Raw genomic sequence first — 57470 nt, 5'->3', positions numbered from 1 at the left:
CCAAACCTGCCATGCACAAATACTTGAGCTCGGTGTAGTCATCCAGACCATATTTGGAGCCCTCCCTGCCGTATCCCGACTGCTTGATTCCGCCGAAGGGTACGGTTGCGGATGAGATCAGACCTGCATTGATTCCAACCATGCCGCACTCGAGGGCCTCGCTGACTCGCCAGGCCCGGGCCAGCGAGCGGGTAAAGACATATCCCGCTAATCCATACTCGGTGCTATTCGCAATCTCGATGGCTTCTTCCTCGTCACGGAATGTATAGAGGGCTGCCAACGGTCCAAAGATCTCATCTGTCGCGACTCGGGCACCAGGGCGTACCCGGCTCAGTACGGTCGGGGAGAAGCAAAGCTCCCCGATCGGATCGGGCGATCCCCCACAGAGCAAATTTGCTCCGCCAGCCACTGCGTCGTCGACAAGAACTTGCATACGCTCGTGCGCGTTGTAGTCAATGAGCGGGCCCTGGTCAACGCCCGTCGCCATGCCGTCCCCTACGCGCAACTTCTTGACTTCCGCAGCCAGCCGCTCTGCGAACGCGTCATGAATCGACTCCTGGACGAGAATGCGATTGGTGCAGACACATGTTTGCCCGGCATTTCGAAACTTTGACTGCATCAGCCCTTCCAATGCCTTCTCGAGGTCAGCGTCTTCGAACACGATGAATGGCGCATTGCCGCCAAGCTCCAGTGACAGTTTCTTGAGACTCGGAGCACATTGTGCAGCCAGCACGCGCCCCACCTCTGTGGAACCGGTGAGTGTCAGCTTGCGAACGTCAGGGCTTGAGGTCAGGACCGCGCCGATTTCGCGGGAAGAGCCGGTGATAACTTGCAGGATGCCGGCCGGAAGACCGGCCTCCTCCGCGAGGTAGGCTAGCGCAAGCGCGGAAAGAGGCGTCTGCTCAGCGGGCTTGACGATGATGGAGCAGCCAGCGGCGAGCGCGGGGGCCACCTTTCGGGTCACCATCCCAGACGGGAAATTCCACGGAGTAATTGCCGCACACAGGCCTACGGGCTGCCGAATGACCAGTTGACGAGTGTAGGGATCGTTCGAGGGAATGATGTCGCCGTAGCCACGGCGCGCCTCCTCGGAGAACCACTCGATGTAGGAGGCAGCGTAGGATATCTCGGCCCGCGCCTCCTGCAGCGGCTTGCCCTGCTCCAGCGTCAACAGGGTCGCAAGGTCTTCCAGATTCGCCTGGACGAGATCGAACCATCGACGCAGGACCGTCGCGCGCTCCCCGGCGGTGCTCTTGGCCCATCGCTTCGCCGCCGCAGCTCCGCATGCGATTGCCTGATCCGCTTCCCTCGCCCCTAACCTTGGCACCTTTGCTACGACATTGCCACCAAATGGATTCTTTACATCAATCCATTGGGTCCCTTCCACCCATTCGCCCCCTACCAGACACTGGGAACGCAGTAGTTCGGGATTCTTCAGGTTTACGGTCGTCTCATTCATACGGTTTCTCTCCTTTGCCTTGGGTTCTGCACAATGCCGTCAGCCCTGACCGACGGCTTGCTTGCCAGCGTCGACGATGACTTCCAGCAACCTCGGCTGCCGGGATTCGATGGCGGCACGCAGGGAACTTGCGAGCTGAGAAGGATCTGCAATCCGTTCGGCGTGGACACCCATACCGCGTGCCATCTCAACGAAGTTCAGTGCCGGATTGACCAAATCCATGCCGAGGAAGTCGTCGCAGTTACGCATTGCTACCAGGCGTTCCTTGATGATTCGATAGGATTTGTTGTTGACGATGACGTACGTGATCGGGAGCTTCTCGTGCGCCGCCGTCCATAGCGCCTGGATGGCGTACATCGCGCTTCCGTCCCCAACCAAAGCGACCACGGGTGTATTCCGCCTGGCAAGGGCGGCTCCGACTGCTCCACCCATGGCAAAGCCCAACCCGCCGCTGGCCAGCCCAAAGAAGTCGCGAGGTGCCGTTACCTCGAGAAAATTGGACAACAGGGGCGAGGTTGTTGGCGCCTCCTCAATCACGATGGTGCCAGCCGGTATTGCGTCCGCGAGCGTCATGGCCAGAACACGAGGATCGATCGGCTCCGACGCTTGCATAGTGGATGCATGCCGGCGAAGCTCTTCTCGCCGAACCGTCCAGTTCGAATCACGCAACCGACCGAGTCGAGCACGGGCCTCATCCCGGTCGTCCGCGCTTTGCGTCGAAGCGATTCGTGGCAGGAGTTCAGTGAGCGTTTCCTTGACCCCCGCTCGTACCGCGAGGTGCGTGGGGTAGTTTTTGCCAAGCTCCCAGTCGCGCTCCGAGATGTGAATGACCCGCAGTTCATCCGGCATCGGGTCGGTTTCACTAAATGCCGACATTCTCAACAGATCACCGCCGAGGACAATCAATAGGTCATGCCTGCCAAGCAACTCCCGCACTTTCGCCTGATTGCGCGACAGGTCGCCCATGAACGATGCGTGCTTAGACGGATACCGCGTGTTGTAAGGAATAGGTTCATGGTAGACCGCAGCACCGATCCGCTCCGCGAGCTCTTGAGCCTCCGTGAACGCGTCCTGCTCTGCAAGCTCTCGTCCGGCAACGATGACTGGCGCTTTGCTGGCGAGGATCGCATCGACAAGTGCGTCACGCGTGCGGCTTGACGGGCCACCCATTGCGTCGACTCGTGTGCTGAAACCCAGCTCCAGTTCTGCTTCGTCATCGAGAATGCTACCCGGCAGACTGAGGAAAACCGGGCCGAAGGGCGGGGTCATGGCAATCTTCGCTGCGCGGCGAACGACTCGAGGCAGATCCTCTACCCGTTGGATCTCATATGCCCATTTGACCAGAGGCTCTGCGAGCGGTACCAAAGGTTCATACAGCATTGGCTCCAGCAAGCCGTAGCCCAGCTCATACTGCCCTGCCGTGACAATCATCGGAGAGCCCGAAAATTTCGCGTTGTACAGTGCGCCCATCGCGTGGCCAAGGCCAGGAGTGCAGTGCAGATTGACCGCAGTCAGTCGACCAGTTGCCCTCGCGAATCCATCTGCCATGGATAAGACGACAGACTCCTGCAGCCCCAGGACATACTGGATCCCCGTCGCTTCTGGCATAGCCTCCATCAGCGCCAGTTCGGTGGTCCCCGGATTGCCGAACACATGCGTGACACCTTCATCTTGCAGGAGCTTCAAGAACGCGGCGCGGCCGCTGAGACGCTGTTTGGTCATAGGTTATCAGGCGCGATCTCCCGATCGCACCAAGAAGTAGTTGAGTACGGAAACTGTTGGGCTGCGCATCGCAGCCCCTGCCGTCATCGCCCAAAGAGACGAAAGCGATGAGGAAAAAAAGCGAGAACCTGGCGGTTCTGGTTCTAGCCCACTGCCGCGCCTCGCCAGAAGATTGGAGGCAGGGACTGGAGCGATCGTGCGGGCGTCGTCTGCGCCCTGGCTGGTGCGAGGTGTCGCGGTTGCATCCTGTCTCCCAGAAAGCTGTGTCTTGAGAGCAAGAATAGAGGCAACCTGCAATTCTTTACAAGTTCAATCTATTTCCAATTTCGATTGCATTTTTCGCATAAATCACGCGCCTCGCCGCGCCGGAGGACGGGCCTTCCAATGTTCCTTGAGTTCCGCAAGGAAGCCTTCGGCGCTCGGCGTGAGGCCGCGATCCTTCAAGACGATGACCCCAATATGACGCGTCAGTACTGGCTGCGCGAGCGGCTTCAGTACCAGACCCGGGCCAAGTGCTGCGGGAATCGCCCCACCCGGAACAATGGCCAGGCCGACACCAGCGTGGACAAACTGCATTACCGTGGCAAACTGGGTCACCGTCACGGCGTGCTGCAGGTTCAGCCCCGCAGCCGCCGCGGCCCCGTCCAACATCCGGCGGGTCTGGGCTTCCTTCGGCAAGGAGACCATGGCATAGTTGGCGACCTCGACAAGCGTCAACGTCTTCCGTCCGGCAAGCGGATGATTCGCCGGCATGACGACGTGAAAGCCTTCCCGGCCCAGCGCGATCGCGGAAAATTCCGCGGGAACATCGTCAACATACGTCAAGCCGAGATCGGCGACGCCACTGCGGATATTGTCCAGGACAGTGCCGTGCACGCCTTCGCGCACCTGGATTTCAATACGTGGCCGGGATTCCCGGTAACGTGCCACAACGATGGGCAAGTGAGTCGAGGCCACCGACATCACCGCGGAGATGATGACCTGCCCGCGCTGCTCGTCAGCGATTTCCCGCATTCCTTCAAAGGAAATCCGGAGGTCGGCGAGAATGCGGTTTGCCAGCGCGACGAACTCCAGCCCCGCAGCGGTGATCTCCACCTTGCGAGTGGAGCGTCGGAAGAGCTCGACACCTATCGCTGCTTCAACGCGCTGCAGCGTACGTGTCAACGCCGGCTGCGACAGGTCCAATGCTATCGAGGCAGCAAGAAGGCTTCCTTCGTCTGCAATGGCGCAGACCGCCTGTAATTCGCGGGAGCTCAGATCGGGGACAAGATTCTTGTTCATGGCAGCGGACGATTGGTGTTCCAAGGGCACGGCAATTATGCCGCACGGCAAGCGGCGGCGGTCTGTCCCTGCCGACCAAGTTCATGCTTACCACAGGAGCCCTCACGCAGCCTTAGGTGCGTTGCATCGCCCGGTCGAATCCGCAGCGTTGATCCTGCTTCAAGGCGCGCGCCGCCGGTCTTGCGACCGGAACGGCGTTGTCAAGTGGCCCGGATCTACCGACCGATCAGGCCAATCGAATACCTGCTGCCTTGATGATCTTCGCGTACCTATCCGCCTCTTGGGCGCAGAAAGCCGCGAAGCGCTCAGGCGACTCTCCAAGCGGGTCTGCCGAGAGATCCGCAAGACGCGCCTTGACATCCTGGTTTGCGAGGGCCTTCGCCGCGGCGGACTGGAGGATCCCTACGGTTTCTGGCGGCATCCTGGCGGGGCCCCACAGACCGTACCAGGTCGTCATCGTCATCTCCGGAAAGCCACTTTCCACGAGCGTCGGCACATTCGGCAGGCTCTTCGCGCGGCGGGTCCCAGTCACCGCCAGCGCGCGAAGCTTTCCGGCTTTGACCAAAGGCAGCGAGGCTGGCATGGAGTCGAACATGAAGGTCACCTGCCCCCCGATCAGATCCGTCAGTGCCGGAGCGCTGCCCTTGTAGGGGACGTGGACCGCCGAGATGCCTGTGGTCATTCTGAAGAGTTCCCCCGCCAGATGACCCGGCACGCCGTTGCTTGCCGAGGCAAAGCTGCAGCCGGTGGGTTGCGATTTAACGTACCTGATCAGGTCGTTGACGTTGTGCACCGGCAGGTCTGCGGCAACAAGCAGTTGCAGCGGCGTGGAAGCAAGGCTTGTGATCGGGGTAAAGTCCTTGAGCGGGTCGTGCGGAAGCTTGGAGTACAAGAACGGATTGATGACCTGTGCCGAAACGTTGATCAACAAGGTCTGACCGTTAGGGGCTGCCTTGGCTACCATATCCGCGCCAATGGTTCCGCTCGCCCCTCCCCGGTTGTCGACGACCAGCGATTGCTTCAGGATTTCCGACATCGGCTGCGTCACCAGTCTGCCGACCACATCGGTAGGGCCACCGGCCGGGAACGGGATGACTACGCGAATCGGTCCTGATGGATATGCGGCCGCCGACGATAGGGCCGGCAGCGCGGCGAGCTGGGCAGAGCCGACTGTAGCTACGCCCGCCTTCAAGAACTGGCGCCTATTCATGTTTGTCTCCTGTATGTCTTTTCGATTAAGCGGGAGGATGTCTCCCAGCTGAGCAACCACTTACCCGGCTGTTGGAACGTACTCCTGGAGGAAACGCTGCGCATCGAGGGCCGCCATGCAACCGCTACCCGCCGACGTAATGGCCTGGCGGTAGATGGAGTCCTGAACGTCGCCAGCGGCGAACACGCCCGGAATGCTCGTCATGGTGGACATTCCTTCCCTGCCCGCGCGGGTGACGATGTAGCCCTCGCGCATCTCGAGCTGGCCCTTGAAAATGTCCGTGTTCGGCTTGTGGCCGATAGCGATGAAGCAGCCAGTCACCAGCAGTTGAACCTCGCTGCCACTCTTGACTTCGCGCAGTCGGACCGCGCTCACGCCCGACTCGTCCCCCGTGACTTCGGCGAGCTCGTGCCACAGATGAAGGTGGATCTTGCCGGCCGCGACCTTCTCCATCAGGTGGGATACGAGAATGGGCTCCGCCCTGAAGCTGTCGCGACGATGAATCAAATGCACGGTTGCGGCGATGTTCGACAGATACAGCGCTTCCTCCACCGCGGTATTGCCGCCACCGACCACACAGACATCCTGGTTTCGGTAGAAAAAACCGTCGCAGGTTGCGCAACCGCTTACCCCGCGGCCACGATAGACTTCCTCTGAGGGGAGACCGAGGTACTTGGCCGACGCTCCTGTGGCAACGATCAGCGCATCACACGTCGTCGTGCCGGCTTCTCCGCGCAGCGTGAAGGGACGCTTGCTCAGATCCACCTCCTCAATGTGGTCGAAAATTGTCTTTGCATCGAAACGCTCCGCGTGAAGACGGAATCGCTCCATGAGATCGGGGCCCATTACGCCGGCAACATCCGCGGGCCAGTTGTCGACGTCAGTCGTCGTCATGAGCTGGCCGCCTTGCGCGGCACCGGTGACGAGCACCGGTGACAGGTTCGCCCTAGCAGCGTAGAGCGCTGCGGTATAGCCCGCCGGACCCGAACCGAGAATCAGAACGCGGGCGTGGGAATTCGCTTCTTTGGTACTCATGGCAACTCTTCACAAGGTACGGAAACAGATGTCGGATCTGGCATCAGATCCGGATGATTTTTTCCTGAGCGAGACGCTGGATCTGCGCATCGTCGATCTTCAGCAACTCCTTGAGCACTGCAGCGGTGCTGGAACCGAGATTTGGGGGTGCACTCCGATATTCGACCGGTGTGGCAGACAAGCGAATCGGACTTGCAACGACCGACACCTGGGATCCATCTGCGTTGTCGAGGGCAACCGTCATCCCGCGATGAATGACATGCGGGTCAGCAAAGACGTCCTGGAGCGTGTTGATGGGCCCGCACGGCACCCCACTAGCTTCCAGCCTCTCGAGCCAATGCTGTGACTCACGAGTGTCGATGACCGCTTGGATCAGGGGTATCAGGACCGCGCGATTGGCAATCCGTGCACTGTTCGAAGCAAAGCGCGGGTCCTGGGTCCACAGGGGCTGCCCAAGTACCTCACAGAGCCTGGCGAACTGGCCTTCGTTACCTACGGTGATGATGATGTGGCCGTCGGCGGTACTGAAATCCTGGTAGGGAACGATATTTGGATGTCCGTTTCCCAGGCGCGGCGGTTGGGCCCCGCTTGCCAGAAAGTTCATGGCCTGATTCGCCAGGCAGGCAACCTGGACATCCAGCAGGGCCGCGTCAACATACTGGCCACGCCCCGAGGTTTCGCGGTGTGCGAGGGCTGCGAGAATGCCAATCGTGGCGTAGAGACCGGTCATGATGTCAGTCAGCGCCACGCCCACTTTAAGCGGCCCTTCGCCAGGCTCGCCATCGGGCCGACCTGTGATGCTCATCAAGCCACCCATGCCCTGCACCAGAAAGTCGTAGCCTGGACGGTGCGAATACGGACCGGTTTGCCCAAATCCAGTGATCGAGCAGTAGACAATTCTTGGATTGATCTCGCGGAGCGATTCATAGTCGAGGCCGTACTGCTTCAGGCCACCGACCTTGAAGTTCTCAACTACCACATCGCAGTGCTCGGCCAATGCCTGCACCATTGCCTGGCCTCGGGGATGGCTCAAATCAACGGCGACAGACTGTTTGTTCCGGTTTGCGCCAGCGAAGTATGCTGACTGGCGCTCGTTGTTGCTCCACTCCGGAGAGCTCACCCATGGTGGCCCCCAAGAGCGCGTGTCATCACCGGTGTCCGGCCTTTCGACCTTGATGACTTCCGCGCCAAGATCGGCGAGAATCTGGCTCGCCCAGGGTCCCGCAAGTACGCGTGAAAGATCCAACACACGCAGATGAGACAGTGCTCCCATGGCTCCGTAGCCTCCAATCAGAATGCGGTAAGACTGGTCATCGCCCGACCCAGGATCAGGGCATGGATGTCGTAGGCGCCCTCGCAGGTATTGACGACCTCAAGGTTCAACATGTGGCGCGCGATGCAGAACTCGTCGCTGATGCGATTGCCGCCAAACATGTTGCGAGCCGTCCGGGCCCATCTCCCCGAAGAACCGGGTCCGCTTCCTCGGTGCGAAAGGCCATCTGGATGCGCAGCGCAAGGCGACCGCGCGCGTAGTCGCGCGCGGCGTCAGTAACCGCGCGCTCTTCTCCCGTTAGCTGAGCCTCCAGCAGCAAGGGATCTTCCCAACTGAAGTGCGCGCTCATGGCTCAAAAGACCTGCTGGCCGGCAAGCCAAGTGACCAGTTGCGTGCGGGACGCGGCACCGGTACGCGTGGCCTTGAGCGCACCGTCCTGGAAGAGCAGAAGGGTCGGCACACCGCGGACACCGAAGCGGGCAGCAACGTCTGGATTTGCCACCACATCGACCTTCTCCACGATCATGCGCCCGTCCATCGCTCCAGCGACGTCGTCGAGCACTGGGGCAAGGGCCGCACACGGCTTGCAATCCGGGCTATAGCAATCCACGAGAACAGGCGAATCGCTTTGCGCAAGCAATGCTTCGATGTCCTGCATGCCGGAACTTTGGACGGTTTCGTTCATGATTAGTGAAGCTCGACTTTGGTTTTCAGCGGTTCCTTGGTGCCGAGCCACACTTGCTGCGCTTGCTCCTTGATCTGCGCGACGCGGTGCGCGACTTCTTCCTGCGTGATGGAGCTGACCGGGTGGGAGACCACTACCGGCTCCAGCGACTTCATGCCGACCGCCTGGCGGGTTAGTTCTGTCTCACGGACGAACTCGGTCGTGATGATCGCCGCGCTCGGAACACCGAGCTTTTCCAGCGCGATCGAGTCGCGAATGCATGCCGAGCAGCACGAGCCGCAATCGCCGATCGCAGTCAGCACCACATCGTTCTCGGCAGCGATCTGCGCAATCAGTTCCGGCGTGGCGTCCTTCGAGAAGCTGTGCTTGACGTAGTAGTTCACCGCGGCGAAATCGATGTCCTCGCCGAGCGCTGCCGCAGCGCCTCGCAGCAGCTTGTTGGCGTTCCACTTCGAGTTGTCCAGGATGCCCAGACGCAGCTTCTTCAACGACTTCTTACGCTCGGACACGGGGGCATCGTCGAAACGCAGCGCACCGCGCGGGTCGAACACTTCGACGGTAGATTCTTCACTCTTCATCAACATGGAAATCTCCTAGTTTTCTTGCGGCGGTCGCGTGTGGGGATCAGAGTGCGCAGGCACCGCCGACACATTCGGCGCCGTTGTCGCCGGCACCACTGCCTTCAACGGCTCGCAGAACAGGCGTGCTCATGTGGCCCCAGCCAGGGATCAGCACGGAGAACCGTCCGGCTTCACCACCCATCACGAACAAATGAATGTTGTCGGGGCTGTGGATGATCGGGATGCGCGTTTCGTCTTTGCGCTTGTAGTATTTCGGCAGATTGCGGTTGTAGACCTTGCCGTAGCGATGACCATAGGCCAGGTCGACAAACCGGTTGCCGTGGTTGTGGAACAGGTAGTTCCGGACATCGGCGCGCGACCAGCCGTACTTGCCGATGGTCTGAGCGTGCTCGAGCCCAAGGACCACCGCAATATGCCCGCCGAGCACTGCACTGTTGGAGGCGATCGTGCTCATCGCCGAACACATGGTGTCCAGAATGCCCTCCGGATCATTGGAGATATGGTTGGTTACACTGTGCGGCGCCTCGGCGGCCATCACGAACACCGTCGAATCTTCCGGCTTGTAGCCGTGTTCCACGTGATACGGTGCGAGGGGGCTTTGAGCTTCGTTCTCGGCGACGCAGTAGGTGTACTTGCCAGGATGGCCCAGCGTGCTCTTGTCCAGATCGCCGGGCCAGCCACCGCCAACGTTGAGCATGATGAGACGGATTGCGCGACCGATGGTCGCATTTGCACGATTTCCGGAGCCAAATGCATTGCAGCCGCCGTTCATGCCGATCTCACGTGCAATCGGACCGTTGACGATCAGCAGCGGAGACGCGACATGGGTAGTCGCTTGCACGCCGTTAAGGTTGAAGGCTTGATCAATCAGCGCCTTCACCGCTGCCAGCACCACCGGCGTGTACTCGGGCTTGCAGCCGGCCATTACCATGTTGATGGCCAGCACTTCGCGCGTCAGCTCGCCCCAGCGCGGCGCAATGCGAGCTTCGACAAATTTTGGATCGCCGCCAAGGCGCGCGACGATCTCATCAATCTTCTCCTGCGTCGGTGGAACGACCGGCAGTCCGTCGCTGAAACCGCGCTCGTAATAGTATTCGACCAGGTCCACGCCAGCCGGCATGCGGCTCACAACCGCCCCTTCTTGCTCTACAGCGCTCATTGCTCTGACTCCTATCAAACATCGTTGTGTCGGTAGGGGAAGCATAGGGGCGAGCCGTCATTCATTACAAGAATAAACTATTTCTAATTATGATTGCGTTATTTGCATATATTGTCCACTGCACATGGCAGATGTGATGCGTAAGCCGAGAGCACTCCCGCATTGGGGAAAATGGCGCCTTACGCACTGGAACTGACGCAAGCCTTTTGGCGAAGATGTGCACGGATCCGCAGCACATCTCTAATTTTCGAATTGAAACCGCATGAGGGGTCGACGGACAATGCGGGCAAGATAACCTGGACACAACGCCAACCGCCGCGCGAAATTGCGTGGCAATTCTGATATGCGGGAATCTGAACGGATCGGGGAATGATCCGAGGCGACTCACCGGCGCCGCACTCGGCGTGCTGACCAGGGAGTCTGTGTCGATAGGCTTACGATCCGGAGATCGAGCGCCGGCCGCCAATCGAGGCCCCGGAAGAAGGGCCGTAGTGTTCAACTGTTTGGCACACGCGGTTTGTACGCTCTGCTCTGCTCGGCGCGCAGTGCATTTGTGATAGATAATTTTCCTCACTTCGCAACATGGCGCAACGGCCATTGCCTTCTTCGGCACAGGTCTCCCCGAGCCTCACGCGAGTTCCGCTAAGCTCACATGTGCCACGATCCAAAGCACTATGGCGGGCCGGCATCATTACCGCAGCGATGATCTAAGGAACAGCGTTAATCAGCATCATGACCATTCTTGCGGTAGTCATTCAGAGCAGCCGCTACAGCATCCAGAATTTCTTCGGACGCGTCCCACGTCAATTGTTCCTTGCCTGGCGGAATCCAAGTGGACTCAACCTCCATGAGCGTCCCACGACATTCCCTTGCCGCCCGCAAGTCCCATGCATACTCCGCGACGGCAGCACCAATTGCCCTGTCCCGCGCGTCTTGCTTGAAGAGCATCCGAGCGGCGGCCTCCATTGCAATACGTCGTACTACGCTGGCCCACGTCCACTGCGTACTGACTTCGACGTCACTCATATCTCGTCTCCTCAATTCCTGAAGCCGCCGTCCGCTTTCGCCGCATCGCGCGCTTACGGCTAGTCAATGAACGCATTTGCTTGGATGATGACCGGCGTCCACCTCGCGATCTCATTTCGCAATTTCGACGCTAGAGCCTCTGGTGTGGCTCGATCAACTGAGACCGGTATTGCGCCGAGCTTCTGCATACCTTCGCGAAACGCCGGATCTGTCACAGCCTCCTGCAATGCCTTGACCAGCTTCGCTACCACCGGTTTTGGTGTGCCTTTTGGCGCGTAGACTCCGTGCCACACTGTCACCTCGAACTCGCCCAGGCCCTGCTCTCGCAGCGTCGGAAGCTCTGGCAGTGCCGCGAGTCGCGATGCCGTAGTGCTGCCGTATGCCTTCACACGTCCGGTGTTGATCGGCTGCAACGTTGTTGTGACCTGATCGCAGAGGAGATCGACCTGACCACCTTGGATGTCAACCATTGCCGGAGCCGCCCCTTTGTAGGGAATGCTGGTCATGGCGGCGTGAAGCTGACTCATCAGCATCAGCCCGCAAAGGTGAGACGCCGTACCAATCCCCGCATTGGCGAGATTGATCTTCCGTTGATTCTTAGCGATATAGGATCGCAATTCGCCGAAACCTGAAGGAGCGAGATCGGGACGCGCAATAAGCGTCATCGGAACGTCGGCGACGAGACCGATGTACTCGAAGTTTTTGGTCGGGTCGAAGCGGAGCTTCTTCGACAACGATGGCAACGTGGCCATCCCGATGTTGTGAATCAGAAGCGTGTATCCATTCGGCTCGGCTCGCACAACAGCTTCCGAACCAACAATGCCGCCAGTGCTTGCGCGGTTCTCGACAATCACAGATTGTCCGAGAGAGCGCCCCATCGCAGCACTTAAATGTCGCGCCACCACGTCGGTGGKGCCCCCTGGTGAAAACGGTACAACCAATGTTAGCGGCCGGGCAGGAAATGATTCTCCAAACGAAGAACTGCATGCCACCCATCCTATGGCGAGTGCGGCGAGGTATTTCATGATCTGTCTCCTAATATTAGATATTTTTTGTATTGACTATTTTTTCTGCCACCCCGTGACGTCTTTAGTCACGATTTCGCATGGTGACGAACTCCTCAGCAACGCTGGGATGAAGCGCGACGGTCTGATCAAATTCGCGCTTGGTGATGCCATTCTGAAGCGATATAGCTCCCATTTGAATGATTTCTGCGGCATCACGGCCGAGCATATGTATGCCGAGTACCCGGTCACTGCTCCCGTCGACGACCAGTTTCATCATCACGCGCTCAGAACTTCTAGCGAGAGCCGCACGCATCGGCCGGAAATTGGTGAGGTAGACCATGATGTCGGGAAACGCAGTGCGCGCTTGCCGCTCGCTCATTCCCACACAAGCGATCTCCGGCGTGGAAAATACGGCCGTGGGCGTCAGCCCGAAGTCCGGTGGGCAGGACAGGGTCGAACCGAACAGAGACTCGGCGAGCCACTGGCCCTGCCGTATTGCGACCGGCGTTAGGTTCAACTGCCCAATCGCATCCCCAATGGCATATACGTTGTCTAGTGACGTTGCGTATCGGTCATCCACTGCAATGGCACCGCCCGGTTTTTTCACAAGCACGCCTGCTGCGCCAGCGGTATTGGGCACGCGGCCAGTTGCGTTCAGCACAACATCGCAATCGAGGATTTCGCCAGCATGATCCGTCAGGCGGTAGCCTTCGGGAAACGCGCAGATAGACCGAACCGAGCGGTTCAATCGAATTCGGATGCCTTGCTCACGGTACGCGTCAATAACACCCGCCTGCAGATCTTCGTCGAATCCTCGGAGCACGGTCGCACCTCGGTGAAGCACCTCGACATCGGCACCCAGCCCCTTAAAGATCCCCGCAAACTCAAACGCGATGTAGCCACCACCAATAATGGCGACGCGTGCCGGCAGTTCTGGGAGTGCGAAGACGTCATCTGATGTGATGCAATGTTCCGCACCGGGGAAGTCCAAATGCGCCGGCGCCGCTCCCGTTGCAACTATGATGTGCGTAGCCAGCACCGTCCTGCCTGAAGCAAGCCGTACTCGTCCACTGTCCACAATCGACGCGCTTTCATCGAAGATCGTGACCTGGCTGCTATCTAAGCCCTTCCTGTACAGGTTCTCGAGGCGGGTTACCTCATCGGCAATGCCGTTTACGAGAGCCGCCCAGTTGTGTCCCTGACTCTCGATGTTCCACCCAAATCCAATGGCGTCTCTGGCTTCTGACCGATATCGACTGGCCGTAACCATGAGCTTCTTCGGCACGCATCCGCGGATCACACAGGTGCCGCCTACGCGCGACTTTTCTGCAATCGCGACCCGGGCTCCCAGGGCTGCCGCCGTACGTGCTGCCCTGACGCCACCAGAACCGGCGCCGATAACAAACAAATCGAAGGTTTCCATGCTGTCATCCGCCGGGGTTATCTCGCAATCTCCGCCTCTGCCATTGGCGCACTCAATGGATCAAGTAGTTTGTCTCGCACAAGCACTCCTTCGGCATACAAGGCACTAATTTCATCCTCTCCAAGTCCCGCAAAGTCCTTCAGAATTTGTTCGTTGTGCTCCCCTAGCAAGTCGGCCTTCAGTGAGGCGGGATACTCCCATGCGGAAAACCGCGCCGGAGGGCCGGGAATCTGGAAATCTCCAACGTACGGGTCACGCACCGTTCGAACCACACCGCGCTCCTGCAAGTGAGGATGGCTCATGGCTTCCCGAAGACTTAGAACCGGCGCGCACGGAATCCGCTCGCGCTCCAAGGCATCTATTGCAGCGTCTCTGGAAGGGAACATACTAAGCCACGATTCCAGAATCTCTTTGAGCTGCTCGTTGTTGTCACGGCGGAGCGCAGCGCTGGAAAATAGCGGATCAGTCAATAGATCCGGACGTCCTAAGGCGGATACGAACTGTTCCCACTGGTGCGGGAGCGTGGCCAACGTCAGGTACGTGCCATCACCACAGCGAAAGATGCCCGTCGGGCCTCCATCGGGGTGTTGTGAACCGGTTCGCGTGGGCTCGTAGCCTTTCCTAAGGCTGACGCGAGGAATGGCTACTTCATGCATATTGAAGTACGTATCGAGCAGCGATGTCTCAATGTATTGCCCCTCCCCTGTCCGCTCGCGATGCAGCAACGCAAAGCCGACGGCCATGGCGGCGGCAACACCGGTAGATGCATCCCCGATGGCCATCGTGATCAGCGCGGGACTTCCCTCGGCCTCGCCAATGAGGTCCGTGATACCTGCATATGCCTGCGCGACATAGTCGTATCCCGGCTTATTCGCCAGGACACCCTTTTGTCCTGCAAGAGAGATGGAGCACATCACGAGGTCAGGATTGATCTTCTTTAATACCTCGTATCCAAGCCCGAAACGGTCCATAACGCCCGGGGAGAAATTCTCGACGAGAACATCAAACTCCGTGATCATCCTAAGAATCAGCTCTCGCGCCTTGGCACTCTTGAGATTCAGTGCAAGGCTCTTCTTTGAATGATTGTGCTGAACGAAATAGGTACTTTGGGAACAGCGCTTGTGCTCCGGTTGCTGACTACGCAACCCACCAATACGGGTTCTGTCGCCGAAGGGGGCAAGTTCAAGCTTGACAACCTCTGCGCCCATTTCGGCGAGGATGCGGGTACAGGTCGGTCCAGCGACGATCTGGGTAATGTCCAGCACACGAAATCCGGTGAGCATTGGAGTATTGGTATGTGGCACGGTAGCTTTCTCCTATCTCGAGTTGAACTGATTCTTGCCGAACAAGTTGTCCCACCGATCACCGCTTGGCTTTGCACCGGTCTTGTCGACCTTCTCAGCCAGCACGGCGACCCCACGCTGAACGGCCGGACGCTGACGCACTGCTTGGTACCAACGTTCGAGATTGGGATAATCCGCAATATCCTGGCCCTGCCATTTGTGTGCGCGCAGCCAGGGATAGGTCGCCATATCGGCAATCGAGTAGTCGCCCGCGAGGTATTCGGACTCGGCGAGTCGACGGTCAATGACGGTATAGAGACGACGTGCCTCGTTTGTGTAGCGATCGATGGCGTAGTCGATCTTCTCAGGTGCATACTTTCGGAAGTGATGTGCCTGGCCGAGCATGGGCCCGACGCCGCCCATCTGGAACATCAGCCACTGCAGGACCTCGTATCGCTTCCGGGTGTCCTGTGGCATAAACTGATAGCCACTCTTTTCGGCCAAGTACATCATGATGGCACCCGACTCGAACATCGCAATGGCCTGCCCGTCAGGACCTTCATGATCGACAATGGCGGGAATCTTGTTGTTTGGGCTGACCTCGAGAAACTCTGGTGCAAACTGCTGACCTTTGCCAATGTGCACCGGTATGACGCTGTAGGGCATCGCCAGTTCTTCAAGGAGGATGGAGACCTTGTAGCCGTTCGGCGTGCTCCAGAAGTAAAGATCGATCATCTCGATAAGGTGGTTCGTTACTGATGGAGCCATCTTAGAAATGTCACGATCGTCGCGCCAATACTGTGTCCCGCTTGGGGCATGTCAAAAACTTATGGCAGTCCCACGATGGGCGCCACGCTATACAATCTGCTATGGAATTCCGACAACTAAAGTACTTCGTACGAATCGTCGAGCTCGGTAGCGTGTCACGCGCGGCTGCCGATCTTTACACCGCCCAGCCGGCGCTCAGCCAGCAAATCGCCAAGCTCGAAGACGAACTGAGAGTGAGGTTGCTGGCCAGGAGCGCTCGCGGCGTGGTCGCAACTGAGGCGGGAGAGGTGTTCTATCGCCACGCCCGGGCGATGCTGCGCCAGGCCGATCTCATGAAAAGTGACGTTCAGCACGCGGGCGAGCACCCGCAAGGGAAGGTATCTGTCGGCCTACCGACCAGTGCCGCAACCATCCTCGCGCCCAGACTCCTCGCTGCATCAGCCGTGCAGTATCCCGATATTCAGTTACAGATCACCGAGAGCCTGAGCGGGCACCTACAAGAACTGGTAGTAAACGGCCGGATCGAGATGAGCCTCTTGTTCGAACGCGTGGACGGTTCGGGGGCGGTATGTGAAACAAGACTTGGCGCTCACCTTGAGGTTACCCCGCTTCTCATCGAGCGCCTGCTTTTGCTTTCCTGCCAGCTGCCTGGCAGTACGCCGCCTGAGGAGGTCACCATCGCCGAAGCGGCAAAGCGACCGCTAATACTCCCTGGTCGGTCCAACATCACGCGTCAAATCATTGACGAAGCGTTCGAAGCAGCGGGGGAAAAGCCCGTTGTTTTGGCGGAGCTGGACTCACTTGCCACCATCCGCGCTGTCGTGGCAAGTGGCGTAGGGTCGACTATTTTGTCGCCTTCGATCCCCGGAGGCACCCAGGGATTGACAATTCAGCGAATCACCGACGCGGCGTTGCATCGGCGACTTTCGTTATGCACGTTCGACATCATGCCGTTAAGTTCGGCGGCTCGCCGGATCATGGAACTAATTCGGGAGACTGCGCTGAAGCTGGTGGCCGAAGGCGAATGGCCCGGCGCCTCGAAAATTGAATAGCCATACGGAATCGCAATACCGCTACCACAAAGTCCTATTGGCCGGGTACCCCGTTGCATGCCTAGACTTCCCATGCATCTAAACAGGCAAACGGTATCCCATGACTAAACGGATTCTCGAAGGCATCAAAGTACTTGACCTCACCAGGTTCTTTTCCGGCCCTCAATGCACGCTCTTCCTCGCCGGGTTGGGAGCGGAAGTCATAAAGATCGACGATCCGGAGATCGGAGATCCAACCGCGTTTTCTCCGCCCTTCGCCGGCCCTCAAGGAGTTTCATTCGAACGGCGCTCAGAGCTTGACATGGGCATCGCGTACCTCAAGCGGGCTCGATCAAAGAAGTCTACGACCCTGAACCTGAAGAATGCCGAGGGCAGGGAGTTGTTCATGCGCATGGTCAGGAACGCTGATGTCGTGGTCGAAAATTTCAGCGCGGGAGTCGCGGATCGACTTGGCATCGGCTATGAAGTGCTCCGCGAGGTCAATCCAGGCGTCGTCTATTGCTCTCTGACCGGATATGGGTCTACTGGACCCGCAAAGCATCTCAAGGCTTATGATCTGATGGTCCAAGCGGCCGTTGGCCTAATGAGCATTACGGGACAACCGGACGCCGGGCCAACGAAAACAGGGTCTCCGCTTTCGGACGCGATCGCGGGCCTTTTCGCGGCATTCGGAGTTGTGGCGGCATTGAACTACCGCCAGCAAACCGGTGCAGGACAGTCTGTGGATGTTTCCATGGCCGACTGCCTGCTGTCCTTGATCCTGGACGAGCCGCTCGATTGCTATCGCGAGCTGGGCCTTTCGTTTCAGCAGGGTAACCGAATCATGCGATTCTCTCCCTTCAATGCGTACAAGAGTGCGGATGGTTGGGTGACTCTTGGCACTGCCACCAACGATGATTGGAGCACACTGCTGGACCTAATGGGACGCGCTGACCTCAAGGAAGACTCCAACTTCATGTCCGTGGGATGGCGCCTGTCGAACAACGCGACGGTCGATGAGATCGTATCGGCATGGACTTCGTCGCTCCCCACTGCGGAGATTGAAATGCAAATGCACTCTGCAAAGATACCATGCAGCCCCGTAAGGACGATCGACGACGTGCTCGCGTGGGAACAAATCGTCGCACGGAACATGGCCGTGTCACTGTGGAATCCGCTCGCTGAGGCAACCATGGATGTCAAGGCTGCATCGTTTCCCTTGCGATTTGGTCACGCGGAGGTTGGCTATGACGCCCCGGCCCCGGTTCCTGGCGCACACACCGAAGAGATTTTGCGCAATATGGCTGGGGTAGATGCAGCTGAGTTTCTACGGCTCCGAGAGCGCCGGATCGTTTGAGTTCCCCTATGGGCAGGGTCTTTCGACACTGCCCAATTCAAGCATACCTCAAGAAGGCGTATTGCATCCTGCAATCGCGCTTGATCGAAAAAGCGCTTGTGCGGGTGCAAGTTCTCTTTGGAAAAGGGATTTGAGGCAATGCGAGGTCAGTCTTGGTCCGGCGTCGAGATTGCGAACGGAGTGACGTCGATTTGACGAGCCCGTCTGCCGAAGCAAGGTGGGAATCCGGGTAGGTCGATGAGCGACCGCGCACCGTTGGATAGGTCCATAATTCTGATGGACTGGCGTGGCCAGCGCAGGCACGGCGTCGCTGGCCAACCCGTCGCGGATCTCGCCTACGCTACCCGCGCAAGCTCCTCCTCCATAAAATCGAGGCGGTCCTTTCCCCAAAACATCTCGTCACCCACGAACATCATCGGCACGCCAAAGACTCCCCGCTCAACGGCTGAGTCCGTGCTTTGAGCAAGTTCGGCGCCGATCTCCTCGCTTCCGGCGACCTCTTCGAACCATGCGAAGTCTACGCCAAGAGACTCGACAATCAGTCGCAACCCGGCATACTCGACGATGCTGGCGTCACCGCGTTCCCAGTACGCCTCCATGACCTGCTCGACAAACGCCAACTCCAAGCCCTTTCGTCGCATTGCGAGAGATCCACGGAGAACCCTGCTGGACTTGATGGGAAATTGCCGGGGGATCTGGAACGAAATATTGTACTTCTCGGCCCAGCGCATCAGATCTCGCTTGCGATAACGAAGCTTTGCCTTCGACTCTTTCATGAGTTCGTAGTCATTGTTCCGGAATACGTACCCCAGATTGTAGGGATGCAGGACGAGCTCGGCGTTGTGGCGCTCGAGGATCGGCTTGAACAGCTTGATCGCAAAATAGGTGTTGGTGCTACCTACATCCCAGTAGAGGTCAACCCGCTTCTTGTCCATTTCGACTCCTGTTGAATGAGACTGTGTTCAGTCTATGGATAGGACCGCAGTCTGACTAATATGGAATGGCGATTCGGGTATATCGAAAAACTATCGGGCACTTGGCGCCGAGTCGGTACAGAGTCGGCGCACCGAATCTCGATCAGAACACGTGATATTCGTGCATAGCAGAGAGTACCGGTACACAAAGTTTGTTGGCGGCTGAAGGCCAAGGCGAAGCTATGGTCAGAGAAGCCTTCGACGCGCGCTGGTGTCGTGCCAGCGCCTCACGCGGGCTAGCGATTGGTTCTTGGCTTGCGCGTAGCGAGGGCTAGTTGAACGAAAGACCTCACTGCAGGTGATATCTCGCGACGCCGGTGCGGCAACTCCAACTGAATCGGAAAGTGAAAGTCCGCGATACGCTAGTACACGATTCCGGGCTGGGAAAAGCTCTGCATCGCGATTCCGGCACGATCGCGACGCCATAACCGGCCGATGCCAGACTGATTGCTGAAATGAAGTCTTGCACTCGATATTCAAGATTCGGAGTAAAACGCCCTGCTGCGCCAAGGGCCGTCAATGCATAGCCGAAGCCGAGCGACCACCGCATATGGCAATCTTGCCGAGCAGGCTGGGCGCCACCACCGCAGCCCATCAAGCTTCATTCTGGCGCAAGGTACTGAACCTGGGCGGGAGAACTTCCTGAACCTCTCAGTACTAACTCCCAGCGCTATCCCCGCGCGCGTTAAAGCAATGGACTGGCCACTGTCCGCCGTCTACCAACCGCCCAGTTATTGCGAGAAGACGCTGCCATACCGTCGTCACGGCCAACGACGCGGGTAGCGTCGCGGCCCGGCAAAGGTAGACCTGTCGCGTGAACCCCTCTTCAGCGACTCGCGCACAGGATACGATGCCACCTCGCCACTCTTCCTGTACAGACGCGTGAGACAGGATTGTGAAGCCCGCCCCCGCAGCAGCAAGGGCTATGAGCTCCGGAATCGCATTCACTTCCGCAATGACCTGAAGTTCGGTGTCTTGGGATGCGCTGAACCGATCGATGAGGCTGCGTAGACCATGCAGTCCGGCGGGAAGAATCAATGGGTAGTCACCCAATCGCGAGAACGGCACGCTGAGAGCAGCGTTGATTCCGTTTCGACCGTGCGCCGAGAGCTCGCCGGGCGGCCCGACAAGCAATAGGCGTTCTTCGAGCACCCGATCTGCGCGCAGCCCGGGCTCGGGCGTACCGCCGAAGGTCATGCCAATATCCAGATGCCCGGTCAGCAGCCCTTGCGGGATGTATCCGGTGCTCTGTTCGATGATTTGCAGGTCAATCCCCGGCCATTCCGCGCAGACTTCCTTCACGAGTGGCACGGTCAGTAGCTTTGCCAACGACTGCGGTAACCCGACGGCTACCCGCCCCTGCGGTTGCTTGATCGCTGTCCGAATGTCTTCGTACGCCACTTCCACGCGCCGAAGGATATCGGTCGCATGTGCGAGCAACATCTCGCCTGCGGCCGTGGCCACGACCCCGCGCGGCGTTCGCTCAAGCAAGGCCGCTCCGAACTCCTCCTCCAAGTTCTTCATCTGGAGGCTTAGCGCAGGTTGCGCGATGTGCAGGCGCTCGGCAGCGCGAGAAATGGAACCCGCTGCGCAGACTGTGACAAATCCCCGCAGGGTACGAAGTTCGAGAGCCATGAAGTGCCTCGGCGAATTGGCCATATCGAAATCTTATATCGGATATCCGAAACTTGTCTTGGACTTATATCCGGCAGGTCGTCATGCTACGGGCAAAACCATAGGACACGATGATGAATCCGACACGACGCACATTGCTGCTGGGGGCAGTCGCCTCCGTAATGGCAAGCCCCCTCTTCGCCGCTGATTGGCCGACCAAGCCCGTCCGGATCGTTGTGCCGTTTGCTGCTGGCGGGCCCACCGACTTCATTGCCCGCCTATTGGCGACGGCCCTGTCAAAAGAATTGGGCCAGCCAGTCGTCATCGACAATCGCCCTGGTGCCAGCGGCAACATTGGCGCCCAGCATGTGCTCGATAGCGGCAATGACGGCTACACCCTGCTGCACAACACCGTAGCGATGCAAGCTGTGAACCCGCTGATGTACCCGCATGCGCGCTTCCTGCCAGGACGAGATTTCGTGCCCATCGCGACGACAGGCTCGATGCCGAACGTCTTAGTGATCCATCCCGACAAACTCAAGGTAAAGACGCTTGCCGATCTGGTCCAATTCGGGAAGGCGAAGCCCGACGCTCTGACCTACGCAACCTTTGGCGCTGGATCATCACCGCACATTTATGRCTCTCTGCTGCAGAAAAAGGCTGACTTCAAAGCGGTAGCGGTGCCGTACAAAGGTAGCTCCCCGGCTCTCACGGACGTGATGGCCGGCCAGGTCGACTTTGTGTTCGACTCATTCACTACGTGCATCGGCCAGATCCAGGGCGGCAAGCTGAAGCCACTTGCCATTACCTCTTCGCAGCGCTCTCCGATGCTGCCGGACGTGCCGACGCTCAAGGAGGCGGGATATCCAGGCGCGGACCTGAAGTTCTGGTTCTCCCTGCAAGCCCCCGCGCAGACGCCTAAGGCGGTCGTAGACCGCCTGCGAGCGGCTGCGGCAAAGGCAGTCAACGACCCCGATTACGTTGCAGCGCTACGCAATCGCGGCGCCGAACCGATGCCGACACGTCCCGACCAGCTCGTCAGCTTCGTCCGAACAGACGCCGAGCGTTGGACGAACATCGCGCGCGGTCTTGGCATCCAGCCGGAATAAAAAGGAAACTCAAACCATGCAACCATTGAAAGGCATTCGGGTTCTGGACCTGAGCAAGGTCCTGGCCGGCCCCCTATGCGGCCAATACCTCGGTGAGCTGGGCGCAGATGYCATCAAAGTCGAGCCGCCGGGTTCGGGCGACGACACGCGCGGCTGGCTTCCTCAGGATGCGGGCCAGTCTGCCGTATTCCTGGCCGTCAATCACAACAAGCGCAGCATCGCGCTAGATCTCAAAACCGAAGCCGGCCAACGCGTCGTGCAAGAACTGGCGGCCAACGTTGACGTGGTATTGCAGGGATTCGGTGGCGGTACCGCCAAGAAACTCGGCGTGGACTACGACACGTTGAGCGCCGTGAATCCCCGGTTGATCTACTGCGAGATATCCGGCTACGGGCGCGATGGCCCCCTGGGTAACGAGCCCGGCTATGACGTGATGTTGCAAGCATTCAGTGGGATGATCAGCACCATGGGGGAGCCCGGCGGGAAGTTTGCACGGGCGAGCTTCTCGCCCGTTGACATCGGCACAGGCATGCACGCCCTCAGTGGCATCCTGGCTGCCCTGCTCGAACGACACACAACCGGAAAAGGGACCTATCTGGAAGTGGCGCTTATGGAGACCGCCCTCGGCTTCATGGGATATATGGCGCAGAACTACTGGCGTAGCGGAAAAGCACCACAACGGATGGGCACAGCACATCCGTCGATGTCACCGTACCAGGCATTCGATGCAGCCGATGCGCCGCTGATGCTCGGAGTTGGCAATGACTCGCAATGGAAGCGCTTCTGTTCTGTGGCGGGTCTCGAGGACTGGGTAGACCATCCGGACTTTGCTACCAATGCCGCTCGGGTACGGAACTTCTCCCGAACGGTCGATCTAGTGCAGTCGCGCCTCTCGACTCAGCCGCTCGCTTACTGGATGGAAGCGCTCCGGCAAATAGGCGTGCCTTGCTCGCAGATCCAGACTTTGGACCAGGCTCTGGCGCACCCTCAGGTACAGGCCCGACAATTGATCGTCGAGACGGAGCATCCCGTCCTGGGCACCGTCGCGAATGTTGGCCTGCCCGTGCGCTTCCGCCGAGAAGCACGCCATGCAAGCCGTCCAGCCCCGCTGCTCGGCGAACACACTGACGAAATCTTGCACGAGGCTGGTTTTACGCCTGAGCAGATTGAAGGTATGCACCGCGCCGGCACGGTAACCTCCGCTGCGGCGATCGCAGCCGCCTAGACCCCAAACCAGTATTGAGTAGACTATGTCCTTGGTTACCTACACTGTCCGCGATCACGTCGCCGAAATCCTCCTCGACAACGCTCCTGTCAATGCCCTCACCGTTCCGATGGTCGACGCGCTGATTCGGGCTTTGGACCGTGCGGCCTCTGACGACGCGGTTCGGGCCGTCATCGTTGCGAGTGCGGTACCGAAACGATTCTGCGCCGGGCTTGATATTGCCGCACTGCAAGGCGCTTCGGCGGACACCGTTCACACGCTCCTGGACAAGCTCTACGTCCAGTTGTCCGAAGCGCAGTATCGTCTGGGCAAGCCGTCTATCGCCGCGGTGAGTGGAGCTGCGCGCGGAGGCGGCATGACCCTGGCTATCTCCTGCGATCTGATTGTGGCTGCCGAGGATGCCAGCTTCGGATACCCCGAAATCGAAGTCGGCATGCTCCCGGCAATCCACTTCACCCATTTGCCGCGCATTGTCGGCCGTCACGTGGCATTCGATCTGCTCTTCACCGGGCGTGCCTTCGGCGCGAACGAAGCGCAGGCGTTGCATCTCGTGAATCGTGTCGTGCCAGCGAACGAGGTACTCGAGGAGGCGCGGTTACTGGCCTCGACCCTAGCTGCCAAGTCGGCATCTGCGATGAACATTGGCAGAGCAGCATTCCATCGGGCCGTCGACAGCGACTACCGTCGTGGTGTTTCCTACGCGGTCGATACGTTCTGTCGCGTTGCAGACACCGACGATGCGCGTGAAGGGATTGCGGCCTTTGTAGAAAAGCGACTGCCTAATTGGGGTTCTTGAAGAGTTCCTGAGAACGGGCCCTGCTGCCCGCCCATCAGAGCGCGCACGATGTCCTGCCTCAGCACGCGCCGCTCGACGCGGATATCGTGCCGCCACCATGCATTGAAGTCGTACACATAGACGAAGGCCTCGTGCTCGCACAGAGCGAATGCGCCCGGCGTCAGCGCGGTTGCCGCCGCGGAAAATTGCAGAGCCCCATCGCGGCTTTCGCCATATCGCCGGCCACGAATGATGAACTGGTGCAGGTGATCGTCTGTCCAGCCCATGGCTGCCTGAATGACCTCGTGGAGCCGAGCCAGCGTGACGCGCTCAGGAATGAGCAAACGCCGCCAGACCGGCGGGCTCAAGCCGCGCAGAGCAATTCGAAGTTGCAGGACGGAGGTCGCCGGCGCAGGATCGGAAGCCATGAATGCAGGTGCCTCATTGTCCTCTCAGCAGCGGTCCGGTCGTCGGCCCCCGCTTTGGCGCGGTCTCCTAGTTGATGATTGGATTTTTCTTCTGCATATCGTCCTTGATCAATTTTGACCAGGCTGCACCCACTTGCCGCTCGGTCACGTAACCGCGTTTCCTGGTATCAAGCTGGTCGAAGCGCTTGTAGACCTCAGGCATGCCAGTGCGTGCTTCTTCACGGGTCAGTTTGCCGTCATGATCAACATCGGCCTCCCTGAAGCGTTCGCTGAACCACTTCTTTCTTTCGGCCGGCGTCATTCCTTTGGGCGGCTGCGGTACTTCGTTGACATCCGTGGTAGCCGACGAAGTCGATGGTGTCGTCTGTTGTGAAGGCTGCGCGATAACGGCACTGTTAGCCAGGGTTATCGACAAGGCCAAGGCAGTTACAAGGAAGTTCAGTCGGACCATTTTTCTCCTCAACTATTGATTTGTGACGGCGTACCGGCAGAGTGAAATTGCTTTGCAGTTCGCAATCGCATTGTTCCAGAGCGCAATTCAGGTAACAGCGGAGTCCTCCTAGGTACCCGCACTAGTATTGGCGAGAACGCGGCCGGCCATTTGACATTATGGGACAACCAGTTGATATATCGGGACATTCCGGGGATACCCCCACAAGAATCCCGCCGCAGGTAAAGAATAGACCGCCACAGCGCCAAGCCGGTAGCTTCTTGCTCAGCGAGGGTGAGGAAGCGCGCTCTGGCGAGGGTATGTTATCTCGATGCCGGCGCGGCTTTCGCCGCTCCGGACCTCAGGTCGCCGGCAAATACGCTGATGACACGCTTCGGCACGATGTATTTGCGGATCGCAGCGTTGACCGAGGCGACTGTGGCCGTGCGCACGTGCTGTTCCTGCTCTGCGGTGAAGTCCATGGTTTGGCCAACGGACAGTTGGTCGGCCAGGTTTTGTGCCAGTACGCTATCCCGCGTTCGCGCAATGGTGCCTTGTTCAAGCAATCCGCTCTTTGCGTCGGCAAGCTCTTCTGCCGTGATTCCGTCCCGCACGAAGCGCGCGAGCTCCTCTTCGGCGGCACGCTTGACGCGCTCCAGGTTGCGCGGCGCAAAGGAAGCCTGCATGGTGAAACTGCCTGCCGTGTCGATCGCGTTGATCTGCAAGGAGCTACCGGCCGAATAGCTGATGCCATCGCTCTGACGGAGCCTTTCGGATAGCCTGCCACGCAGTGACTTGCCACCGTAGATTCGATCGGCGATGGCGAGGTCTGCATAGTCGGCTGAGCTCATGGTCACGGCCATCGGTATGCGGGCCAAGTAGATGGCGCTAGCATTGTTCGTGGTTTTGGCCGTCAATGTCGCAGGAGTGATCGGACGGTAGGGCCGATCGACATGGACATAGGGCTCGGAGGCGCTCCAGTCACCGAACAGCTTCTCGAGTTGGTCTTTCGCGCCGTCTACGTCGAAGTCGCCCACCAGCGCCAACTGCGAGTGGCTGGCGCCGTAGAACCTGTGATGAAAATCACGGATGTCATCCACGCGCGTCGCGTCCACGCCTGCAATGCGCTCACGCTGATCTTGCGTATGGCGCGGATCGCCAGGCGGGTAGGGATTGTCGTGTCGGTCCATCGTGACAGACGCCAGCATGCCCGGGGCATTGCCGACGCGCTCGATCTCGGCGATGCTGGAGCGCTTGATGTCGTCAAAATCGGTGGTGTCCAGAGCGGGCTTACGCAGGATATCGTGCAACACCGGAAGGAAGTCTGCGAGCTGGTCTCTGTGCGTTTCGAATCGAATCGTCACGCGATCCGCTTGCGCAGTGATGTTGACGGTGGACTTGAGCCTGGCGAGCAAGTCCGCGAGCTGCTCGCGGTCGCGGCCGCCCGCACCGTGGGTCAACGCGGCGGCAGTCAGCTCGGCGACAGGAGCCCTCCCCTTAAGACTGTCGATCGTACCCATGTTCAGAATTAACATTCCGGTGACAATGTCACCGCGAGTTGGGCGACTCAACATTGCCAATTTCATTCCGTTGGAGAACGTGAACCGTTGCGTATGCGCCTCGATGTTCTCCGGGGCGGGATCGAATTGCGGTGGCGGCGCGGCCACGGGCTTGCCGCGATAGCCATCAAGCAGGTGCGCAAGATCTGTAGGCGGCGGCATCTCGACGCGTTGTGGTTGCTCGCCCGGAATCAGCCTGCCTTCCGTGCGGTTTGCACGTCGCAGATACCGCATGGCCACACGCTGCAGGTCCTCGACGCTAGCATTCTCCACGCGATCGCGAAGAAGGAACCACAGACGCCAATCCCCCCATGCAATCGCTTCGGACAACTGCATAACCAGCGCGTCGGGGTTCCTGAACACCCTGTCAATCGCATTGCGCGCATCGACGCGCACGCGCTCGAGCTCGACGGTAGTCACCGGACGCTCTGCGAGACCTTCGACCTGCTCCAGCAAGGCCTCGTTGGCCAACTCCAGCGATTTCCCCTTAGAGACTTCAACAAGGAAGAGAACCGTGCCGGGGTCACGCATGGCGCCGATCTCCGCCGATACGCTGGAGGCCTTCCTGGCATCGACCAGACTCTTGTTCAGACGCCCACCCGAGGGGCCACTCAGCACCTGGAGCAGCAGCCACATCGGCACAGCGTCGGGATGCGCGGCTTGCGGAACGTGATACATCGCGCCGATGATTCGGGTGTCGTCTGCCCGGAGCAGCGTCACGAGACGCTCACCTTCCTGCGCGGGCTCGGCGGTGACAGCGGCCATGAGTGTGCGCTCGGGACGGGGAATCGGACCGAAATGGCGGGCGATGGTAGCCAGCACCCATGCCGGATCGAACGTGCCGCCAACCACCAGCACGGCATTGTCGGGCTGGTAGTAGCGCTTGTAAAACGCGCGTAGCAGCGGAATTGAAGCGTTCTCCAGATCATGTCGCGTGCCGATAGTAGCTCTGCCATAGGATGCCATTGGTAGGCAGTGGCATTCAAGGCCAGAAGCAATACCCTCTGCGGCTGAGTTTGTCCGATCTCCATCTCATTCAAGACCACGGGCATTTCGCTGCGCAGGTCGACCGCCTCGAGTCGGCTGTTGACCATCCGGTCCGCTTCCATGCGCAGTATCCAATCCAGGTTGTCCTCACTGAACGGAAAGGTGGCGAAGTAGTTGGTGCGGTCGACGGTAGTCGTGCCGTTGGCGCTCATGCCACGGCGTGCAAACTCTTCCCGCAGAGAAGCGGCCGTCAGGGTGTCCGTCCCTTTGAACATCATGTGCTCGAGCAGATGAGCCATGCCCGCTTCCGCTCGCCCTTCGTCCCGGCTGCCGACTAGGTAAGTGATGTTCACAGTTGTGCGGGGGACAGAGTCGTCCGGTGCCAGCAGGACACGTAGTCCGTTGGGCAGTCGATACTCGGTGATACCTTCAACGGAGGTGACCCGCATGAAATCCGCACTGCCGGGCTCCTGTCCTATGGTGTCGGCGGTAGCAGCCAATTCCTGCGCGCGAGCCGCCTTGGGAGAATCCGCAAGCGCTTTAGCCGTGCCCAATGCGATGAGGCCGGTAAGCAGCACAGTGAACATCGGATTCATCGTGGCTCTCCGTCCTCATGCAATTAGAAACTGAGAGGCATTTCGTCGGCCTCACTAAAGGAAAAGAAGGACAGGAATGCAAAGGGACAATGCAGCCGCTCATCGATGCTGCGCTGACCGGCGTCTGCCGTCGGCGCTGTTGTCGGGCTTATTCGCGGTCTTACCCTACCTCTGCCCCTCCCCGTCTGTACCCTCCAGTCCTTGTCGTTCATCTCGGTAGCGATCTGCTTCATCGGTGTCGGACCGGGTCACCATCATGCGGCATCTTTCGCTTGATTACCCTCAAGCGGCTTCGTTCGCATCACCCGATCGCGCAAGGTTTAGGCGAGCATATCCCCGGTTATCCGACTTGCGGGGATGCCGTGATGAATTCTTTCGACTAACGAGTTAAGGAAGTTCGATGTCTTCGGAGGAGCGCCCCGCGGCCGCATTGGGACGATCGATGCGGGGCGCATGGAATGCCGGCGCTCGCCTCGTGCTGTACCGCAGCGCCTACGAAACGGAGACGGTAGTTCCGGAAGGCGTGGAGAATCAACCCTCCTCGTCCGTAGCGCGGGCGATTGCGACACGCGCAGCGGCCACCGTAGGGACGGCGTGGATGAGCGAGATCATGGTGGGTGCGCTTGCCCCCATGATGCGCGACTACGCCCTCAGCGACATATTCGTCGGTGTTTTCGTGGTGGCGATCCTGGCAAATGCCGCCGAGCATGCATCGGCCATTACCGCAGCCATGAGAAATCGCGTCGACCTCTCGTTCTCCATTGCGGTCGGCTCGAGCGTCCAGGTGGCACTATTCGTCGCACCGGTGCTGGTACTCGCGAGCCTAAGAAGGAGGGTTGGCCGGGATACGCCCGTATGCTCTGCAGAGCACAAGGGCGTATCTTGGACGCAGGCCCTCTTGGGGGCGCGCCCAAGTTACTTGCCGGTCTTCCTATGGCTGTGGGAAGAATCTGGGCTCCGGAGAAGACTGTGAAAGGGTTACGGCCACCGTCGACTGCTGCAGCGCACGAAAGCGCAAACCTTGTGGCCGCGGCGGTGAGGCACTTGCCGAGAAGTTGGGCCGCATCTCAAAAATGCCGCATCGAAATCCAAAGGCCAAAAAATGGAACTGTCACTCTCCTGTGGAGGCAAGCCCGCCGCCTCGAGTCTACTTGCCGCGCGCTCAATTGGCCGCGGAAGAATCACACGCGTCAATATCGAGCGTTGCCTCAGTATTCTGTGGCACTTGCGCCTCCAGCAGCGCAGAAAGGGCGACCGATTCCAGGGGCTTGGAGAAAAAATAGCCTTGCCCGAAATCGCAGCCCAGCGACTTGAGGTGCGTCACGTGCCTTTGCGTTTCGGTACCCTCGGCGACCACCTCGATGCCGAGGTTGCGGGCCAGACTCATGATGGTCTGCACAACTTGCAAGCCTTCATGGCCACGGTCGAGTTGAGCCACAAAGGACCGGTCAATCTTCAAAATATCCAGCGGGAAGCGGTGCAGGTAGCTGAGGGAGGAGTAACCCGTGCCGAAATCGTCGATGCTGATACGCACCCCTAGTTCACGAAGTTGCGTGAGCACGGCGACGGTCCGTTCCGAATCCACCATGGTAATGCTCTCCGTAATCTCCAGCCTGACCGTGCGTGGATTGATGCCGGTGTCCGATAACACTCTGCCCACATGCTGAACAAAGTCGTGCTGGGCAAACTGGCGCGCGGAGACATTGACGCTGACCGTCAGTGCGGGTGTACGGGGATACTCCTTGTGCCAGTGGGCCATCGTTTTGCAAGCCTCGCGCAGCACCCACATGCCGAGGAACAGAATCAGGCCGGTATCTTCTGCCACCTGGATGAAGTCGGCAGGATAGACCAGCTCCGTTTCCGACTTGCGCCAGCGCACCAACGCTTCCACACCGACAATTTCCTCATTGTCCAAGGTGACGACGGGCTGGTAGTGCAGGACAAACTCGTTATTCTGCAGGGCACGCCGCAGGCTGGTTTCCAGTGCGAGGCGACTCACGGCATGCTCGTGCATGGTGTGGTCGTAGACTTCGTAGCGGCTCTTGCCCAGCGTTTTGGCCCGATACATCGCCAGGTCCGCATGCCGAAGAATTTCCTCGGCCGATTCGTAGCCCAAGGAACTGATGGCGATGCCGATGCTGGCGCTCGCGTAGAGCTCCTCGCCTTCTATCTGGAAAGGCGCTTCGAAGGCCCGCATCAATCGTTCGGTCATGCGTACCGCGTCATTCACGTCGGCCACGCTGTCCAGCAGAATCGTGAATTCATCGCCCCCCATCCGAGCCAGCGTATCGCTTTCACGCAGACATCTTGCCATGCGACCCGCTACCTGGATGATGAGGGTGTCGCCGGCCAGATGACCGAGGCTGTCGTTGACCAGCTTGAAACGGTCCAAGTCGACAAAGAGCACTGCGAATGTAACTTCTCGATGGCGAATACCGCGAGCAACGGCACGGGCAAGTCGGTCAGCAAACAATGCACGGTTAGGCAGGCCGGTAAGCGCGTCGTGGAAGGCATCGTGAATCAATTGGTCTTCAGCACGTTTGCGCTCGACCACTCGGCCCAGTTGGGTACCAACTTGCGCCATCAGGTGCAGCAGCCTTTCGTTCGGTTCCAGCACGCGGTCGGCAAAGAACTCAAGGACCGCAGTCACTTCGCTGCCCAGCAGCACCGGGAAGGCAGCGGAGGCCCGCAACCCGACCCGCTCAGCCACGCCGGCGCGGGAGAAATAGGGGTCCCGGGCAATGTCCATGACCCATGCAGGCGTTGCGCTGGCAAGTACGCGACCAGGCAAGCCAACGCCGGTCCGAAAGTCCACGGCCTCGGTGGCTTGGTAGAAATCATGAAAGCGCTCGCCCTCGACGCCATGCCAGATGGACGTCGAGAGCAGGCGTGGCTCGCCCCCGGTGCCATCCACAAGGTACGCGTGCCCAATCTGCCAGCCGGTGAACTGGCAAACCGTACGTACGGCAAACTGAAGCGCATCGGCGACGGATATCGCCTGATTGGCCGCGTCTGCGACAGCCTCCAACAACTGCAATTGCTGTTGTTTTTCATAGAGCTCGCGAAGCCCTTTCTCAGCGATGATTTCCGCCTCGATGCGCGCCTTGCGCTCACGCTGGAGCCGCCGGCGCAGTTTTTCGGTCTCCACCTCAAACTGCTGAACGCTGTTCATGGTAACTTAGCTCGCCTTCTTGCCAAGGAAGCTAATCCGACACTGACAGCTCTGGTCACCTTGATGCATGCATTGGAGGTGGTCAAAACTCAGCGCTTCCCCAAAGTGGTCGGCCGCGCCTTCGACAAAACCTTGTGCCAGTGCGCACAGACGCCGCGCGGAACGGTAGGTCATCAGCAGCGACCCGTCCGGTTCGTCGCGGAAGCCGAAGGTCGGGACGTCCGCACCCGGGTAGACCTTGCGGACTTCGGGGTGAATTATGGAATTGACACTGAGCACGAACGGGCGAGTCGTGGTGTGGGCGCTAAAGTAGGTAGGATAGCGGCTGGCAAGCAAAGGCATCGCCTCGCGTCCGAACCAGCGCAGGGTGGCAAACGGGGTCATGTCCAACGTCTGTGCAGCGACGCCGACGAGTTTGTAGATATCGTCATCGGGATAGCTGCCAAGGGAAGTGTAAGCGCCGTCTAGGTCCGCGCCTTCCAGCAGGGAATCCCACGCGTCCTCGCCATGGTGCCGGATGACCACGTCTTCCAGCAAATTGAAAACTATCCCCTTCATCCCTGCTCCCCGTTCCCGTTGCAATGTCGCTCCTATTGGCGACAGCTTGTTTGGTGCTCGCTGCGAGGTCGTCGCAGCTACACAAAATTGTGTGAGATTAACAGAGCAGGCTGTGGTTACGCCACTCAAGGTTGTTCCGTCTCGCGGTTAGCCTACGCCGCGAGCCATTAGGCTTTAGTGGCGACTAAACTCCCTGCCCGGCGGCGAACGCTCGCCGCAAGGCTGGTCAACTAGTGGGTATCTACCGGTGGCTGCGCCGGTGTTCTTTGTGCAATATCCGCGACGGCTACCTCCGCCAAGCCACGCCGCGTGCCTGGATGTGACAATCCTGGGTGGAATAGGCTTCGTCGACTTCCTTAAACCACACGCCTGTGCAACGGCATTAGCCGGCCATGAAGCGTCGTAAGTCAGCTCGACCACGCAGTCATTTGAACGTYGGGTCCAGCCACACTAATGGACTTTCGTAGCGCCAGGCGGACGTCTGCCAGCAGCACGAACGGCCGCGCCATCGGGAACGGTCGCGGGCTCTAGAGACTCTGCCAACCCGCGCTGATGTCTCCCGGCGGGACAGCCGCTGCCTCGCGGGACCATACTTGCGAGCAGATATCGCGGTCTTCGCTGGCAACCTGCAGATAGAGAGGATGAGTGGAGAGCAGGTTGCTCGAACGCCAATTCGCCACGCGTCGCGCGGCTGGCGAGACGGAAGACCTGCGGAATCCGGCAAAGAGAGCGTCCGTACATGACAGGGCCTGACGCGGCTTACGCTCTGCCAGGGCTATGCTCAGGTCGGTGCCGCCTGCCGGCGCAATGTGCCGCGTGCTGCCCTGCTCTCCTTCGGGCTGCAGCCAAATTGCACGTGATACCAGCGCGAGAATCCGCTCGGCGCGGAAAAACCGAGCAGGGTCGCGACCTCCGTCAACGGACGATCGCTCTCGTTGACATGGCGTATGGCGAGCTCCGTACGGATGTCGTTCACGATCGACGAGAAGCTTTGCCCATGCTCCGCCAGCCGGCGCTGGACCGTTCGGCACACCACGCCCAGATGCTCAGCCACTTGTTCGATGCTGCAGCGCCCGCTGGGCAACAGCAGCAGGATCATGCGCCGCACGTCCTCAGGCATTGTCGCCTGCTGCGCCATGGAGGACGCGTCTATCAACTGCTGCGCGTAGCGCCCCATGGCCGGATCCGCGGACGGGTTGGGTGCATCGAGGTCGGCCTTCGCGCAGATAATGCAGTTGAAGTCATAGTCGAATTCGACGCAAGGGCCAAAAAACCGTCGGTGCGTACTCAGATCGCGCGGCGCCGGGTGCTCAAAGCATACGCGCCGCGGCTCCCAGTCGGGCTTGTGGAGTTGACGTATCAAACGCACCATGACCCCTAGCGCCAGTTCAACCCTTTGACGCGTGGGTTGATGTGCTTTGCCAGCCATTACCACCTCGCGAATAATGACCAGTTCATCGCACTCCTCGACCGCCAGCGACAACGCACTGTTGAGCGACGCTTGATAACGCATCAGCATGCGAAGCGAGTCGCGCAGCGTCGCCTGATCGCGGATCAGCAATCCTACCGGCCCAAGATTGGACAAAAGGCGCGACTCGGCCATGCACAGTCCGAAACTCTCATTGCCTGACATGGTTGCGGACGCCTGAAGCAGCCTTCCGACACACTCGACTGGAATCATGATGTCCGGCTCGCACAGTACGCTCGGACTCAAGCCCGCGTCAAAGAGCATCCGCACCGGATCCAGTCCGGAGGCTCGAGCGACCTCGCTGTAGTTGGTGAGGGCCGCAGCGCGGACAAGTGACGCCATTGGAGAACTTAGGAGGACATTGACATGGAATGATAAATCCCTGTCATGTACTGTCAAGCGGGAGATACCCGCGACATCCAAACTCGCAAGGATCGATCGGCCTAACCGACAAGCGGAGACACGTTCATGATTCAACACCTCAAGGCGGCACCCGCAGTGGTCCGCGCAACCTCGCTGGGCAACTCGATCCGGGTCGAGCCAATCACATGCACGATCGGTGCGGAGCTCAGCAACGTCAACCTTGGCGCGGCTGCCGAGGACGACCAACAGATGGCGGAAATTCGGGCGCTGCTCCTAAAGCATCGCGTAGTGTTCTTCCGCGACCAGGACATGACGCGCGCGCAGCACGTAGCCTTTGCGCGCCGCTTCGGTGAGCTGGAGGACCACCCGGTGGTAGGCAGCCATCCCGATTACCCAGGACTGGTTCAGATCTACAAGACCCCGGACAGCCCCCCCGAACGCAACGAGAATTCCTGGCATACCGATGCCACTTGGCGCGAAAAGCCTCCGATGGGCTGCGTGCTGCGCTGCGTCGAATGTCCGCCTGTGGGCGGCGACACGATGTGGGTCAACATGGTCGAGGCTTACAACCAGTTGCCCGAGGAGATCAAGACGAAGATCGCCACATTGCGCGCGCGCCACAGCATCGAGGCGAGCTTCGGTGCCGCGATGCCGATCGAAAAGCGTCTCGCACTGAAGGCTCAGTACCCGGACGCCGAGCACCCGGTTGTGCGCACCCATCCCGAAACCGGAGAGAAATTGCTGTTTGTCAATGGAAGCTTTACGACGCACTTCACAAATTTCAATGTGCCGGCCAACGTGCGCTTCGGGCTGGACAAGGCGCCGGGTGCCGGCAATTTGCTTAGCTACCTGGTCAGCCAGGCCAACATCCCCGAATACCAAGTGCGTTTTCGTTGGAAGAAGAACAGCGTTGCGTTCTGGGACAACCGTTCAACCCAGCACTACGCAGTGATGGATTATCCACCGTGCCACCGAAAGATGGAGCGTACCGCCATCATCGGTGACGCGCCTTACTGAAAGATCGACATGACCTCTACGGCACCGACCGTTCTCATCGTCCCTGGCCTGCGTGACCATGTTGCGGAACACTGGYAGACCCTGCTGGCGGCGGCGCTGCCTCGCGTCGTCAGCGTCGCCCCGCTTGAGCAAGACAAGCTGAGTTGCGCTGCCCGCGTCGACGCGATCGATCGCGCTTTGGCCACCGTCGAGGGGCCGGTGATCATCGTGGCGCACAGCGCAGGCGCGATGATGGTCGCCCATTGGGCAGCCCGAGGCGCCACACGTGAGATTCTCGGCGCCCTCCTTGCGGCACCCGCCGACCTCGAGACGTCCATGCCGGCCGGCTATCCGACGCTCAACACGCTGGGCGACCATGGCTGGCTGCCGATCCCTCGCTGCGCTTTGCCGTTTCCGAGCATTGTTGCGGCAAGCAGCAACGATCCTCTGACTCGTCTCGACCGCGCCCGCGGCCTGGCGCAGGCGTGGGGCAGCCGCTTCGTCGAACTCGGCGAAGTCGGGCATCTGAATCCCGCTTCAGGCTATGGCGAGTGGCCGCAAGCCAATGAGTTCATTCGCGAACTCTCGTGACCGAACCCACCGCGGCGTGCTGCAGGCCGAGAAAAAAAGGGAGCGGGCCTGCGGGACTTGAAGACGGCAGCGCCCGCTAAGGACGACCAGCCAGACTCGACGGCCACGATCCGTATGCTCACCTGCCGTAGCATCCAGTGCAGGGCGGGCGGCCGGCTTTCCGCCAGACGTCCGCATGCGGCGAGAGCCCGCCCTATCCCCCAGCCCCTCCCCCAGCGATGGGACATCGCCGGATCGACGATGCCGCATGCACACTGGCTCAATGATTGCGCAAAGCCCATTCGGACTGCAATGGCGAGTTTGCGCCGAATAATCTCTTATTAGTCTGGCTGGTAGTTAATGGACTTCAGCAGCGTGGACTGTTGCAGGTATGCCTGCTTCAGGTCCGCCATCAACTCCTCGGACGTAGCGGCGCTCCCCTGCTCCATCCCCATGTCCTTGACGTGGTTCTGCACTGCGGGTTGCCTGAAATACGCCAGTGTTATCTCGCGGATTTTCTCCTGGACTGCCGGTACGACATCCGGGCGGGACCACACTGCGAACCACCCTGCTTGCGCCAGTTGCGGGTAACCGAGCTCCTTGAAAGTAGGCACATCCGGCAATTCAGCGATCCGGGTCGGATAGTTCAACGCAATCGCCTTGATCTTTCCCGCTTTGATCAGCGGCAAAGAGGTAGTCACCCCATCGAACATCAGGGGCACGTGGCCACCCATCAGGTCGTTCAACGCCGGAGGAGAGCCTTTGTAGCCCACATGCCGCATTGGCACATGCGTGAGTTGCCCGAGCAGTATGCCCGACGTGTGGCCCTTCAATCCCGTAGCATAGGAAGCGAAAACGAGGCCGTCCTTTTGCGACCTGCCATAGTCCACCAGCTGCTTCAGGTTGGAGACGGGCACATCCTTGTTGGCTACCAGCACCAGCCCCGTGCGACTGATCTGGGCCAGGGGCTTCAGGTCCGTAAAGGGCTTGTAATGAACCTTGTAGGCCAACGGCGCTTCGCTCACGACACCGCCCTGGATAACCAGGAAGGTATAGCCATCCTTGCCGTTGGACTGCAAATCGCCGATCGCCAGTGCACCGGCGGCACCCGCCTTGTTTTCTACGATGACGGGCTTACTCAACTTTTGCTGCAGGCCTTGCGCCAGCAGCCGAGCCAACGCGTCGGCACTGCCGCCGGCAGGCCCCGCCACCACCAGACGGATCGGCTTGCTGGGCCAAGCCTCCTGGGCTTGGGCCACGGACACGCCCCCGGCGACACCAACACCAACACCAATTACCAAGGCGCAACCGCGCCATCCTGAGTGATTGATCTGCTTCTTCATGTCTATCCCTTTTGATTGCGATGCTTTACGTGTTTAGAAAGGCTTGTTCGTCTATTCTCGAATCGCATCGGGTCAACCAGCTTGCCCGTTCGCGACAAGTTATTACCAACTCGCGCAAGCAAAGGGAAAACCCTGCTCAGATATCCAGAGCGTGCAGGTTGGCCCCGACCTCGGCTCCCCTGCGTCAGCGGATGACTGTCATAAATGGCCAAGTTCAAGGCGTGCAAGGTAAAGCGGGAAGTAGCGCCGGGCTAGATGATCCGACGCTAGAGGTCCTGAGGAGACAGAAATTGAACGTGTCTACGAGTAACGCGATGCCGGCTGAGCCGGCTGCGGCCACCACTGGTGCCCGACCCTACGCGTGGGTGGTCTTTGCATTGATGTTTTGCCTGCTACTGTCTGACTACATGTCGCGGCAGGCGATCAATGCCTTGTTTCCACTCTTGAAATTGCAGTGGCAGATTTCCGATACCCAGCTCGGTTCGATTAGTAGCGTGGTGCCGTTGACGGTCGGCGTGCTGACCCTCCCATTTTCCATCATCGCGGACCGCTGGGGGCGCGTCAAAAGCATTGCACTGATGGTGGCGGTGTGGAGTGTTGCCACGCTCGGGTGCGCCATCGCCAGCACCTACCACGAGATGCTCGTCGCACGCTTGTTCGTTGGTGTCGGCGAGGCTGCCTACGGAAGTGTCGGATTCGCTATGCTCATGAGCATCTTCCCCAGGCACATGCGGTCTACCATTGCCGGCGGCTTCACGTCTGCCGCAGCGTTTGGGTCCGTACTCGGTGTTTCGCTTTCCGGCATCATCGCGACGCACTTTGGCTGGCGATGGTCGATGGGCCTGATGGCGATCCTTGGCTTTGCGCTGGTGATCATTTATTACTTCGTGGTCACCGAGAAAAAACTCGCAAGTGCGCAACCGGACAATGCAAACGGAACCGCGGTGCACGGGCATGTGAAACTGACACCGCGCGCTTATTTCTCTGGCCTGTTCCCGTCCCGGTCTGTCTTTTGTGCCTACCTCGGCTGCGCCCTGCAGATCTTCGTTCAAGGCACGCTGTTCGTGTGGCTGCCCAGCTACCTGAATCGCTACTGGGGCATGCCTGTCAGCGAAGCGGCCACACTGGCGGCCGGCCTTGTCCTTGTCAGCGGCCTGGGCCAACTCATATGCGGTGTGATGACCGATCGGATCAGCGGGGATTCGTCGCTCAAGAGGTGGAACATGGCCATTGGTTACTGCCTCGTGTTAGGCACTCTGCTGGCGATCGCATTCCGTTTGCCACAGGGTAATCTGCAACTCGCGCTCCTTGCGCCCGGGGTGTTCTTCCTTGCCAGCTCGTTCGGCACCTGTAGCGCGATCATTGCCGGGGCCACGCCGCCAGCCATTCACGGCTCGGCATTTGCCACTCTGACGCTGTTTAACAATATATTGGGCCTCGCAGCAGGCCCCTTTATCACCGGTATGGTAGCGGACGCGGTTGGTCTTCAAGTTGCCTTGCGCTGGCTACCGTTCGCGGCAATTCTGCCCTTCACCGTGTTCCTCATCGGCAGATGGTGTTACGTCGCGGAAGCGCGACACGGCTGAGCGCGCTGCCGAGTCTACGAAGCACGGCCATTGAGAGCCTCAGTTCCGAGTTGCACAAAGGCTCGTACCGCCGGGGATATTTCCCGGCGCCTATGCGCCAGCGCCAGATGCACTGAGAATTTGAAGTCGGCGATCTGAGTGTAGAAGATGCCTGGCTGGGAGAAATTCTGCATCGACTCAGGCACGATGGCCACGCCGTATCCCGCGGACGCGAGGCAGATTGCGGAGATGAAATCCTGGACACGATATTCCAGATGAGGCGTGAAGCCTCCGGCTTTTCCCAGGGCGGATAGGGCATCGCCGAAGCCTTCCTCGTCCGTAAACTGAGGGACGATGAACGATTGATCCGCTAGCGCCCGCGCTGAGACTGTCCCTCGCCTTGCAAGAGGATGGCTTGCTGTCATTGCAGCCAGCAGACGTTCAGTCTGTACGACCTTCGTGATAACGCCAGCCGGATAGAGTCGCCTGGGCCTGACAATGCCCACATCGATCTGGCCATCGCTGAGCGCTTCGAGCTGCCTTGGCGTTTCCATTGGCACGACTTCGATCCGGACCATCTCATGCGCTTTCCGAAACTCGCTCAGCATCATGGACAACAGGCCGCTGCTTGCGCCAGATGCCACATAGCCCACACGGATGACGCCAGCCAGCCCTCGGGCAGCCAGGCGCCCCACCTGGTCGGCCCGCTCAATGTGCCGCAACGCAGCAACAGCCTCGGCATGGAACAGGTGCCCCGCGTCGGTAAGTGACACCGGCTTCCTTTTGTTGCGGTTCAAGAGCGTGACGCCCAAATCTTGTTCAAGGCGCTGGATTTGGGTGCTGAGCCCTGATTGTGCGACACCTAAACGATCTGCCGCCTTCGCAAAGTGAAGCTCTTCCGCCACGGCGACGAAGCACTGCAACTGGCGAACGTCGATCATCGTTTTAATCTCAATTGCGGAACAAAGATTACTGCTTTCTATCTGGATCATATCAAAGATTCCAGATGAAATAGCACCCTACAACATCCCGGAGAGCTACCAATGAATGCCCCGCTTCCTGCGTCAGTGCTTGCCAGCAATGACGAGTCCCGCTTCCAAGTGTCTGCCCACCCAGATCACCATCGCATCCTGCATGTGACCGTTGAGCGCGATGCCGTTCTTGGGTTCCTGCATGACGCACGCAAGGTCGATGTTCAAAATCTCGAGTATGTTCCCTTCATGCGCTACGGGCTCGCGGACCTGATCGCGAAGCATATCGGCGAAGACTTCGCTACAACCATCAACGGCATTGTGAAGGATCGGCAGCACGGTGGCTTTACGGTAGGCCTCCAGGGGCTGACGACGGACGCCGACGATTTCGTTCGCTTCGGCACTGCCATTGGGCACCTCTTGGGCCCCGGCAACCACGATGCGATGTCGGGCACTTACTATGCTCGCTTCGTGGTCAAGCACACGGACGATAGCGACTCCTATTTGCGCCAAGCCTATCGACTCTTCACGATGCACACCGATGGCACCTTCGTTACCGAAGCGACGGACTGGCTGTTGATGATGAAGTTCGCAGAACAGAATGCAACTGGCGGGGAGTCCCGATTCTTGCATCTGGACGATTGGGAAGACTGTGGCAGGTTTGTCAGTCACCGTCTCGGGACGCAGCCGTTCCTCTACAAGGCGCCGGGATCCAAGAATGTCAGCGATAGGGTCGAGCGCCCGCTCTTCTTCCAGAACGAGTTCGGCTTGTCGATGTCCTTCATCGATCAGTTCGTACAGCCTCGCAATCGCGAGGAGGCTGCATTTCTCAACGACCTGTCGACTTCCATGGAGGCTTCACCGGGAACAAGGGAAGTGTCGCTGCCCGTCGGCGACCTGGTTGTCTTGAACAACTATTTCTACCTCCACGGGCGCGCGCCGTTCGAGAAAAATGCGGCGCTGTTCCGCGAGCTGATGCGCCAGCGAGGCACGTTCGCCTGATTATCAATGTGATCCGGCGTGGCTGATAGTGATAGCGGTTGGGCCTGATAGACACTTCAAATCAAGATGACATCTCTAACAGAAGTTGCAGAAAGCCAAGCCGTTCCGAGCGCTGGAATACCTGCCAAGCCTGCCTATGGCGCCAACCGTCAGATTCATCGACGACTACGACCGATCCTCTCGCTTGCCGATTTTGAAGTCGCGGCAAGGAAAAGCCTACCGCGTCCTATCTTTGGCTACATTGCCGGCGCCGCGGAGGATGCAAAGTCGCTCACCGCCAACCGGTCGGCATTCGACGAGGTCAGGTTTCGCCCCAAGGTCCTGGTCGACGTCTCAGGACGATCGCAAGCGACCGAGATCTTCGGGCAGCGTTACGCGTCTCCGTTTGGAATAGCGCCCGTCGGAATCAGCGCGATTGCCGCTTACCGTGGCGATGTGGTGCTGGCGCAAGCTGCGCGCGAAGAGCAGATACCCGCAATCATGAGCGGCACGTCCCTGATTCCGATGGAGGACGTTCACGCTGCCGCACCAGGCACGTGGTTCCAGGCGTACCTGCCGGGCGATGCCATGCGTCGGGACGCGCTTATTGAGCGGATTTGCGCGGCAGGGTTCGGCACGCTGGTCCTGACGGTGGATATTCCCGTCTGGGCCAACCGGGAGAACAACGTTCGTACTGGTTTCTCGCTGCCCTTGCGGCCATCCGTCCGCCTGGCATTCGACGGCGTGTCCCGGCCACGCTGGCTGGCGGGAACGTTCGCCAGAACGCTCCTCTCGAGCGGAATGCCGCATTTTGAGAACTCCTTTGCCACGCGCGGCGCACCGATCTTGTCGGCTTCGGCGATTCGCGACACAACAGGCCGTGATCACCTGAACTGGACGGACATCGAACGCATCCGGCAAAGATGGCGCGGCAATCTGGTCATCAAGGGAATTTTGCACAAATCCGACGCAGAACGCGCCGTGGTTTTGGGCGCCGACGGCATCATCGTCTCGAATCACGGCGGGCGCCAACTGGACGGTGCCGTGGAGCCGCTTGCCGTATTGCCAGAAATCTGTGAAAGCGTCGCGCACAAGACAACCGTCATGATGGACAGCGGAATCCGGCGAGGCGGTGATGTTTTGAAAGCACTGGCACTGGGGGCCCGCTTTGTCTTCCTGGGGCGGCCCTTTATCTACGCTGCGTCCGTTGGTGGATCGGAGGGCGTTCGCCACGCCATTACTCTTTTGCGCGACGAGGTTGATCGAGATATGGCTATGCTTGGGGCGAACACTCTCGCTGACGTGAACAGTTCCGTTATTGTCTAGTCCGATGCACCATTGAAACCCCACCGGGCGGAATCGCTCCGGTCGGTAGGACGGAATGCCATGACTTCAGCACAAGCCATATATCTCGATCCACCGGCCGGCTTCGAACACATCGTCATCGGCAAGGCCGCCATCTCCCCGCCGGGACCGGGCGAGACCTCGTGCTCTTCGCGATACCCCTGCGCCGATCCCATTCGGAAAGTCCCGCCCAGAAGGCGGACCATGCCGGCCCGGTTCGGATGGCCAGCGCTGCCGGGCCCGAAGCCTTCCGGTACACCGCAATAACTCTCGCACAGGCTGTCGGTCTGGGCCAGGCGAGCGGTGTACAGCACCGAAGGTGCCGCCCCCCGTCGCAACCGTCGGTGCGACGCTGACGCCTGCGCCCTGCACCCTGCACCGCCAGGACCAGCAGGACGGTCACGCTCGCCCTGGGAGCGCTACTTGTCCAACCCACGAATATCCTCGTAGTAGGACGTGCCATTGCTATAGCCCTTGCGCTGTGCCAGCCCGTCGAACTCCGCCACGCCGTTTGCCTTTCGGTAGTCCTCGTAGGCGGCCATCAGCTCCTTCAGCTTGTCCGGCCGGCTACCCGCCAGGTCATGCAGTTCCGAGCGGTCGACCGAAAGGTCGTACAGCTCCCAGCGGTCCTTGCCCCACGGAGCATGGCATATCCGCGGTTGAAGCCACGGGCCCTGACCCCGTGCTCGTCCTTGACGCCGAGGTGCCATTCTCCGGTCATATAGGTGCGATAACCAGCGTCCTTCAGCAGTTGCGGGAACGACAATGCCTTCTCGTTGAGGTATCCCTCATAACCCGTCCGGCTGCGTTGCAGGCCCGCTAGGCGGTCCAGGTTCGGCGTGGCAATTTCCCCGCCCAAGGCTTCGATATCGGAATACCCGAGATCGTCGGCGACGATCAGCAGGATATTGGGGCGGGTTGCCCTGTCTGTGCCGCCCGGGGGCAGCACCGAGCACGAGCGCGCCCGCAAGCCTCAGGAACTTGTGTTTCATGTCTCCACCATTGTCCGGACCGGGCGCTTCGCGGCATCTGCGGTCGCTGCCCGCACCGTCGGTCTTGTGTACGGCGTCTGGTCGCCAGGATGCGCGCCGCTTTGCCTGCCGCATGTCTTGTATTGTGCTTTTTCTGGAATATGCCGCGGGGGATCGCGGGCTTGGCGAAAAAAGTATGGACTGCGGCTGTTCAGACGTCGAGGACCGATGACGTCTCAATCAATACCTGTGAAATGTGGCTACCATGTACCCTGCCAGGGGGCGCGGTAACGGTTGGTATCCGCACCGCGCAGGCTGGCACGTTGGTCCCTTGCAGATACCCCCCAATTCGGAGATTGCGACATGGCCATCCAGCTTAATCACACCATCGTCTTTTCCCGCGACAAGAAGGAGTCCGCCGACTTCCTCTCCGAGATCCTGGGACGTCCCGCCGCGGTGCCGTTCGGGCCGTTTCTTGCTGTACGGCTGGACAACGATGTCACCCTGGACTTCATGGACGCGGAAGGCGACGTTGCCCTGCAACACTATGCCTTCCTGATCAGCGACGCCGAATTCGAGCAAAGCTTCGCCCGCATCCGGGCGCGCAATCTAATGTACTGGGCGGATCCCTACCGCCGCCGCCCCGGCGAGGTCAGCACGGAGGATGGCTGTCGCCGAATCTATTTCGAGGATCCGAGCAAGCATTTTCTGGAAATCTTCACGAAGGGATAAGGCGCATGCGCGTCGACAGGAAGACGCGCAACGACCACGGGTTTCGGCATCCCGCACTCAAAGCGATATAAGGTCTCGTCGGCGAGAGACGCCCCATGTGTGCAAGGAGGCGCTGCTGAAGGCATATCACGGCGATGGCAAGGACCCCAGTAATCATGAGATGCTGCTGGAATCGGCCCAATCGGTGGGGCTCGATGCCACTCAAGGGCGACGCGTGCTGGAGAGCGGCGAGTATGCGGACGCGGTGCGCGCCGAAGTGGCGGAATTCCAGGCGATGGGTATCCATCCGTTCCATCGATCATCTTCGACAACCGCTATCTGGTCTCGGGCGGCCAGTCGGCCGAGGCCTTTGCACAGATCATCCGCGACGTGCTGGCGAAGTGGCCTGGCTGACGGCAGCCTGAATTCCGGCATCGGTCCGGTCGGGCACTGGATGGCCTGATTCGGCGCAGCCTTTGTCAACACAACGGCATCGCCGAATATTGGCTACCACCGACGCCGTCGCGCTTGCCCTCAGAGTTCCTGAACGAGTTGCTCCGCCAGTGGCCACGTTCCATAGCCATCCGCCGGTCCAAGATGCCCGACTTCACCGCCGTCGACGAACCGACTGCCCCAGGAGTGCGCCAGCTCGCCGACTCGTTCGAACTTCCCGAGCGGATCATTGCGGCTCGCGACCACGATGCTTGGGAATTTCAGATGGCGCCGCGGAATTGGGGTCCAGCCCTCGTCTGCCAGCGTCTGCGGATCGCTGTATCCGGGCGGCAACGGGCTGCCATAGTCGGTCGGGGCGGCGAGCAATACGCCTTGCACAGTGCACTCCGTCTCCTGTGCCCAGTGAACGGTGATCAGGCAGCCCACACTATGAGCAACGAGGATGACCGGCCCCGAGATGTTGCTGACGACACGCTCCAGGTTCGCTACCCTGGCACGGCGCAACCTCTTGTCCTGATCAATCTGGGGCACGATGCGCACTGCTCGTCCCTGCTGCTGCAAACGCTCTGCCAGCAGCGACTGCCAGTGCTCTGGTATGTGATCGCGAAAGCCGGGAACAATCACAACCGTTGGCTGATTTTCGGATGCCATGAAACTGGAACTCCTCGTTTGGTTTGAAGACGCCTCAGTACAGCCCTGCATATAGAGAGACCAAGTAGTTCTGCCGGCCCGGCTTCGAATCAGTACGGGATATCACCTACGATGCCGGCTTCTCGGGGACGAGTATCTGGCGTTGCGGGCTTCCATGCATATTCGGTCAGGACATTGACTTTCCAATTCACGACATTCCGCGCGCAACTACGGCAAGCGACCCCAATGTTTCGTAGCATGGCGAAGTCCCACCAAGCAGTACATTCCCGACCAAAGAGCGAAGGACAACGCTTCACCCATCCAAGGAAATATTCATGACTTATCCTGTTGTCTTGGTTACCGGTGCAACCGCTGGTATCGGCCGCGCGACGGCGCTTGCCTTCGCAGCCAAAGGCGCGCGACTGGTGTGCTCCGGGCGGAACGCCGCTGCCGGAGCGGCCCTCCTCTCGGAACTCCGGCAGATGGATGCGGAAGCAGACTTCGTGGCGGCCGACATCAGCAGTGAAGACGATGTTATCCGTCTTGTCCGGCATGCCATCGAGCGCTTTGGATGCCTCGACATCGCTGTGAACAGTGCAGGAACGGAAGGAACACCGGGATCCCTTCACGTGAACGGTGGGAAGACCGCCGCGTAGACTGCCTTTTTACTTGCAGTATCAAAAAGGGCAAAGGTTCCACAGGGGTTTCCTGTGGAACCTTTGAAACCGGGAATGCCGCGGAAAGTGCCGACTTGGCAGGAGATCGGCATTCCCGGTGGAGCTTATGTAGATTGGCCTTGATAGCCGCCCTCAGAACACGTGGCGGATACCCACCGCGGCGCCAAACATCGAGCTTTGGCCATTGGACAGCGCGTAGTTGTTGACCGTAAGACTGGTTGCGTAGTTGCTCGCGGCCGATTCCATCGCCAGGCCAGCGTTCTTTGAATAGGCCATGGTCAGATAGATATCCGTACGCTTCGAGAACGCGTAGTCGGCAATCAGGGCAATCTGCCAGGGATTGGCAATGTGCGTGTTGCCGCCGAGGCTCTTCACGTTCTGATAGTCATACTCGAGCGTGAAGTCGAGTGCGGGAGACAGCCGGTACTGACCGCCTATCCAATAGAAATCGTCGCGCATGGTCAGGGTACCGTTCTGGTCCTTGTTCTGGCCCCAGCGATAGCCGCCCATTACCTTCGCCGTGCCATTGATGGCGTAGCTGCCCATGACTGCGGCTTTTCTGAAGGTACCGCTGCCAGTGCCGATCGTCGGATTCCACTGGTCATAGGCAACGCCTATGCCGAAAGGCCCGGAGATATAGCTCAACCCCGCCCCATAGGCGGAGTCGCGGCGAAACTGCCCGGGAACTTCACCGTTGCCACCGGCGGCCGGAACATTTGGGGCGACTTGCGGCAGCGTCGTCCCTACGCCAAACGACATGTTGGCCTGTGCCGTAAGGCCGCCGAACACGCCGACGTACTTCACCGCATTGTCCTCGCGGAAGTTCGCTCCGGTGACCACGCCGATCGGCTCGTACTGGGTGGCATATCGGGCAGGGATAAAGTTGGCCAGCGTAGAAAACAGCGACTGATATTGTCGGCCGAATGTGAGCTGCCCATATTCCGAGCTAAGGCCAACAAAGGCCTGGCGACCAAACAGGCGGCCGCCTTGCTGGGACGTGCCGGTATCGAGATTGAAGCCGCTTTCCAGAACGAAAATGGACTTCATCCCGCCGCCCAGGTCCTCCGTGCCGCGAAGACCCCAACGCGAGCCGGAGTACCCACCGGAGTCCTCGCGGACAACACTATGGCCGGCGCCCGACTTGAAACCGTTGGCGGCCGACGGCACAGCGGCGCCGACGCGATTGACGTACTCGACGTTGACGTCTGCCACACCGTACAAGGTCACGCCGGATTGCGCACTCGCTGCCCCACACGCACTAACGGCGGCCAAGGCAAGAATCTTTCTTTTCACCAGAACTCCTCCACGTTCATTGTTATCGTCTCCAACCTTGTGGCGCGCGGATGCCACGAGGTCAAAGCGTTGCCAGGCGACGAATTGAGATTCGATTTCCCCCTTTACGCAAAACAGCCGCGCATATGCAGGGACGAGCGCGGCCCCTCCCCCTTCGGGTGAGCAATTGCGCTTCGTCCTGTTTTAAAGCTTGAATTTGCTGCGGCTCTACGGGGGGGAATCAGGGCACTAATCGATCTGGATCCCCGCATCGGTAGCGATCTTCGACCAGAGCTGGAGATCGTTGCTGACCATCTCGCGGAACTGCTCCGGAGTCTTCGCAGGTGGCGGCCCAAAGTTCATGGCTTTCATCGTGGCTGCGAGATCAGGAGATTTCTGGACCTTATTGATTTCCTCAGCCAGCCTCTTCAGGATCGCCGGGTTGGTTCCCGAGGGTGCGAAGACGCCGAACCAGCCCACCGCATCGAACTTGTAGCCCTGTTCACCCATGGTCTTGACGTCGGGCAGCTGCGGTGCGCGCGCATTGCCTGCGATGGCGATGGCGCGGACCTTACCGGAACGCAGGAAGGGAATGGGCGCGCCCGGATCGGTCCAGCCGATTTTCACGACACCTGAAGCAAGGTCGGTCAACAATTGATTCGAAGTCCGATATGGAACGTGATCGGTCTTCATGCCGGTCTGCTTCTTGAGCCATTCCATCGTCAGCTGCCCGGAAGACCCCGTGGACCAGGTGGCGTAGCCGTATTTTTCCGGGTTTACCTTCACGAACTGGATCAGCTCCGGCAGGTTGTGAACCGGCAGATCATTGCTCACCAGCAGCACCACCCCGCCCTCCGCGGTCTCGGCGATCGGCACAAGGCTCTTCTTCGGATCGTAGGGGATGGTCTTCAGCACGGCCGGGGCGATGACCATGTTCGATGCCGTGGTGTAAAGCAGCGTGTACCCGTCGGACGCTGCCTTGACAACGACGTTTGTTCCGACGACCCCACTGCCGCCCGGCCGGTTGTCAACGACGACCGGTTGCTTCAAGGACACCGACAGGCGTTGCGCCAGCAGGCGTGCCAGAGAATCGGTTCCTGATCCTGCGGATGACGCTACGACCATCTGAATCGGGCGCGCGGGCCAGGCATCCTCCGCCCGCACCGGCGCGGATGCGTACAACGCCGCAAGCGCTGCCGTGCCCAGCGTGGCAGCAAGCAGCTTTTGCATTCGAAATGTCATTGTCACCCTCCATATAATTTTTCTGTTGGCGATCGCTCTAGCTGCGCTCGTTCCGGATGCATCGCTCTGGCAGCACAGGAACGCCAACCGCAAGGGCGACGCAGCCCCAAGCGGCACGAGCAACGCCGACGCGAAGCACAGCGCAAGAAGGCCGCGTGAACCGTTGTCAGGCCGACTGATTTTCTTGCTTGCGCAGGAATCCCTGGTGGCCACCATTACGATTGGGCGAGAAGCCATTGGCCTGGAGCGTTTCTTCCACGGTGTCGTAGAACACGCCAAGCTTCAGGATCTCTCGCGTCTGCTCCGCCGTCGCGATGGGGCGACCGAATTCGCGGGCAATACGCACCAGTTGCTTGATCTGCTCGACCGAACTCATCTTCCCCGTGCGGGTCTGGTTCCAGAGCACATCCTCGATGCCGCATCGCACGTGCAGGCCCAGGGCCATGCCGATCATGTTGATGGGCAGCACATTGAGCACCGAGCTTTCCACCGTGACCACGGCGCCATCGGGTACCGCACGCAGCATGTTGGTCAGGTTGTAGATGTTCGCCTGGTCCATGCCACCACTGATCGCCACCCAGTTCATCACCAGCGGGCCCTTGTAGACGCCGCGGCGAATCATGCGTTCGATCGTTTCAAAGCTGTTGATGTTGTAGACCTGAAACTCGCTCTGGATGCCGGCGGCCGTGAGGCGTCGGATGTGTTCCTCGGCCCAGCTCGGATTCGAGGGCACGATCATGTCCTTGTACGTGTCGTAGAGATGCGGGAATCCGCGCGACACGCCCTTGAAGTCATCCAGGCCGGCATGCTCGGTCACGTTCATCTGCGTCGTGTTGACTGTCACCGTCACCTGATCAGGCTTCGGATCGAGTTCGGCCAGCATATGCCGCGTGTCGTCGCTCAGCCATTTGGCGGCCTGGCCTTCTTCGGGCGCGAAGCTGATGGAGCCTCCAACCTGGATCACCATGTCGGGCACGGCGGCGCGCACCCCGGCGATCAATTCGTTGAACATGGACAAACGCTTGCTCCCCTTGCCATCGGCTTCACGGACATGCAGATGCAGCACCCGGGCACCGGCTTCGTAGCAATCCACCGCCTTCTGGATCTGTTCCTCCATGGTGACAGGGATATCCTCCGGGAAGTCCGCGGGAATCCAGCCCGGCGCATACGGAGCGGCCGTAATGATCAGCGGCTGCTGGTTCTCGGGATACAAGTGGCCGTCAAGGAAGTTCATGATGATGGGTCTCCAGGGTGAATCGTAAAAATTGAGAATGTCGAACCAGATGAGAGCGTTTCCGGGGCGGGAAACCGTCAAATCACAAAGATGGAAGAACCCGTGGTCTTTCGAGCCTCGAGGTCCCGGTGTGCCTGCACGGCGTCTTCCAGCGCATAGCGCTGATTGATCTCGATGCGGATGCGGCCTGCCGCTACATGGCCGAACAATTCATCGACCAGTTCCGCCTTCTCAACAGGATCGGCGATATAGTCGGCCAGGCCGGGACGCGTCAGGTATGCCGAGCCTTTGCGGGCCAGAATTGCCGGATCGAACCCGGTGACCGGGCCGGAGGCGAACCCCACGCACACCAGCAGGCCGCGGCGCTTGAGGGAGTCCAACGAGGCCATGAAGGTGTCCTTGCCCACGCTGTCGAAAACCACGGACACGCCCACGCCATCCGTCAGTTCCCGCACGCGCTTGGCCACGTCCTCATGGCTGTAGTTGATCGTGTAATCGCAGCCATGGGCGCGCGCCACTTCGGCCTTGGCATCGGTAGACACCGTTCCGATCACGGTCAGACCCAGCAGCTTTGCCCATTGCGAAATGATCAGGCCGACACCACCCGCTGCGGCATGCAGCAGAATGGTGTCACCCGCCTTGAACGGGTAGATCCGGCGCATCAGGTAGGAGGCTGACAAGCCCCGCATGGTCATCGCCGCGGCGACTTCGCAAGTGATTGCCTCCGGCAGCTTGATCAGCGGCGCGGCGGAGATCAGCCGCTCCGTGCTGTACGCGCCCAGCGTGTTGGCGAAGCCCGTATAGGTCACGCGGTCGCCGACCGCCAGATGGGTGACGCCGGCCCCGACGGCCTCGATCACGCCGGCGGCTTCGTTGCCGATTCCGCTGGGAAGCGGAACCTGATAAGTGCCGCTGCGGAAGTAGGTGTCAGCAAAGTTCAGTCCTGCGGCCACGTGACGGACGCGGACCTCTCCCGGCCCCGGCTCGCCAACCGTGGCGTCTTCAAAACGAAGGACCTCCGGCCCGCCTGTTTCGTAAATCCTAACGACTTTCGCCATGTGGTCTCCTGCCTTCCTCGAATATGAAGATGCACCTGTGGCTTGCCGATTGAGCTCGCCTGAGGGGCTACCTGTGTGTCGAATCATCAGGCCGGGCCCAGCTTTCCGCTTTCCCGCATGCGTCATGTGCTTTCCTTTTTCTGACAAGGATCTGCGGGGGGGCTCTCAGGTTGGCGTCGGCAGCGCAAGGGTGTAGTCGCGAACTGGCGCGACATGCCGCGGGTGGACCTCGGGGAGGGTGAACTTGCGCCAGGCCTAGAAGCGAGGGATGCGGCTGAGTTCGGTGGCTCACGAAAGCCGGCCACTTGTCTGGCAGATGCTGCCCGCGACCGCCGAGCTGTTTGTCGGACTCGCCCGTTACCGGCACGCGTATGTGCTGCCGCCGACGCCCGGCGAAGAGCGCCCCCGCTGCTTCCGGCGATCGGCGGGGAAAGGGCCTTGATTCGCCGCAACAAAGCAGCCGCCTACGCTGTTTGCACCACCATCAACTTCCGAAACGCAAGAAGAAGCGATCGACTTCAGTGTGCTCGCGGACCGGCCCTTTCTGGTCGCGATGCTGGTTGTCGTACTGGTCGCCGGAAAATTGCTAGCCTTGATGTTCCTGGCCGGCAAGATCAACCTGCCGCGCGAACAGCGCATCTATTTCGCGATCCTCCCTTTCGCAAGGAGGCGAATTCGCCTTCGTCGTGACCGCCGCGGCACAGGCCGCGCGCTTGCTCGACAGCGAGCAGTTGTCCATCCTGGGACTGTCAATCGACAGTCGCCCGAACGCACTACGGAAGACCAGGTGATGGTGACCCTTGCAAGCCAACTGCGCACTGCACGTGGGGCAAACGCTGATCCGGGCAACCGCTTCGGCAACCTGTGCCGCGACCATCGTGCGCTGCAGCCGACTCAGCAATGATTTCGCTTCCTCCAGATGCAGGCCTATAAGCCGAGGGGTTCGTGGATATGTGAAGCAAAAAGCGCTTATTTGGACTGTTCAAGATAAGATACATTTTTGTAACTTATACGGGATATCCAAATCTACACGTCCCCGGCGCTATTCCGCTTGACGTAGGGAACGGGCTTTTCCGCAGCAAGCCGTCTTCCCACCTAGCTTTGCGGTCAACCATCACTTAAGATACATAAATGTAACTTAAGCAGAGAATATGACCTCCTGGGAATTCTACGGACGAATGAGGACGCTGGAGACTCTGGACCGGATTGTCCATGGCCCAAACTGGTTCTTCTGCCGCATCCAAGGCCGACGACGCATTGGCAAGACGACCCTGCTGCGTGAGCTATCCAAGAGCGAACCGTCGTTACTCGCTCGGATGGTCTACATGCAGATACCAGACTCAGACGAGCGAGATGTGGCGGCTGGGTTCCGCCGGGCGCTGGAAGACTGCGAATCCGAGATCGCAAATGCACTGGCCCCGCAAGTCACTGACTTCGCCTCGATGGCCGGCGTGATCGGCCTTCTATGCCGCCGCGGCTTGATCGTCGTGTTGGACGAATTCCAGTATTTCACGGAGGGGAGGCTCTACGCCTTCAACTCATTCCTGCAGGAGCAAGTGGACCGGCTGCGCGATACGCAAGGGGGCGGGCTGTTTGTCCTTGGCTCCCTGCAGTCGGAAATGAGCGCGCTCCTCGACGACAAGGGTGCGCCGCTCTTTGGGCGGCTCACTGCGACTATCGATCTGCAGCACTGGGATTTCGAGGACTTGATCGAGGTGTACCGCGCACACGATATCCGCGACCCGCACCATTGGCTCACGCTCTGGGGCTTCTTCGAAGGCGTTCCCAAGTTCTACCGGGACGCGTATGACCAGGGCCTATTTCAGGTGGACGCCCGGTTTCAGGAAGCCTTGCTCGAGCGGATGTTCCTTCGCGAAGGCAGCCCTCTGGCCGAAGAGGCAGACACATCCTTCCTCCGTGAGGTGAAGGGCAGACTGCTCTCTGTCCTAAACTTCCTCTCGGAACATCCGGGCTCGAGCCACGGGCAACTGGTCGGCACACTGCTGCGGGATGAAGACGAAGCGTCGTTGAAGGTCACAATCAAACGCTTGGTCGAGAATTACCATATGGTCGACAAGCGCCACCCGGTGTTCTCGGAGAGCAAGAGCCGCAATTCCCGCTATTACATCACCGACAACTTTCTGCAGGTGTGGCTGTCGGTCGTGAAGCCGGCGCGGGACGCTTCTCGCATGCGCCCGCTATCGAAGGCGATCGATCTGACACTCCCTCGGCTGCACGGACACGAGGGATACGCATTCGAGAAGCTGATTCGTCAGTTGCACGTAGAGTGTTCGCGAAAGGGCGTGGGCGATTTCTCGCTGACCTCCATCGAACTGGGCTACTGGAATCGGCCGCGAGACGAACAGAACGCGATCGAGATCGACATCGTCGCACTCGACGAGGACGCGCGGCGTATTCGCTTCGGCTCGTGTAAGCGCAGTGCAAGCAAGCACACCCTGTCCTCGCTTTCCGAATTTGAGCAACAAATCGAGCGGTTCATGTCGACAAAGGAAGGGCGCCGGGTGAAAGGGTGGACTTCGACCAAGGCGCTGTTCTCGCCAGCCTTTTCTGACGAAGAGGCTCGGGCGTTGACGGCCGCCGGCTACCAGTGCCTGGACTTGCCGGCGTACGTCAGGATGCTTACGTCTCCGCGGTCAGTGTGATACTCGGGCCAGCCCGCAGAGCGCTGTGGCGAGCGTTGCACTGCTACGTGCGCGTGGCGGTGGAGCGGAGGTGGTCAGGACCGCCAACATCAAAGCCGAATAGTCTTTGCTGCATGACGTGGGGCGACATCCTTTCAGCGCTCTCCCAGGCTAAACAGCGTCTTGAGCTCGTCCCGGCTAAGATTACCGATCCACTGTTCGCCCGTGCCTACTGCCAAGTCGGCCAGTTCCCGCTTGGCGAAAATCATGTCATTGATACGCTCTTCAAACGTAGCGCGAGTGATGAATCGGTGGACCTGAACGTTGCGCTGTTGGCCAATGCGATAGACTCGGTCGGTTGCCTGCGCTTCCACCGCTGGATTCCACCATAGATCGTAATGGATGACGTTGGAGGCCGCGGTCAGATTTAGCCCTGTCCCGCCGGCTTTAAGTGACAGAATAAATACACGCTCGGTACGGTCGTTTTGAAATCGCTCGACCATAGCATCTCGTTTGGTTCGCACGACACCCCCGTGCAGAAATAGCGGATCGCGGCCATATCGCTGTCGCAGCCAACTGCAGAGCAGGGTTCCCATCTCGCGGAACTGGGTGAATACCAGCACCTTTTCGTGGCTGGCGTGGATATCGTCGATGAGCTCGAAAAAACGCTCCGCTTTGCCAGACGCCGCCGCGTCGGCCTGTCCCTGTTTCAAATATTGCGCCGGATGGTTACAGATCTGCTTCAATGCCAGAATCATCTGCAGCACCAGGCCTTGGCGCTTGAAGGTGTCGGATTCCCCTGAGATGACTCGCAATCCCTCCTGTACCACCGATTGATACAGCGCCGTCTGGGCCTTGGTCAGCGTGCAGTATTGATCCTGCTCGATCTTGTCGGGCAGATCGCTGATGACGGCCTTGTCGGCTTTCAGGCGTCGCAGCAGGAAGGGGGCCGTGACCCGCTTGAAGCGCTGCACGACATGCTGATCGCGCTGGATCTGAATCGGCATCGCATATTCCCGCGCGAATTGATTGAGGCTTCCCAGATAGCCCCGGTTCGCAAAGTCCAGGATGCTCCAGTACTCGGACAAGCGGTTCTCCACCGGCGTCCCACTCATGGCAATAAAGCTGCTGGCCGCGATCGCTTTCACGGCCTTGGTCTGGGCGGCAGCCGGGTTCTTGATGTTCTGGGCCTCATCCACTACGACGACGCGCCATGCCAAGGCATGGAGGGTAGCAGCAGCCGTACGCGCGATACCGTAGGTCGTCAGCAGGACATCAGGCCGACTCACCGCGAGCTCACGCTTGCTGCCGTGGAAGATGCCAACGCTCAGGTTGGGGGCGAAACGCCCAATTTCCTTCTGCCAATTGGTCAACAAACTGGTAGGCACGATGACCAGGGCCTTGGCGTCGTCAAGCGCGCCATCCTCCTTGAGCTTTTGCAGCGTAGCGATGACCTGCAGTGTTTTGCCCAACCCCATGTCATCGGCGATCACGCTGCCCAAACCGATTCGCGCGTTGCGATAAAGCCAGGCATAACCCCGCTGCTGGTAAGGGCGTAGGGTGGCGTTGATACCACGAGGCAACGGGACCGTGCCCGCTTCCACCAAATCTTGAATGATCTTGCGGGCCTTGGCATCCAGGCCAACGGTCGTGCCGGCGAGTTCGCCTGCGAGGGCCACGCGCAACAGTTCAGCGCCCGAAGGTGCCAATGGCTTAAGCAGTTGGGCACGCAGGCGCTCGATCTCTTTGGGATCCAGATAGACGTACGCCCCTTTGAAACGTACAACGCCTGCGGCATCCTTCACCAACCTTTCAAACTCGGCGCGCGTAATGAGATGGTTACCGACGGCCACTTTCCAGTCGAAGGCAAGAACATCGTCGGCGCGAAAAAATCCCGCAGTATCGGTCGCCGTACCCTTGATCTGCATGGACAGGCGAGGTCGCAGTAGATGGTTGAGCGCCTTCGGTAGCAGCGCGCGAATCCCGAGCAAGCGGATTACCGGCAGCGTATCAAACAGCAAGGCCGGCAGCTCATCCGCAGCAATCTTGACGGGGGTCTTGGCGCCAGCACTGATATAGGCATTGAGCGGTTGGAAAAACTCGGCCAGTAGCGCGATTGTCTGCAGAATGCCAAAACGGCCCTTCGACCAGGCCTCATCGGTCAGAATCGCTGCCAGTGGTACTGGTTTCTCCAGCGCTGCCGAACGATGCTCGATCGCGAGTGCCAGCCCGAAATGGCCCGCTTTTGCCTCCTCGAGGCATAGCACCGGTACATGTTCTCGGCGCGCCAGATGGTATCGGGATAGCCAGGTGTGAATGCCGGCGGCGATTTCCCCTTCACCGGGACCGTCGTAGCGGGCTCGGCCGGTGCAGAAGAACAAGGCCATCGTCTTATTCCCGAGGGGCTTTTCGCTGGCGCCATCCGCCCATGCGTGAATGAAGTGATTCAGAAACAGAGAACAGAGGAACGTTGCCTGGGCCTCCTGGGTGAGGACGGCACGCTTCCTTCCCTTCCCGGTCTTGACCAGGCCAGCTGGCAACGCAGTGGCAAGTCGCTGCATGACGGTCGCCACGAAACCATCGAGCGTGGCTGGGAGCCAGCGCAGCAAGACAGTGTCGGTATCCTCCAAGAGGATTTGCGGGATCACCGCGCCATGCGCGATCAACTGCAGTGCCGTCAAGCGCACTTGGAACAGCGCGGCGACCTCGGGCTGCACGTCTGGCAGATTGCTCACATCTACGTGAGCCAGTGCTGCTTCCAGTGCTTCGATGGTGGTGATGTCCTTCGTGCCGAACACCGACGGGTGCAATCTTGCGTCCAGTTCAATCCCCGGCCGGTCATCACCGGAGAACGTGAGGCGCTGCGCGTCGACGGCACCGGCGCGGGAATCCATGGCTTGTCGCGCGGCCTTTCTCGAACGTGCCAGAAGACGCCGCAACGTCTCGCGAAAATCTCCATTGGGAAAGAAAGTGGGGCGCGCCGGCAGCACCTGTAGCAGTGGATCGGACAGGTCCGGAATCCCGGAGAAATCCAGCTGATCAAGCGCAGCAAGATCCCCCGCATCAGCCAGGGCCTCTGAAGCTGTCGGCAGCAACTCGGTCAACGTGGGGAGGACAGCCCCAGCTGCCGGCGCCAAATGGATGTCGCGCGACTTCAAGGCTTGCGCCAGGTCGACACCCCGCAATGAAAACACCAGGAACGGATTGCCGTCGATTTCCCGGCTCAGGAGGTAAATCACCGCCGCCAAGTGCTTGCAAGGCACGGCCCAATCGGGGCAGGAGCATTGCATATCGAGGTCCTTCCACCGGGCAGGGAAGACGGAAATCCCAAGATTGCGTGCGTGGTCCAGCACCGACGGATCCAGTTCCCGGTTGAGCATCCGGGCGATCAGGGTGGGCTCGGCGGCGATGGCGTCCAGAAGCCGTGCGGAATCCTTGGCGGAAAGCGGCGGTACCGTGATCGTCACCTGGTAGGGACGTGGCCGGGAGCCCTGTATCTGGGCGTGGATCGTCCCGGCCCTGACGACAAGATCCTTGACCGCTCCTTTGTTCGCGTAGGTCCGCCCGCGCGGCAGACGATTGTCGTAGTCGATGTGTGTCAGGGCATTGAGCCATTGCTCGCCCCACCACGTTCTACCGAAGGACTGTCGCACCACTGGCCGGGCCTCCTTCAATGCTCGGTGGATTTTCCGATCTGAGGGGAATCCGCTATCCAAATCAGTGCCATTCCCCGGCGCCGGATCAAAGCGCCCCGCTGCCTCCAGTTCCTCCATCGGCAGCCCGTACTCGGCCATCTGGGCCTGGATCCAGCGAATCGCGTTCGCCCGCTGATTTCTTTCTGTCATTGCTACCGTCGTCGCTGTCGTTGCCGTCATCCGGGGGGCAGCAGGTGCCCTCTGTTCTTTGTCCTGCTCATGCGCTTGAGCAAGGCCGTCAATTGGCCGGGGTAGGCTGGCGCCCACGGCTCAGCTGATGCAATCGCCCCGATCAGCGCACGGTACTCTCCATATTGATCGGCATTGAGCGCGGCGACAACTTTCGTGGCGAATAGTGCAGGGTCGACGCCTGCGTGGGCACTCACCTTGACCAGATCGGAGCAGGCCTCGTCAAAGATACCACTGACTTCCCATCCCTCTTCGGTCGTGCGTTCATAGACCGTTCCGGCCAGCGCGAAGAATTCCCACATCAGGTCGGGTGCGCGATCGGGGGCAGCTCCGGCAATAGAGGAGGCGATGGCCACCCGGATGGCATCGAGCTCCGCTGCCAATTCGCTGAGCTGTTCCGCGTCGAGAAACGACGTTTGCGCGCCGAGTTCACTGATCCATTCGCGGACGGCAGCGACCATGTTCTCGCCGTGGGGGGCGGCCAGCTCAAATCGCAAGCGACGCCGTAGACGGGGATGCGTCCTGGCCAACTCGGCCAGCACCGTCCCCTGGCGCTCCGGTTTGATCGTCGCCACGGCTTTGACATCAATTTCATCGTCGATCGACAACAACTCCCTCCCTCAAAATTCCCCGGATGCAACCGAGCACACCGGACACGCGCGACGGCCGTTGCTGCGTGAGATCGAGGCACGAGGTAAGCAAGCTCCGTCCGCGACAGCGCAATGGCTCTCTGGATTCCGAATGCGTAACCTTGATCGCGCCAGTAGTGCCAGTCCGCGACCGCAACGCGCGTCGGCTTGTCGCCGTTCACCGGATCGATCTGGGCTAGGGGCGCCACCACGTCGCATTCGCCCCACCGAACCTAGGCAAAAATGCCGACCCGGCGGAGATCTTCATGAGCGAGTCCGGTGACCAAGACGTGTTCGCCGATGGGCAGCGGCGAGGAGTCCATCGCCTTGCGAACACTGGCTTTGAATGGAAACGAGAACTCTTCTTCCAGGTAGCAGTACCACGATAGCGCACGCTCCTCCTCGGTAGACGCGTCGACGACGATTTCCATCTCGATGCGATGCTCACGTTGCGCGTTGAGCTTTAGCTTGGCCATGATGTCGTTCGATAACCGCCTGCGCGCGAGGCGCGTTCCAACTCGGCCCCGAATTCGGTATACAACTCCGCCAACTGGCGGTCAGGCCGCTTGCGCCAGCGCCTTGTGCCCTGCAACTCTTCAACATAGCCGCGGGTGCTTTCCATCTTGCGCCTGCCGAGAACTCAGCCCACAGCGGTCTCTAGCGCAGCTTCGTATTGCCCCAGGCAAGCCATGCCATTCATCCGTGAGCGCTGCAGTAGCGTCCGTTGCGCTCGCGCTCG

General features: G+C 59.8%; 47 protein-coding genes and 5 pseudogenes (1 of these 52 running past the window's edge). 16 read left to right on the top strand and 36 right to left on the bottom strand.

What is annotated here, in order from left to right; genetic code table 11:
- The 15 genes and pseudogenes from AB4Z48_RS33705 to AB4Z48_RS33635 all read right to left on the bottom strand — a co-directional run.
- Positions 1-1459, bottom strand: the 5' portion of a protein-coding gene (locus tag AB4Z48_RS33705) for an NAD-dependent succinate-semialdehyde dehydrogenase (protein WP_441622095.1). Its footprint begins 14 nt before the window's first position; 1459 of the gene's 1473 nt are visible here — the first part of the coding sequence; its start codon is at positions 1457-1459; the stop codon falls past the left edge of the window.
- Positions 1460-1498: 39 nt separating this feature from the next.
- Positions 1499-3181 carry a thiamine pyrophosphate-binding protein gene (locus tag AB4Z48_RS33700; protein WP_441622093.1) on the bottom strand — a complete coding sequence of 561 codons (1683 nt, stop codon included), beginning with the start codon at positions 3179-3181 and terminating at the stop codon, positions 1499-1501.
- Positions 3182-3529: 348 nt separating this feature from the next.
- Complete coding sequence (locus tag AB4Z48_RS33695; protein WP_441622091.1) at positions 3530-4462, bottom strand: LysR family transcriptional regulator; 933 nt, start codon at positions 4460-4462, stop codon at positions 3530-3532.
- 226 nt (positions 4463-4688) lie between these two features.
- Positions 4689-5672: a Bug family tripartite tricarboxylate transporter substrate binding protein gene (locus AB4Z48_RS33690; RefSeq protein WP_441622090.1), complete on the bottom strand. Its 984-nt coding sequence runs from the start codon at positions 5670-5672 to the stop codon at positions 4689-4691.
- Positions 5673-5732: 60 nt separating this feature from the next.
- On the bottom strand, positions 5733-6707 hold the full coding sequence (gene trxB / locus AB4Z48_RS33685) for a thioredoxin-disulfide reductase (RefSeq protein WP_441622088.1): 975 nt from the start codon (positions 6705-6707) through the stop codon (positions 5733-5735).
- A 43-nt stretch (positions 6708-6750) separates the two neighbouring features.
- On the bottom strand, positions 6751-7980 hold the full coding sequence (locus AB4Z48_RS33680; RefSeq protein WP_441622086.1) for a CaiB/BaiF CoA transferase family protein: 1230 nt from the start codon (positions 7978-7980) through the stop codon (positions 6751-6753).
- Between the two features lie 17 nt (positions 7981-7997).
- Positions 7998-8159, bottom strand: a pseudogene (locus AB4Z48_RS33675) (acyl-CoA dehydrogenase); the annotation flags it as partial.
- A 173-nt stretch (positions 8160-8332) separates the two neighbouring features.
- Positions 8333-8665 (bottom strand): thioredoxin family protein, encoded by a 333-nt coding sequence (locus AB4Z48_RS33670; RefSeq protein WP_441622084.1) that lies wholly within the window; start codon positions 8663-8665, stop codon positions 8333-8335.
- Between the two features lie 2 nt (positions 8666-8667).
- Positions 8668-9249, bottom strand: coding sequence for a UGSC family (seleno)protein (locus AB4Z48_RS33665; RefSeq protein ID WP_441622083.1), 582 nt, complete (start codon positions 9247-9249; stop codon positions 8668-8670).
- A 40-nt stretch (positions 9250-9289) separates the two neighbouring features.
- On the bottom strand, positions 9290-10405 hold the full coding sequence (locus AB4Z48_RS33660; RefSeq protein ID WP_441622081.1) for a hypothetical protein: 1116 nt from the start codon (positions 10403-10405) through the stop codon (positions 9290-9292).
- 720 nt (positions 10406-11125) lie between these two features.
- Positions 11126-11431: a hypothetical protein gene (locus tag AB4Z48_RS33655; protein ID WP_441622079.1), complete on the bottom strand. Its 306-nt coding sequence runs from the start codon at positions 11429-11431 to the stop codon at positions 11126-11128.
- Between the two features lie 59 nt (positions 11432-11490).
- Entirely contained in the window at positions 11491-12456 is a 966-nt protein-coding gene (locus AB4Z48_RS33650) for a tripartite tricarboxylate transporter substrate-binding protein (protein ID WP_441622077.1), read from the bottom strand.
- Positions 12457-12520: 64 nt separating this feature from the next.
- Positions 12521-13861, bottom strand: coding sequence for a glutathione-disulfide reductase (gene gorA / locus AB4Z48_RS33645; RefSeq protein WP_441622076.1), 1341 nt, complete (start codon positions 13859-13861; stop codon positions 12521-12523).
- Between the two features lie 17 nt (positions 13862-13878).
- Positions 13879-15165, bottom strand: a complete 1287-nt coding sequence (locus AB4Z48_RS33640; RefSeq protein ID WP_441622074.1) for a CaiB/BaiF CoA transferase family protein — start codon at positions 15163-15165, stop codon at positions 13879-13881.
- A gap of 12 nt (positions 15166-15177) precedes the next feature.
- Positions 15178-15879 (bottom strand): glutathione S-transferase N-terminal domain-containing protein, encoded by a 702-nt coding sequence (locus AB4Z48_RS33635; protein ID WP_441622072.1) that lies wholly within the window; start codon positions 15877-15879, stop codon positions 15178-15180.
- Between the two features lie 134 nt (positions 15880-16013).
- Here AB4Z48_RS33635 and AB4Z48_RS33630 point away from each other — a divergent pair, with 134 nt between their 5' ends.
- Entirely contained in the window at positions 16014-16964 is a 951-nt protein-coding gene (locus AB4Z48_RS33630; protein ID WP_441622070.1) for a LysR substrate-binding domain-containing protein, read from the top strand.
- Positions 16965-17064: 100 nt separating this feature from the next.
- Positions 17065-18300: a CaiB/BaiF CoA transferase family protein gene (locus AB4Z48_RS33625; protein WP_441622068.1), complete on the top strand. Its 1236-nt coding sequence runs from the start codon at positions 17065-17067 to the stop codon at positions 18298-18300.
- Between the two features lie 335 nt (positions 18301-18635).
- Here the strand turns inward: AB4Z48_RS33625 and AB4Z48_RS33620 are convergent, their stop codons facing one another.
- Together AB4Z48_RS33620 and AB4Z48_RS33615 are read right to left on the bottom strand one after the other, a co-directional pair.
- Positions 18636-19235: a 2-hydroxychromene-2-carboxylate isomerase gene (locus AB4Z48_RS33620; protein WP_441622066.1), complete on the bottom strand. Its 600-nt coding sequence runs from the start codon at positions 19233-19235 to the stop codon at positions 18636-18638.
- A 696-nt stretch (positions 19236-19931) separates the two neighbouring features.
- Positions 19932-20909, bottom strand: coding sequence for a LysR family transcriptional regulator (locus AB4Z48_RS33615; RefSeq protein ID WP_441622064.1), 978 nt, complete (start codon positions 20907-20909; stop codon positions 19932-19934).
- A gap of 113 nt (positions 20910-21022) precedes the next feature.
- On the opposite strand from AB4Z48_RS33615, the gene AB4Z48_RS33610 reads away from it, so the two are divergent.
- Genes AB4Z48_RS33610 through AB4Z48_RS33600 form a run of 3 tightly spaced genes read left to right on the top strand, consistent with a single transcriptional unit; the run spans position 21023 to position 24018 of the window.
- Positions 21023-21997 carry a Bug family tripartite tricarboxylate transporter substrate binding protein gene (locus AB4Z48_RS33610; protein WP_441622100.1) on the top strand — a complete coding sequence of 325 codons (975 nt, stop codon included), beginning with the start codon at positions 21023-21025 and terminating at the stop codon, positions 21995-21997.
- A gap of 16 nt (positions 21998-22013) precedes the next feature.
- Entirely contained in the window at positions 22014-23222 is a 1209-nt protein-coding gene (locus AB4Z48_RS33605; protein ID WP_441622062.1) for a CaiB/BaiF CoA transferase family protein, read from the top strand.
- A 25-nt stretch (positions 23223-23247) separates the two neighbouring features.
- Positions 23248-24018: an enoyl-CoA hydratase/isomerase family protein gene (locus AB4Z48_RS33600; protein WP_441622060.1), complete on the top strand. Its 771-nt coding sequence runs from the start codon at positions 23248-23250 to the stop codon at positions 24016-24018.
- Here the strand turns inward: AB4Z48_RS33600 and AB4Z48_RS33595 are convergent.
- The 4 genes and pseudogenes from AB4Z48_RS33595 to AB4Z48_RS33580 all read right to left on the bottom strand — a co-directional run.
- A complete protein-coding gene (locus tag AB4Z48_RS33595) occupies positions 23919-24425 on the bottom strand; it encodes a plasmid pRiA4b ORF-3 family protein (protein ID WP_441622059.1) in 507 nt (168 codons plus the stop codon). The genes AB4Z48_RS33600 and AB4Z48_RS33595 overlap by 100 nt on opposite strands.
- A gap of 67 nt (positions 24426-24492) precedes the next feature.
- On the bottom strand, positions 24493-24876 hold the full coding sequence (locus AB4Z48_RS33590) for an EF-hand domain-containing protein (protein ID WP_441622057.1): 384 nt from the start codon (positions 24874-24876) through the stop codon (positions 24493-24495).
- A gap of 302 nt (positions 24877-25178) precedes the next feature.
- Positions 25179-27380 (bottom strand): M16 family metallopeptidase, encoded by a 2202-nt coding sequence (locus AB4Z48_RS33585; protein WP_441622055.1) that lies wholly within the window; start codon positions 27378-27380, stop codon positions 25179-25181.
- 41 nt (positions 27381-27421) lie between these two features.
- Positions 27422-27850 (bottom strand): annotated as a pseudogene (locus AB4Z48_RS33580) (M16 family metallopeptidase); the annotation flags it as partial.
- Positions 27851-28397: 547 nt separating this feature from the next.
- Between AB4Z48_RS33580 and AB4Z48_RS33575 the strand changes: the two are divergent.
- Positions 28398-28970 carry a hypothetical protein gene (locus AB4Z48_RS33575; protein WP_441622053.1) on the top strand — a complete coding sequence of 191 codons (573 nt, stop codon included), beginning with the start codon at positions 28398-28400 and terminating at the stop codon, positions 28968-28970.
- Positions 28971-29159: 189 nt separating this feature from the next.
- Here the strand turns inward: AB4Z48_RS33575 and AB4Z48_RS33570 are convergent, their stop codons facing one another.
- From AB4Z48_RS33570 to AB4Z48_RS33560, 3 genes are all read right to left on the bottom strand, one after another.
- Positions 29160-31169 carry a putative bifunctional diguanylate cyclase/phosphodiesterase gene (locus AB4Z48_RS33570; RefSeq protein WP_441622051.1) on the bottom strand — a complete coding sequence of 670 codons (2010 nt, stop codon included), beginning with the start codon at positions 31167-31169 and terminating at the stop codon, positions 29160-29162.
- Between the two features lie 6 nt (positions 31170-31175).
- The gene (locus AB4Z48_RS33565; RefSeq protein ID WP_441622049.1) at positions 31176-31727 is read right to left on the bottom strand and encodes a heme NO-binding domain-containing protein; all 552 of its coding nucleotides are present in this window, start codon (positions 31725-31727) and stop codon (positions 31176-31178) included.
- Positions 31728-32508: 781 nt separating this feature from the next.
- Positions 32509-33537, bottom strand: coding sequence for an AraC family transcriptional regulator (locus AB4Z48_RS33560; protein WP_441622047.1), 1029 nt, complete (start codon positions 33535-33537; stop codon positions 32509-32511).
- Between the two features lie 126 nt (positions 33538-33663).
- On the opposite strand from AB4Z48_RS33560, the gene AB4Z48_RS33555 reads away from it, so the two are divergent.
- Together AB4Z48_RS33555 and AB4Z48_RS33550 are read left to right on the top strand one after the other, a co-directional pair.
- Positions 33664-34575 (top strand): TauD/TfdA dioxygenase family protein, encoded by a 912-nt coding sequence (locus AB4Z48_RS33555; protein ID WP_441622045.1) that lies wholly within the window; start codon positions 33664-33666, stop codon positions 34573-34575.
- A 9-nt stretch (positions 34576-34584) separates the two neighbouring features.
- A complete protein-coding gene (locus tag AB4Z48_RS33550; RefSeq protein WP_441622043.1) occupies positions 34585-35145 on the top strand; it encodes an RBBP9/YdeN family alpha/beta hydrolase in 561 nt (186 codons plus the stop codon).
- A 320-nt stretch (positions 35146-35465) separates the two neighbouring features.
- Here AB4Z48_RS33550 and AB4Z48_RS33545 read toward each other — a convergent pair whose 3' ends face one another.
- Positions 35466-36467: a Bug family tripartite tricarboxylate transporter substrate binding protein gene (locus tag AB4Z48_RS33545; RefSeq protein ID WP_441622041.1), complete on the bottom strand. Its 1002-nt coding sequence runs from the start codon at positions 36465-36467 to the stop codon at positions 35466-35468.
- Positions 36468-36757: 290 nt separating this feature from the next.
- On the opposite strand from AB4Z48_RS33545, the gene AB4Z48_RS33540 reads away from it, so the two are divergent.
- Positions 36758-38053, top strand: coding sequence for an MFS transporter (locus AB4Z48_RS33540; protein ID WP_441622039.1), 1296 nt, complete (start codon positions 36758-36760; stop codon positions 38051-38053).
- Positions 38054-38067: 14 nt separating this feature from the next.
- Here AB4Z48_RS33540 and AB4Z48_RS33535 read toward each other — a convergent pair whose 3' ends face one another.
- Entirely contained in the window at positions 38068-39024 is a 957-nt protein-coding gene (locus AB4Z48_RS33535) for a LysR family transcriptional regulator (RefSeq protein WP_441622037.1), read from the bottom strand.
- A gap of 51 nt (positions 39025-39075) precedes the next feature.
- Here AB4Z48_RS33535 and glaH point away from each other — a divergent pair, with 51 nt between their 5' ends.
- Positions 39076-40005, top strand: a complete 930-nt coding sequence (glaH, locus tag AB4Z48_RS33530; protein WP_441622035.1) for a glutarate dioxygenase GlaH — start codon at positions 39076-39078, stop codon at positions 40003-40005.
- 66 nt (positions 40006-40071) lie between these two features.
- A complete protein-coding gene (locus AB4Z48_RS33525) occupies positions 40072-41310 on the top strand; it encodes an alpha-hydroxy acid oxidase (RefSeq protein WP_441622033.1) in 1239 nt (412 codons plus the stop codon).
- Positions 41311-41747: 437 nt separating this feature from the next.
- Here AB4Z48_RS33525 and AB4Z48_RS33520 read toward each other — a convergent pair whose 3' ends face one another.
- Both AB4Z48_RS33520 and AB4Z48_RS33515 read right to left on the bottom strand, forming a co-directional pair.
- Positions 41748-41870 carry a hypothetical protein gene (locus AB4Z48_RS33520; RefSeq protein ID WP_441622031.1) on the bottom strand — a complete coding sequence of 41 codons (123 nt, stop codon included), beginning with the start codon at positions 41868-41870 and terminating at the stop codon, positions 41748-41750.
- Between the two features lie 8 nt (positions 41871-41878).
- Positions 41879-42277 (bottom strand): sulfatase-like hydrolase/transferase, encoded by a 399-nt coding sequence (locus tag AB4Z48_RS33515; protein WP_441622029.1) that lies wholly within the window; start codon positions 42275-42277, stop codon positions 41879-41881.
- Between the two features lie 385 nt (positions 42278-42662).
- Between AB4Z48_RS33515 and AB4Z48_RS33510 the strand changes: the two genes are divergently transcribed.
- Both AB4Z48_RS33510 and AB4Z48_RS33505 read left to right on the top strand, forming a co-directional pair.
- Positions 42663-43031 carry a VOC family protein gene (locus AB4Z48_RS33510; protein ID WP_441622027.1) on the top strand — a complete coding sequence of 123 codons (369 nt, stop codon included), beginning with the start codon at positions 42663-42665 and terminating at the stop codon, positions 43029-43031.
- Positions 43032-43134: 103 nt separating this feature from the next.
- Positions 43135-43424, top strand: a pseudogene (locus AB4Z48_RS33505) (DsbA family oxidoreductase); the annotation flags it as partial.
- Between the two features lie 120 nt (positions 43425-43544).
- Here AB4Z48_RS33505 and AB4Z48_RS33500 read toward each other — a convergent pair.
- Entirely contained in the window at positions 43545-44114 is a 570-nt protein-coding gene (locus AB4Z48_RS33500) for an RBBP9/YdeN family alpha/beta hydrolase (protein WP_441622025.1), read from the bottom strand.
- A 314-nt stretch (positions 44115-44428) separates the two neighbouring features.
- On the opposite strand from AB4Z48_RS33500, the pseudogene AB4Z48_RS33495 reads away from it, so the two are divergent.
- Positions 44429-44719, top strand: a pseudogene (locus AB4Z48_RS33495) (SDR family NAD(P)-dependent oxidoreductase); the annotation flags it as partial.
- A 183-nt stretch (positions 44720-44902) separates the two neighbouring features.
- Here the strand turns inward: AB4Z48_RS33495 and AB4Z48_RS33490 are convergent.
- The 4 genes from AB4Z48_RS33490 to AB4Z48_RS33475 all read right to left on the bottom strand — a co-directional run bounded on the left by AB4Z48_RS33490 (position 44903) and on the right by AB4Z48_RS33475 (position 49576).
- Entirely contained in the window at positions 44903-46063 is a 1161-nt protein-coding gene (locus AB4Z48_RS33490) for a porin (RefSeq protein ID WP_441622023.1), read from the bottom strand.
- A gap of 228 nt (positions 46064-46291) precedes the next feature.
- Entirely contained in the window at positions 46292-47284 is a 993-nt protein-coding gene (locus tag AB4Z48_RS33485; protein ID WP_441622021.1) for a Bug family tripartite tricarboxylate transporter substrate binding protein, read from the bottom strand.
- Between the two features lie 166 nt (positions 47285-47450).
- Positions 47451-48518 (bottom strand): 3-keto-5-aminohexanoate cleavage protein, encoded by a 1068-nt coding sequence (locus AB4Z48_RS33480; RefSeq protein ID WP_441622098.1) that lies wholly within the window; start codon positions 48516-48518, stop codon positions 47451-47453.
- 77 nt (positions 48519-48595) lie between these two features.
- Positions 48596-49576 (bottom strand): quinone oxidoreductase family protein, encoded by a 981-nt coding sequence (locus tag AB4Z48_RS33475; protein WP_441622019.1) that lies wholly within the window; start codon positions 49574-49576, stop codon positions 48596-48598.
- A gap of 523 nt (positions 49577-50099) precedes the next feature.
- Here AB4Z48_RS33475 and AB4Z48_RS33470 point away from each other — a divergent pair.
- Both AB4Z48_RS33470 and AB4Z48_RS33465 read left to right on the top strand, forming a co-directional pair.
- Positions 50100-50480: a hypothetical protein gene (locus AB4Z48_RS33470; protein ID WP_441622017.1), complete on the top strand. Its 381-nt coding sequence runs from the start codon at positions 50100-50102 to the stop codon at positions 50478-50480.
- Positions 50481-50727: 247 nt separating this feature from the next.
- Entirely contained in the window at positions 50728-52239 is a 1512-nt protein-coding gene (locus tag AB4Z48_RS33465) for an ATP-binding protein (RefSeq protein ID WP_441622015.1), read from the top strand.
- A gap of 134 nt (positions 52240-52373) precedes the next feature.
- On the opposite strand, the gene AB4Z48_RS33460 is transcribed toward AB4Z48_RS33465, so the two are convergent.
- The 3 genes and pseudogenes from AB4Z48_RS33460 to AB4Z48_RS33450 all read right to left on the bottom strand — a co-directional run.
- Positions 52374-56063, bottom strand: a complete 3690-nt coding sequence (locus tag AB4Z48_RS33460) for an SNF2-related protein (protein ID WP_441622013.1) — start codon at positions 56061-56063, stop codon at positions 52374-52376.
- Positions 56064-56089: 26 nt separating this feature from the next.
- Positions 56090-56710 (bottom strand): DUF6880 family protein, encoded by a 621-nt coding sequence (locus AB4Z48_RS33455; protein ID WP_441622011.1) that lies wholly within the window; start codon positions 56708-56710, stop codon positions 56090-56092.
- 212 nt (positions 56711-56922) lie between these two features.
- Positions 56923-57162, bottom strand: a pseudogene (locus AB4Z48_RS33450) (calcium-binding protein); the annotation flags it as partial.
- Positions 57163-57470: the final 308 nt, after the last annotated feature.

Origin of the sequence: Cupriavidus sp. 2TAF22 (assembly GCF_052115045.1) — a bacterium.
Lineage (GTDB): Bacteria > Pseudomonadota > Gammaproteobacteria > Burkholderiales > Burkholderiaceae > Cupriavidus.
The sequence above is the reverse complement of the archived record's forward strand: the minus strand, read 5'-3'. Positions and strand labels throughout refer to the sequence as shown.

What these genes read in the sequence shown, in the direction of transcription:
- AB4Z48_RS33460 (WP_441622013.1), bottom strand. Translation starts at nt 56,063, where the DNA reads ATGACAGAAAGAAATCAGCGGGCGAACGCGATTCGCTGGATCCAGGCC.
- AB4Z48_RS33575 (WP_441622053.1), top strand. Translation starts at nt 28,398, where the DNA reads ATGTCTTCGGAGGAGCGCCCCGCGGCCGCATTGGGACGATCGATGCGG.
- AB4Z48_RS33570 (WP_441622051.1), bottom strand. Translation starts at nt 31,169, where the DNA reads ATGAACAGCGTTCAGCAGTTTGAGGTGGAGACCGAAAAACTGCGCCGG.
- AB4Z48_RS33555 (WP_441622045.1), top strand. Translation starts at nt 33,664, where the DNA reads ATGATTCAACACCTCAAGGCGGCACCCGCAGTGGTCCGCGCAACCTCG.
- AB4Z48_RS33620 (WP_441622066.1), bottom strand. Translation starts at nt 19,235, where the DNA reads ATGGACAAGAAGCGGGTTGACCTCTACTGGGATGTAGGTAGCACCAAC.
- AB4Z48_RS33590 (WP_441622057.1), bottom strand. Translation starts at nt 24,876, where the DNA reads ATGGTCCGACTGAACTTCCTTGTAACTGCCTTGGCCTTGTCGATAACC.
- AB4Z48_RS33635 (WP_441622072.1), bottom strand. Translation starts at nt 15,879, where the DNA reads ATGATCGATCTTTACTTCTGGAGCACGCCGAACGGCTACAAGGTCTCC.
- AB4Z48_RS33655 (WP_441622079.1), bottom strand. Translation starts at nt 11,431, where the DNA reads ATGAGTGACGTCGAAGTCAGTACGCAGTGGACGTGGGCCAGCGTAGTA.
- AB4Z48_RS33615 (WP_441622064.1), bottom strand. Translation starts at nt 20,909, where the DNA reads ATGGCTCTCGAACTTCGTACCCTGCGGGGATTTGTCACAGTCTGCGCA.
- AB4Z48_RS33665 (WP_441622083.1), bottom strand. Translation starts at nt 9,249, where the DNA reads ATGTTGATGAAGAGTGAAGAATCTACCGTCGAAGTGTTCGACCCGCGC.
- AB4Z48_RS33520 (WP_441622031.1), bottom strand. Translation starts at nt 41,870, where the DNA reads ATGGCCGCCTACGAGGACTACCGAAAGGCAAACGGCGTGGCGGAGTTC.
- AB4Z48_RS33600 (WP_441622060.1), top strand. Translation starts at nt 23,248, where the DNA reads ATGTCCTTGGTTACCTACACTGTCCGCGATCACGTCGCCGAAATCCTC.
- AB4Z48_RS33585 (WP_441622055.1), bottom strand. Translation starts at nt 27,380, where the DNA reads ATGGCATCCTATGGCAGAGCTACTATCGGCACGCGACATGATCTGGAG.
- gorA (WP_441622076.1), bottom strand. Translation starts at nt 13,861, where the DNA reads ATGGAAACCTTCGATTTGTTTGTTATCGGCGCCGGTTCTGGTGGCGTC.
- AB4Z48_RS33690 (WP_441622090.1), bottom strand. Translation starts at nt 5,672, where the DNA reads ATGAATAGGCGCCAGTTCTTGAAGGCGGGCGTAGCTACAGTCGGCTCT.
- trxB (WP_441622088.1), bottom strand. Translation starts at nt 6,707, where the DNA reads ATGAGTACCAAAGAAGCGAATTCCCACGCCCGCGTTCTGATTCTCGGT.
- AB4Z48_RS33630 (WP_441622070.1), top strand. Translation starts at nt 16,014, where the DNA reads ATGGAATTCCGACAACTAAAGTACTTCGTACGAATCGTCGAGCTCGGT.
- AB4Z48_RS33535 (WP_441622037.1), bottom strand. Translation starts at nt 39,024, where the DNA reads ATGATCCAGATAGAAAGCAGTAATCTTTGTTCCGCAATTGAGATTAAA.
- AB4Z48_RS33465 (WP_441622015.1), top strand. Translation starts at nt 50,728, where the DNA reads ATGACCTCCTGGGAATTCTACGGACGAATGAGGACGCTGGAGACTCTG.
- AB4Z48_RS33595 (WP_441622059.1), bottom strand. Translation starts at nt 24,425, where the DNA reads ATGGCTTCCGATCCTGCGCCGGCGACCTCCGTCCTGCAACTTCGAATT.
- glaH (WP_441622035.1), top strand. Translation starts at nt 39,076, where the DNA reads ATGAATGCCCCGCTTCCTGCGTCAGTGCTTGCCAGCAATGACGAGTCC.
- AB4Z48_RS33500 (WP_441622025.1), bottom strand. Translation starts at nt 44,114, where the DNA reads ATGGCATCCGAAAATCAGCCAACGGTTGTGATTGTTCCCGGCTTTCGC.
- AB4Z48_RS33480 (WP_441622098.1), bottom strand. Translation starts at nt 48,518, where the DNA reads ATGAACTTCCTTGACGGCCACTTGTATCCCGAGAACCAGCAGCCGCTG.
- AB4Z48_RS33485 (WP_441622021.1), bottom strand. Translation starts at nt 47,284, where the DNA reads ATGACATTTCGAATGCAAAAGCTGCTTGCTGCCACGCTGGGCACGGCA.
- AB4Z48_RS33565 (WP_441622049.1), bottom strand. Translation starts at nt 31,727, where the DNA reads ATGAAGGGGATAGTTTTCAATTTGCTGGAAGACGTGGTCATCCGGCAC.
- AB4Z48_RS33670 (WP_441622084.1), bottom strand. Translation starts at nt 8,665, where the DNA reads ATGAACGAAACCGTCCAAAGTTCCGGCATGCAGGACATCGAAGCATTG.
- AB4Z48_RS33625 (WP_441622068.1), top strand. Translation starts at nt 17,065, where the DNA reads ATGACTAAACGGATTCTCGAAGGCATCAAAGTACTTGACCTCACCAGG.
- AB4Z48_RS33510 (WP_441622027.1), top strand. Translation starts at nt 42,663, where the DNA reads ATGGCCATCCAGCTTAATCACACCATCGTCTTTTCCCGCGACAAGAAG.
- AB4Z48_RS33525 (WP_441622033.1), top strand. Translation starts at nt 40,072, where the DNA reads ATGACATCTCTAACAGAAGTTGCAGAAAGCCAAGCCGTTCCGAGCGCT.
- AB4Z48_RS33695 (WP_441622091.1), bottom strand. Translation starts at nt 4,462, where the DNA reads ATGAACAAGAATCTTGTCCCCGATCTGAGCTCCCGCGAATTACAGGCG.
- AB4Z48_RS33560 (WP_441622047.1), bottom strand. Translation starts at nt 33,537, where the DNA reads ATGGCGTCACTTGTCCGCGCTGCGGCCCTCACCAACTACAGCGAGGTC.
- AB4Z48_RS33680 (WP_441622086.1), bottom strand. Translation starts at nt 7,980, where the DNA reads ATGGGAGCACTGTCTCATCTGCGTGTGTTGGATCTTTCACGCGTACTT.
- AB4Z48_RS33475 (WP_441622019.1), bottom strand. Translation starts at nt 49,576, where the DNA reads ATGGCGAAAGTCGTTAGGATTTACGAAACAGGCGGGCCGGAGGTCCTT.
- AB4Z48_RS33545 (WP_441622041.1), bottom strand. Translation starts at nt 36,467, where the DNA reads ATGAAGAAGCAGATCAATCACTCAGGATGGCGCGGTTGCGCCTTGGTA.
- AB4Z48_RS33660 (WP_441622081.1), bottom strand. Translation starts at nt 10,405, where the DNA reads ATGAGCGCTGTAGAGCAAGAAGGGGCGGTTGTGAGCCGCATGCCGGCT.
- AB4Z48_RS33700 (WP_441622093.1), bottom strand. Translation starts at nt 3,181, where the DNA reads ATGACCAAACAGCGTCTCAGCGGCCGCGCCGCGTTCTTGAAGCTCCTG.